The organism is Novosphingobium sp., assembly GCF_031417815.1.
GTDB lineage: Bacteria > Pseudomonadota > Alphaproteobacteria > Sphingomonadales > Sphingomonadaceae > Novosphingobium.
This window is the reverse complement of the sequence record NZ_JANOWI010000054.1, coordinates 1-56,744: the sequence shown is the minus strand read 5'-3', so window position 1 is coordinate 56,744 and position 56,744 is coordinate 1. Positions and strand designations below refer to the sequence as shown.

The window sequence follows — 56,744 nt, the reverse complement described above, 5'->3', positions numbered from 1 at the left end:
CCGATGGCCAAGAGATTAGGTGATCCGCTGCTGGTGTGTTAGGGCTTTCGTTGCAATGGGACCAGACGCTCTGGTATCACATTGCGCCGGGCATGGCTTTCTTACCGCGAGTCTCCGGTCCCCGAAGGCTTCGGCCATGGAAATGCTTACGCCCCTGAAACCTGAACGCGCGAGCAGCCTCGGTCTGGCTCTGGTCGTTTCATCCAGTACCCCGCTCCTCCTGCTCAACGAGCAACTGATCGTCATGGCGGCGAGCGGATCGTTTTGCAGCGCCTTTTCGCTTGATCCCGATACGGTTGTGGGAACAGAATTGTTCGCGCTGGGAGACGGCGAATGGAACATCCCGCAGCTGCGCGTGCTGCTGCGCGCGACCGCCTCGGGCCTCGCGGCGATCGATACTTACGAGATGGACCTTGCGCGCGCCGGTGGATCGCCCCGGCGGCTGGTCCTCAATGCGCATGTGCTCGATCATCCGACAGAAGAAGCGATGCGGCTGGTGCTCTCGGTGATCGATGTCACCAAAGATCGGCAGGATGAGCGTGACAAGGACGACCTTGCCCGCAGCAATACCTTGCTGTTGCAGGAACTTCACCACCGGGTCGCCAACAGTCTGCAGATCATCTCCAGCGTGCTGATGCAGCGGGTGCGCGGCGCGCAATCAGAAGAAACCCGCGGCCATCTGCGCGATGCCCATCACCGGGTGATGTCGATCGCGACCCTGCAACGCCAGCTTGCCGCAACCGCATCGGACGAGGTCAGGCTGGGCCCCTATCTGACCGAGCTGTGTGCCAGTATCGGTGCTTCGATGATCGCCGATCCGGATCTGGTGGCGCTGCGTGTGACTGCCGACGACACTGCTACCGGTGCCGACCAGTCGGTCAGTCTTGGCCTGATCGTCACCGAACTGGTCATCAACGCGCTCAAGCACGCGTTTCCCGCGCTCGATTCGACCGGCGCGATAGCGGTGGAATTTCACACCGTGGCGCACGGCTGGACACTGTCCGTCAGCGACAATGGAATTGGCATGCACGGCAACCACGAAAGCGCCAAGCCAGGTTTGGGAACAGGCATTGTCAAGGCGCTCGCCGGGCAGCTTGAAGCTAATGTCGTCGTCTCGGAGCTGCATCCCGGAACTCTGGTGACCGTGACACACCGCGCAGCGCAATAGCGCCAAGTCTCAATCCATGTGTTTGAGGCCGACCCGCAGGTAATCCCATCCCGTCACCACAGTCAGCGCGGCTGCGGCCCACAGCGTGATCAGGCCCACGGTGTGCGGCACATTGACCGACTGCGCGCCCAGCAGCATCGTCCAGCCGGGCAGCGCCTTGCCCAGGATCAGCGCGCCCAGACAGACCATCTGAAACGTGGTCTTCCATTTGGCCAGCCGGCTGACCGGGACCGAAACCTGCAGCCCGCCAAGGAATTCGCGCAGACCCGAAACCGCAATTTCGCGCGCGAGAATGATCAGCCCCGCAATCACATGCATATCGCCCACGTAAGGCCCGCGCAGCACGCCCTGCGCGGCCAGCACCAGGATCACCGTGGCGATCATGATCTTGTCGGCAATCGGATCGAGGAACTGGCCCAGCCGGCTCACCGCGCCGCTTGAACGGGCAATGTAGCCGTCGAAATAATCGGTGATCCCCATCAGGCAATAGAGCGCAAAGGCCAGCAGATAGCCGAACGCCCAATCGGGCCACCACAGCAGGAACGCCAGCAGCGGCAGGGCAACGATCCGCGACAGGGTGAGGAGGTTGGGAACGGTCATCATTGCCAGCCAGTGCATAGCCGGGTGTGCGGCAATGCAAAAGAGTGCAGTTAAGGCTTGTTCACACGGGGGTTGCCGCTAGGGTCCGGCGCAATACGGGGACACGCAAAGCCAGTTCATGACCACCCAGACTCACCTGATCCACAGTCGGCGCTTTCTGCCAATGTTCGTTACCCAGCTGCTCAACGCTTTCAACGACAACCTGTTCAAGAACGCCATGGTGCTGTTCGTTGTCTATGAGGTCTACAAATCGGAACAGGCCGAAGGCCAGTTCAGCGCAGTTGCATCCGCGGTGTTCATCCTGCCGTTTTTCGTACTGTCAGCGGTGGCCGGGCAATTGGCCGACATGCGCGACAAGGCGCGGATAATCCGGATCGTCAAAGCTGCCGAAATCGGGATCATGACCATTGGTGCGGCGGGCTTGCTGCTGGCCTGGCAAGGCGCCATGGTCGCATCGGTAGCCATCCCGCTTATGCTGCTGGCGCTGCTGGGCATGGGGGTTCACTCCACCTTCTTTGGTCCGATAAAATACGCGATCCTGCCCCAGCACCTCCACCCGGACGAAGTGCTGGCGGGCACCGGCCTGGTCGAAGCCGGCACCTATATCGCGATCCTGGCCGGCACGATCCTGGCCGGCTGGATCCCGGTACAATGGGCTGCGGCGGGCGTGGTGATCACGGCGGTGATCGGCTATTTCACCAGCTGCCAGGTGCCCGATGCGCCGCCGCATCATGAGCCTGAACCGCTTGATTTTCACCTGATCCGCGCTTCGATCGCGCTGGTGCGCAACACCAGCCACGATCGCCGGGTGTTCCTGGCCATCATGGCGATCAGCTTTTTCTGGACCATCGGTACCGTACTGTTCGTGCAGTTTCCGCCGCTTGCCAAAAACGTGCTGACCGCCAGCAAGGAAGTGGCCAGCCTGTTTCTGGTGATTTTCTCGATCGGCGTGGCGCTCGGCTCGATTTCGGTCAATGCGCTGCTCAAGGGCACCGTATCGGCGCGCTATTCACCCGGATCGGTGCTGGCGATGGGGCTCTTCGTGGTCGCCTTCTTCCTGGTCTGCCGGGCCTGGGTGCCGCATCCCGACGGGCTCCACGATGTTTCGCACTTCCTGGCCCAGCCGCTGGCGATCCCGCTGCTGGCGTGCCTGCTGGGGATTGCCGTGGCCGGCGGCATGTTCGTGGTCCCGCTCTATGCGTTCCTCACCACCTTCGTCGACAAGTCGCAGACCTCGCGCACGATCGCGGCGAACAATATCGTCAATTCGTTCGCGATGGTGATCGGGTCGCTGATCGCCACAGGGCTGTCGATTGCCGGGGTGCCGATCGTCCACCAATTGCTGCTGAGCGCGGTGATGTGCCTCTATTCCGCCTATCTCGCCCGCGCGCTGGTCAAGGCCGAACGCTCCGGCGCGCCGAGCACGGTGCTGCTCGATTAAGCGATATAAAGGCTGACTGCGATGAAGCTGGCGCTGTAAACCGCCAGAGCATCGCGCAGATCACGCAGCCAGCCGGGCTTGCTGCGCGCGATCGCCACCGGGGCGTCGCCGTGGCGAACATGCGGGGGAAGGCTGGCCAGGAATGGGTGGCGGGCCGTTTCGTCGGTGAGTACAAGTGACCTTCTCATGCGGCGGGGTTAAGGTTTCGGAAACCATCGCACCAGCCCGAATATCGCGGTTAACGGCCCTGTTCCCGCATTGGTACAGGTTGCAGCGCAGCAATGAATCACCGCTGCGGCGTTGCCCCGCGCGGGCCACGGCGCTAAAGCCCCGCAATGACCGATACTTCGACAGTTAACGGTGGCCGGCTGCTGGTCGATTGCCTGATCGCCCAGGGTGCAGACCGCATTTTCACCGTCCCCGGCGAAAGCTTTTTAGCCGTGCTTGATGCGCTGCATGACAGCCCCGAAGTGCAGACCGTGATCTGCCGTCAGGAAGGCGGCGCCGCGTTTATGGCCTGCGCCGATGGGGCGATGACCGGGCGGCCGGGCGTGTGCTTCGTCACCCGCGGCCCCGGTGCGACCAACGCCAGCATCGGGGTCCACGTGGCGATGCAGGATTCGCAAGCGATGCTGCTGTTCATCGGTGATGTCGATCGCGGCATGAAAGACCGCGAAGGTTTCCAGGAAGTCGATTTCGGGCAGATGTTCGCGCCGCTGGCAAAGCTGGTGCTGCGGATCGACGATCCCAAACGGATCCCCGAATATGTCGCCCGGGCTTGGAACGTGGCGCAGGCCGGCCGCCCCGGCCCGGTGGTGATCGCGCTGCCCGAAGATATGCTGCTGGAGGCGGTCAGCGCGGCCGCTCCGCGTCCGGCGGTGCATCGCCCGGCCCAGCCGGTCTGCCCCGATGCGCTGGGCGTGCTGATGCGGATGATCGCGGATGCCGCCAGCCCGGTGGCGATCGTCGGCGGGGCCGGCTGGCACGCCAAGGCGCGGACCCATTTCACCAGTTTCGCCGAACGGATCGGGCTTCCCGTGGCCGGCGCATTCCGCCGTCAGGACGCAATCTCCAACGCCAGCCCGGTGTGGGCAGGCAACCTTGGCTATGGCCCCGGCCCCAAACTGGTCCAGCGGATCAAAGACGCCGATCTGGTCATCGCGGTCGGCGCACGGCTGGGCGAAGCGACCACCGACGGCTACACCCTGATCACGCCCGAGCATCCGGGCCAGATTCTGGTCCACATTCATCCCGATCCCAACGAGCTTGGCCGGGTCTATCGCCCGGACCTGGCGATCTGCGCCGACATGGCCGAATTTGCCGAGGCGGCCGATTATTGGGACGACGACGTGGTGCCCTTCGACGCCGGTGAAGAGGCGCACAACGAATGGCTCGACTGGACCACCGCCGCCCCCGCCCCCTACGCGCTCGATATGGCCGCCTGCGTCACCGCAATGCGCGAGACCTGGCCCGATGATGCGATCATCTGTAACGGCGCGGGCAATTTCTCGGGCTGGTGGCACCGTTACTGGCGCTACAACGGCTTCCCCACCCAGCTTGCCCCCACCGCCGGGGCGATGGGCTATGGCGTCCCTGCCGCAGTCGCTGCTGCGCTGCGCCATCCCGAACGCCAGGTCGTGGCGCTGGCCGGGGACGGCGATTTCCTGATGAACGGACAGGAACTGGCGACTGCGGTGCAATACGGCTGCGATCTGACCGTGGTGCTGATCGACAACGGCACATACGGCACGATCCGGATGCACCAGGAACGCGAATTTCCCGGCCGGGTTGTCGGCACATCGTTGCACAATCCCGATTTCGCCGCGCTGGCGGTGGCCTATGGCGGCTGGGCCACACGGGTGGAAACCACCGAACAATTCATCGCGGCATTGGCCGAGGCCAAGGACCGCACCGGCCTGCGCCTGATCCACGCACTGATCGATCCGGAGCAGCTAAGCGCAGGCGGCGCGACGATTTCAGGGCTGCGGGCGAAGGCGAAGGGTTAGGCCGTCAGATCCTCCCCATTTTTGGCGAATGCCACAAATGGAGAGGTGGCAGCGGCGTTCAGCCGCTGACGGAGGGGTAATTGCGCGAGGGTCGATACCCCTCCGTCACCGCTTCGCGGCGCCACCTCCCCATTTGGCTTCGCAAAATGGAGAGACCTTATCGTTCAGACAGCTCCACAATATGCGCCCACTCGTCCGGTTTGACCGGCGAGATCGACAGCCGGAACTTGGTCAGCAGGTCCATGTCCGCCAGCGCCGGATCGGCCTTTATCTCCTTCAGGGTTACCGCACGCTTCAGCTTCCTGACCGGCTTGACCTTCACCGAAGTCCAGCGCCCGGTCTCGTCGGTCGGGTCCTGGAAGCACGCCTTGGTGATCTTGATTACGCCGACGATCTCCACCCCGATGTTCGAATGGTAGAAGAACGCTTCGTCGCCCACCTGCATGGCGCGCAAGTGCAGCCGCGCGGTGTAATTGCGGACACCGTCCCAGGTCCCCTCGCCCTCGGTCACCAGATCGTCCCAGCCGTAGACATCGGGTTCGCTCTTGAGCAGCCAGTAGTTGTTGATTTTGGTCATGCCAGCGCCTTTGAAACCGTCTATGCAAGCCCCATAGCAACCCAATCACGGACCCGTCCACAATGGTACTCGATAAACTCCCCGTCCTTTCACTGGCTGACGACAAGGCCCATTTTGCGCAGGAAATCGGCAACAGTTTCAAGATGTTCGGCTTTGCTCTTGTCAAAGACTTTGATATTGACCGCGGGCTGATCGCGCGCGCCTGGAAGCTTTCCGAACAGTTCTTCGCGTTACCCGAGGCGGAAAAGCGTGCGCTTCACAATCCCGCCATCGCCGGGGCGCGCGGCTATACCCCGTTCGGGGTCGAGATCGCCAAGGATGCCAAGGCGCACGATCTGAAGGAATTCTGGCACGTCGGGCGCGATCTGCCCGCAGGCAGCCCCTTGGCCGATGCCTCGATGCCGCCCAACGTCTGGCCAGCCCGGCCGGACGATTTCCGCGAGGTATTCAGCGAGCTCTACCGCCAGTTTGATGCCACCGGCGCAACGATCCTGTCGCGCATCGCGCTCTACCTGGGCCTTGATGAACACTGGTTCGATCCGGCCATCGAGGATGGCAATTCGGTGATGCGGCTGCTGCACTATCCGCCGCTTGAAGGGATCGAGGGCGAGGCAATCCGCGCCGGGGCGCACGGCGATATCAACCTGATCACGCTGCTGCTGGGCGCCGAGGAAGCGGGGCTTGAACTGCTGACCACGCAGGGTACCTGGCTCGATGCCTCGCCGCCCGAAGGCGCGCTGGTGATCAATGTCGGCGATATGCTGGAACGGCTGACCAACCATATGCTGCCCTCCACCATCCACCGGGTGCGCAATCCTGATGCGGCGCGGGCCCGGTTCAGCCGCTATTCGATGCCCTATTTCCTGCACCTGCGCAGCGATTTTCCGATAACCACCCTGCCGCAATGCGTCACACCTGAAAATCCTGATCGCTATCCCGATGCGATCCTGGCGGATCACTTCCTGCAGCAGCGCCTGGTGGACATCGGGCTAAAGAAAAAGGGCGCTTAACCCAATTTTCAGCCCTTCGTGCGATCCCCGTGCTGCAATCGTCAGGGGGCTCGCACGATGCGGGATGGCTGGAATGTTGTTGGCGCTGTGCGCGCACGGCTCGGTAATCCCGGGCGCGATGCTTTGGTGCTGACGATTACCTTCGCCGCCATTGCCCTGTTCGTCCACCTTGCCACCGCGGTTATTCCCACCGCGATCGGCGCGGCAGCCGGATCTGCCCAAGGGCCTGACCTTGCGCTGGCCAATGCCCTGGTACTCAACGTGGCGCTGATCATCTTCGGTTGGCGCCGTTACCGCGACTTGACCGGCGAACTGGCGGCGCGGCGCACGGCCGAAACCGCAGCGCTTGGCCTGGCCGATCGCGACCCGCTGACCCAGTGCCTCAACCGCCGCAGCATCGCGGCGCACTGCGCCAGCCTGGCGGCCACCGCGCGCGAACGGCGCGAGACGCTGGCTTTCGTGATGCTCGATCTCGACCGGTTCAAGCAGGTCAACGATACCAACGGCCATGCCGCTAGCGATGCCTTGCTATGCGCCGCCGCCGCGCGGATTCGCGTGCTGTTGCCCGCCGAGGCTCTGCTTGCGCGGCTCGGCGGTGATGAATTTGCCGTGGTCGTTCCTTGTGCTCCCAACCAGCGCACCGTGATCGAACGGCTGACCGAGAGCATAATCGCTGCCATCGCCGAACCGGTCGCGTTCGAGGATACCGATCTTGAAACCTCGATGTCGGCCGGGATCGTGCTGGCCGAGCCCGATTGCGCGGAAGACCCGCAAGTGCTGCTGCACCGCGCCGACATGGCAATGTACCATGCCAAGCGCACCGGGCGCAACGCGCTGGCCTGGTTCGAACCAAGCATGGAAAGCGATCTCAAGCTGCGCTCTGCAATCGAAACCGGCATCCGCCGCGGCATTCCCGCAGGCGAATTTGTGCCGCATTATGAAAAGCAGATTGATCTCGAAACCGGCGAAATCAAGGGCTTCGAAATGCTCGCGCGGTGGAATTCGCCCACCCTGGGTCGGATCACTCCCGATGTCTTCATCCCGATTGCCGAAGAATTGGGCCAGATCACCGAGCTTTCGGAAAGCCTGATCCGCCAGGCGCTGCGCGATGCACAGAAATGGGATCCGAAGTTGACCTTGTCGGTCAACATCTCGCCGGTCCAATTGCGCGATCCGTGGTTTGCCCAGCGCTTGCTCAAGCTGCTGGTCGAAGCCAATTTCCCGCCCGCGCGGCTGGAAATCGAAGTGACCGAGAGCTGCCTGCACGAAAATGTCGCACTGGTCCGCTCGCTGATCACCAGCCTCAAGAATCAAGGGGTAAAGGTCAGCCTCGACGATTTCGGTACCGGTTACTCGTCGCTCTCGCAGTTGCGCAGCCTGCCGTTCGACCGGATCAAGATCGACCGCAGCTTCGTGATGAACCTGGTGGGCGACAAGGACAACGCCACCATTGTCCGCTCGATCATCGCACTGGGCGAAGGGCTGGGCCTGCCGATCACCGCCGAAGGGATCGAGAGCGAGGCTGTGCTGGCCGAACTGCGCACCTTTGGCAAATTCAGCGGCCAGGGCTATCTCTATGGCTTCCCCGAAAACGCCGAGAAAACCGCGGCCGAACTGGCCCAGCTCAATCTTTTGCTCGAACCTGCACCCGCGCTGGCACCCGCGCAGGCATCAACCCGCCGCCGCGCCTGACACTGGACGCCGCGCGCGCCAGGCAATAGAGCGCATGCGATGCGCTTACCCTTCATCAAGATGCACGGCCTCGGCAACGATTTCATCGTGATCGACGGGCGCGCGGCTGCGGTTCCGGTGATGACCGCGCGGCTGGCTGCGGCGCTGGCCGATCGCCACACCGGGATCGGCTGTGACCAGCTGATCGTGCTTGGCCCTTCGGACCTGGCCGATGTCCAGATGCGCATTTTCAACCACGATGGCGGCGAAGTCGAAGCCTGCGGCAATGCCACCCGCGCGGTTGGACTACTGCTGGGCGTGCCGGCCACGATCGACACGCTGGGCGGACTGCTGTCGGTCGATCCCGGCGCTGATGGCGTGGCGGTTGATATGGGCGAGCCGCGCTTCGAATGGGACCAGATCCCGCTCGCTTACCCGGTCGATACGCACCACATGCCGGTGGCGTTCGAAACGCTGGAAAACCCCACCGCAGTGAATGTCGGCAATCCGCACGTGATCTTCTTCGTGCCCGATTGCGACGCTATCGAACTCGATCGACTTGGGCCTGTGATCGAGCACGACCCGCTGTTCCCCGAACGCGTCAACGTCAATGTCGCCACGATCAAAAGCCGCAGCCGCATCCGCTTGCGCGTGTGGGAACGCGGCGTTGGCGAAACGCTGGCCTGCGGCACCGGGGCCTGCGCAACCGCGGTTGGCGCGATGCGTCGCGGCCTGACCGAGCGCGACGTGACTGTGGCGCTGCCCGGCGGAGAACTGGCGATCGCCTGGACCGCAGCGGGCCGCATCACCATGACCGGACCCGCCAGCGAAAGCTTTCGCGGCAGCTTCGACAGCGCTGCGTTCGGAGCCTGAGCTTGGCGGTCGAAGTCATATCGCTGGGCTGCCGGATGAACCTTTCCGAAAGCGAGCGGCTGCGCGCGCTGCTGGCGGCTGAGCCCGATCTGGTCGTGGTCAACAGCTGCGCCGTGACCGCCGAAGCGGTGCGCCAGACCCGCCAGGCGATCCGCCGCGCGCGCAAAGCCCGGCCCGCTGCGCGCCTGATCGTTACCGGTTGCGCGGCCGAGGTTGAGCGCGATATGCTGGCGGCGATGCCCGAAGTCGATGGGCTGATCGCCAACACCGCAAAGCTCGATCCGCGCGCCTGGAATGTGCCGGCATTGCGGACGCCGGGCACGGCCACCCACACCCGCGCTTTCGTGACCGTGCAGAACGGCTGCGATCATGCCTGCACCTTTTGCGTGATCCCGCAGGGGCGCGGGGCCAGCCGCTCGCTGAGCGTGGCCGAAGTTGTGCGCGAAATCGGTCATCACCTGGCCGCTGGAGCCAAGGAAGTGGTGCTGAGCGGGGTCGATCTGACCAGCTGGGGGACGGACCTGCCTGGCGCACCGCGGCTTGGCCAGCTGGTTGAAGCCGTGCTGGCCGCCTGCCCTTCGCTGCAACGGCTGCGGCTGTCCTCGGTCGACGGGATCGAGATCGATCCGCTGCTGTTCGAACTGATCGCGGGTGAGGCCCGCGTCATGCCGCACTTGCACTTGTCCTTGCAGCACGGCGATGATCTGATCCTCAAGCGGATGAAGCGCCGTCATTTGCGCGGCGATGCGGTGGCGCTGGTCGCAGCGCTCAAGGCGCGGCGCCCGGACATCGCGATCGGCGCCGATCTGATCGCCGGATTTCCGACCGAGGACGATGGCGCCCACGCCGCCAATCTTTCGATCATCGCCGAGCTCGATGTGGTCCACGGCCATGTCTTCCCCTATTCGGCCCGCCCGGGCACGCCGGCCACGCGCATGCCGCAAAACCCACCCGCATTGATCAAGGCCCGCGCGGCTGAGCTGCGCGCCGCCGTTGCGGCCCGTCGCGCGCGCTGGCTGGCCCGGCAGCTTGGCCGCCCGCTCGCGGTGCTTGCAGAGCGCGACGGAACCGGCCATGCGCCAAACTTCGCCCGGGTGGCGCTGCCGCCCGAAACCTGTGCCGGAACGATCGTGAACCACACCCCCACCCATATCGCCGAAGGGCTGCTGGCATGAGCAGCGAGAGCTGGAGCGACCGGCTGCTCGGTGGCTTCAAAAAGACCTCCGAGCGGCTTGGCGAAAACCTGTCGGGGATCGTCGGCAAGACGCGGCTCGATGATGGCCAGCTCGATGCGCTGGAAGATGCGCTGATCCTCTCGGACCTTGGCCCGCGCGCTGCAGCACGGATCCGCGACAAACTCGCCGGGACCAGGTTTGAGCGCGGGGCTGACGAAGCGGCGATCAAGGAAGCCGTGGCGGGCGAGCTCGCCGCAATCCTGCGCCCGGTGGCCAAGCCGATCGATGTGGTGGCCTTCCCGCGTCCGCAGGTGATCCTGGTGATCGGGGTCAACGGATCGGGCAAGACCACCACCATCGCCAAACTGGCGCACTATTTCCAGGAGCTGGACTATTCGGTGATGCTCGCCGCGGGCGATACCTTCCGCGCCGCCGCGATCGAGCAGCTGGCGGTCTGGGCGGACCGGGTCGGGGTAGAACTGGTGCGCGGCCCCGAAGGCGGCGATCCCTCTGCCGTGGTGTTCGATGCGGTCAAGGCGGCCACCGACCAGGGGATCGACGCGCTGATCGTCGATACCGCCGGGCGGCTGCAGAACAAGCGCGAGCTGATGGACGAACTGGCCAAGATCCGCCGCGTGCTCGGCCGCCTCAACCCCGAAGCGCCGCACGATGTCGTGCTGGTGCTCGATGCCACAAATGGACAGAACGCCTTGCAACAGATCGAGATTTTCAAAGAAGTCGCCGGGGTTACCGGCCTGGTCATGACCAAGCTTGATGGCACCGCGCGCGGCGGGGTACTGGTCGCCGCAGCCGAGCAATACGGCCTGCCGATCCACGCGATTGGCGTGGGTGAGAAGCTGGATGACTTGCGCCCATTCGATCCCGATCTGGTCGCCCGCGTGATTGCGGGGGTGGCGTGATGACAACCGCTAAACCCGCAGCAAAACCCAAGGCCGGCTGGCTCAATATCCTGGTCGATTACGGCCCGGTGGTGGTGTTCTTCCTGGTCTATCGCTATTATTCGCCCAGCGACCACAACGACGCGATCGCCGAGATTGCGGCGGTGATCAAAAGCACCGCGGCGTTCATGGTTGCCGCAGTGGCCGCGCTCCTCGTTTCGCGGTTCTGGCTGGGCAAGGTCTCGCCGATGCTGTGGCTGTCGACCGCGTTGATCGTCGGCTTCGGCGGCGTCACGATCCTGCTGCGCGATCCGTTTTACATTCAGCTTAAACCGACCGCGATCTATCTGATGTTCGGTGCGGTCTTGCTGTTCGGCTGGCGGCGCGGGCAAGCCTATCTCAAGATGCTGCTTGAAGCCGCGTTTGAGGGGCTCAGCGATCCCGGTTGGCTCAAGCTATCGCGCAATTGGGGGCTATTTTTCCTGTTCCTGGCGGCGCTGAACGAGGTGCTGCGCCATTTCTACAATACCGAGAACGGCGGTTTTGGAACGTGGATCGCATTGAAACTGTGGGTTTTCATGCCGCTGTCGTTCCTGTTCACTTTCACCCAGTTGCCGATGCTGCTGCGTCACGGGCTGCTGGCCGAGGCTGAAGGCGAAGTCATCGCGGACCCGCCGCACGAATGAAAATCGGGCGTTACGGGCGTGACAAGGGGCCCTTAACGCGCAATAATGCCCGCGAGCGCCGTTTCTTCGGCGTACGGATCCATATTCAGAATTGACAAAATCAGGGGTAAGCAATGGCCAAGTTTTTCGGAAATCTCCATCTGGTGCTGCTCGCCGGCCTCGTGCTGACGCTGGCAGTCGCCTATCACTTCCAGGGTGCCTCTGACGGGGTGATCGCCATTGGCGGGGTCACGGTGCTCAGCTGGCTGCACGTCTTCTTCGGCATCGTCTGGATCGGACTGCTCTATTACCTCAACTTCGTGCAGGTGCCGACCATGCCGAAGATCCCGGCTGAACTGAAAGCCGGCGTAACCGGCTACATCGCCCCCAGGGTGTTATTTTTCTTCCGTTATGGTGCGCTGCTGACCGTGCTGACCGGCCTCGCACTGTCGATCATCAAGGGCTATGGCCACCGCGCGATGACCTTTGCCGGGGCCACCGCTTCTGAAAACCTGATTGGCCTTGGCATGTGGCTGGCGCTGATCATGGCCTTCAACGTGTGGTTCATCATCTGGCCGGCGCAAAAGAAGATCCTCGGGCTGGTCGAAGCCAGTGCAGAAGAAAAGGCAGCTGCCGCGCCGCGCGCGCTTTATGCCAGCCGCACCAACACGTTGCTCTCGATTCCGATGCTTTATTGCATGGTCAACGCCAACCTGGGCTGATAGAACCGCTTCATCACCGAGAGGCGCGGCGCTCCCACAAGGGGCGTCGCGCTTTTTGTTTGCCCATGCTAGGCGCGCCGTCATGACCGCAGCGATTGATCCTTTCAAGGCGATGTTCGTCTCGCAACTGGCCCATAAGATGGAGGCCGAGGGGCGCGACGTGATCCATATGGAATTCGGCCAGCCCAGCACTGGCGCGCCGCCCCGCGCCATCGCCGAAGCGCACCGCGTGCTTGATGCCGATGCCATGGGCTATTGGGAAAGCCAGCCGCTCAAGGCCCGGATCTGTGCGCACTATGCCGAAAAATACGGCACTGCGATCACGCCTGCGCAAATCATCCTGACCTGCGGGGCTTCGCCTGCGCTGGTGCTGGCGCTCAGCAGCGCTTTTGCCCCCGGCGCGCTTGTGGCGATGGCCCGGCCCGGTTATGTCGCTTACCGCAACAACCTCAAGGCGCTCCACATGGTGCCGGTCGAGATCGATTGCGGGGTTGAGCAACGTTACCAGATCAGCGCTGCAGCGATCGCCGCGCTCGATCCTGCGCCCGAAGGCGTGATTATCGCCAGCCCGGCCAACCCCACCGGAACGATCATCCCGCGCACCGAACTGGCGGCGATTGCTGCGGTCTGCCGGGAACGCGGGATCGTGGTGATATCGGACGAAATCTACCACGGCATTTCCTATGGCATGGCCACGCCCTCGGTGCTCGAGGTGATGCCTGAGGCCTGGGTGGTCAATTCGTTTTCCAAGTACTTTTCGATGGCCGGCTGGCGGCTCGGCTGGCTGGTTTCACCGCTGGAGGGTGTGGATGCCGCACGGGCACGGATGAGCAACCTGTTCCTCACGCCCCCAAGCCTGTCGCAGCATGCCGGGCTGGTGGCGATGGATTGCACCGACGCGCTGGAAGGCCATATCGCCACTTATGCGAAGAACCGCGAATTGCTGCTGGCCGCGCTCCCCGATCTGGGCCTGGCGCGCATCGCCCCGCCCGACGGCGCCTTTTACGTCTATGCCGATATTGGCGACTACACCGACGATTCGATGGCGTTCTGCAAGCAATTGCTGATCGATACCGGCGTCGCCACCGCGCCGGGGATCGATTTCGATCCGGAGCGCGGCCACCGCTTCATGCGCTTCAGCTTTGCCGTATCGACGCCGTTGATCGAGGAAGCGATCCGCCGCCTGAAGCCTTGGTTTGCCGAACGCAATCGGGGTCAGCGTAGCGCGTAAGCGGCAAGCCGGGCGGCACGACGCTGCGTACCGCCCGGCCGTTCCTAGGACTTAATGACTGGCCGGAGCGTGACCCTGATGGTCTTCGGCCCCCTTCTTTTCGTCACAGCAGCCCTTTTCGTCTTTCTTTTTCTCGCAGCAGCACTTCTTTTCCATTGCTGCGGCCGGTTCGGCGGCAAAAGCTGCGGACGGCAAAGCGATTGCTGCCAAAGCAGCGATGAGAATGATCTTCATGTCTAGAACTCCAATTTAGCTTTTCAAAATTGATTGATTGATAAACACGCCGTCATCGTGGTGGCGGAGTGGCAACCTCAACAGAAAAACCGCAACCCTCAGTATTAGGCAACTTGAAGTGCACCGCTGGCGGAGCCTCAATCCCAGCATGCGCGGTCATCTCAGGCAGGTCGGCAAGACAGACCGACACGCAGACTGTCGGATTCGCATGCTTTTGCGGCGATGTATCATGGTGCATCCCCGCTCCGTCGCTGCAAGGCGCAGGCGCAGTCTGCTGCTGCGCCAGCGCCGGACAGGCCATGCCGCCAAGCGACAGCGCAAGCACGGCGGCAACAAGCATTCGGAAAGCCCGGTCAAGCATAGCGCACCAGCATAATCCGCTTTAACGCCGCCGCCCAGTCCACTCTTCAGATCTCCACCTGGCTGCCCAGTTCGACCACGCGGTTGGTAGGCAGGCGGAAGAACTCCATCGCGCTGGCGGCATTGCGCAGCATCCACGCGAACAGCTTTTCGCGCCAGATCGCCATGCCCGGCTTGGCCGAAGCGATCAGCGTCTGGCGTGAGAGGAAGAAGCTGGTCTTCATCATCTCGAACGGCCCCCCGCACATGTCGGTGCGTTTGAGCGTGGCGGGAACATCCGTTTCCTCAAGAAAGCCGAAGCGCAGCGTGATGCGGAAAAAGCCCTGACCCAGATCCTTGACCGAGCAGCGCTTTTCCTCGCTGACATAGGGCACGTCCTGGATCGCGACCGTCAGGATCACCACGCGTTCGTGCAGCACCTTGTTGTGCTTGATGTTGTGGAGCAGCGCCGAAGGGACGCCCGATGCGGCGCTGGCCATGAAGATCGCTGTGCCCGGCACGCGGGTGGCGCTGGAGTGCGCGCTTTTGGCGAAGACCTCCATCGGGATCGAACCTTCGGCCATGGTCTGGCGCATCAGCGAACGCCCGCGTGACCAGGTGGTCAACATGGTGAAAATGGCCGCTGCGATCGCCAGCGGCACCCAGCCGCCTTGCGGCACCTTGATCAGGTTGGCACCAAGGTAAGTCAGGTCAACCAGCAGGAACAGCGCGATCATCGGCAACCATTTCCAGATCGGCCATTTCCACAGGCTGATCAGCACCACGGTGAGCAGGATGGTGTCGATCGTCACCGCACCGGTCACCGCGATGCCATAGGCGGCGGCAAGGTTGCTCGATGATTTGAAGAACAGCACCAGCAGGATCACCGCGATCATCAGCGCCCAGTTGACCACCGGGATATAGATCTGCCCGGCCGCGGTCTCGCTGGTGTGCTTGATGCTGACCCGCGGGATGAAGCCCAGCTGCACCGCCATCTGGGTAAGCGAGAACGCGCCCGAAATCACCGCCTGGCTGGCGATGATGGTGGCCAGCACCGAGAGGATCACAACCGGCACGCGGATCATATCGGGGATCATCAGGAAGAATGGATCCTTGATCAGCCACACCGCCTGTTCGGGCGTCACGCTCATCACCATGGCGCCCTGGCCCATGTAGTTGAGCAGCAGGCACGGCAGAACGAACGACAGCCAGCTGATCCCGATCGGTTTGCGCCCGAAATGGCCCATATCGGCATAGAGCGCCTCGGCCCCGGTAACCGCGAGCACGACGCTGCCCATCGCGACAAAGGCGCGGAACCCGTCGGTGAGGAAGAAATTGAACGCGTTGAGCGGGTTGAACATCTCAAGCACCACGCTGGGCATCTTGGCGATATGCATCAGCCCCAGCCCGGCGAGCGTCAGGAAATAGACGATCATGATCGGGCCGAACAGTTTGCCAACCGAGGCTGTCCCGCGCGACTGGATTGCGAACAATCCGATCAGGATCGTCAGCGCTATGGGCAGAATATAAGGTTCGAACGACGGGCTGATATAGCTCAGGCCTTCGGTGGCCGAGAGCACCGACATGGCCGGCGTGATCATCGAATCGCCATAGAACAGCGCCGTGGCGAACACCCCCAGCAACACGAACGGCGCGGTCCAGCTGGCCCCTTCGGTCTTGCGGTTGATCAGCGCCAGCAGCGCCAGGCTGCCGCCTTCGCCCTTGTTATCGGCTTTCATGATGGTGAGAACGTATTTGAACGTCACCACGATCATCATCGACCAGAACACCAGGCTCAGCACGCCGTTGATGTGGACCGGATCGACCTTGATCCCCGGCGCGCCGTGGTGCGAGGCGAAGGTTTCGCGGAATGCATAGAGCGGGCTGGTGCCGATATCGCCGAACACCACGCCCACCGCGCCAATCGCCAGCGCGACCAGACCGCCTTTGGGATGGTGGCCGTGCGATGCCTGCTCTTCGGTTACGGCTTCGTCATCGGCCGTCCCCGCAGCATCGCTCCCGTCCATGTGAACCATTGAGATCAAATCCTTTTGATGGTCACCCGCGGGAGCCAAAACCAGCGCCTAGCACTTGGCGATTGGGCGGTCTAGCGCCGGGGCGGCGGCGTGCCCAGCCCGGCGATGAGCTGGTCCAGCCGCGCCAGACTTTCCGCCAATCCGGCGCGCCACGGTGCAGCCGGCGGCGTGCGTTCGAGCAATGCTGCCCAGGTTGCCCGCGCTTCATCGAGGCGCTCGTTCTGCGCCAGGGCCATGCCCAGAAAATAGGACGCTGCGGGATGCGCCGGATCGGCCGCTATCGCGCGGCGAAACGCCTCTTCCGCGGCCGGGGTCAGCACGCCATTGGCATGGGCCAGCAAATTTGTCCCCAGCGCCAGCCAGGCTTCGGCGCTGCGTGGCTGTTCTTCGGCGGCGCTCAGCGAGAGTGCAGCGGCGTCGCGGAACTGGCCCTTGCGGGTGTAGGCATCGGCCATGATCAGCAGGTTGCTGCCCGCCAGCGGATCGCCTGAAAACAGTTCCCGGCGCGCCTTGACCATGGCTTCGGCGCCCTGGGGCACGGCGGCAGCGGCACGCTTGGGCGCGCCGTTCAGATCGGGCCGCGCCTGCAGGGCAAACCCCGCCAGCCCGAACACCAGCGCCGCGGCCAGCGCCTCCCACGTCCGGCGCGGCGCTTTGAACACCGCGATCAGCGCGCCCAGGGCTGCCGCCGCCAAAGCCAACGCTACGAACCAGCCCATCACCCCTGCCCCTTCGCAAAGCGCCGGCGCAACACAAATCCGGCGAACAGCAGCATTACCAGCGGCGCCGCAAACAGCGGCCAGGTGCGGCTGTTGAGGATCGGCTCGAAGCTGACGTAATCGCCGTAGCGTTCGATCAGCCAGGCGCGGATTGCTTCGGGCTGTTCTCCGGCCTTGATCCGCAGCCGCACCTGATTGCGCAGATCGCCCGCAATCTGCGCATCGGAATCGGCGATCGACTGGCCCTGACATTGCACGCAGCGCAGCGTGTCCATCAGCGCGCGCGCCGCGGCTTCCTGCACCGGCGTTTCCAGCTGGACATAGGCATAGGGGGCCGGCGGCATCTTGTCGTCCGCTGCGGCAGGGGCTGCCAGCACCAGGGCAATGGCCAGGCCAAGGCGCTTCATGCCCCGGCTTCCTTCACGGCAGACAGGATCGCATCGATGTCCGCGCGCGACTGGATCACACCGATGTGCTGATAGCGGATCACGCCCTTGCCATCGATCACGAAGCTTTCGGGAACACCGGAAGAGCCGATTTCGAACTGGACGCGGCTGTCGTTATCCGCGCCGATGCGGCTGAACGGGTTGCCATGACGCCGCAGGAACACGGCAAGATCCTCAGGCCGGTCGCGGATCGCGATGCCGACCACATCGACCCCGGCGGCCTTAAGCGCGGCAAGCTGCGGTGCCTCAACCGCGCAGGGCACGCACCAGCTGGCGAAGAAGTTGACCAGATGGACCTTGCCATCCGCCAGATCGGCGTGCGCCAGCCCGGGCAGGCCCGCCGCGGCCGGAGCCAGGGTAAACTGCGGCATTGGCTTGCCCAACATGGCGCTGCGGATTTCGCGATCAGCCGGGCGCAGCAGCGCAACCATGACCACCCCGACAAACAGCGCGAACAGCCCGAGCGGGGCCCACAGCACCCAGCGGCTCGCAGCCGGTTTGATAGCTGGCGCGTTCATCGGCCCTGCTTCTTGCGGCGGAAGGCGATCTTGTCGATCGCGATGGTGCGCCGCAGATCGCTGGCTACCCGGCCCAGCAGCGCCAGCAATCCGCCCAGCGCGACCATCAGCCCGCCCAGCCAGATCAGGATCACGAACGGCTTCCACCACAGGCGCAGCTGCCAGCGGCCATCCTCGGCCTGCTGCCCCAGCACGACATAAAGCTGGCCGTTCCAGCGCGTTGACAGCGCGCTGTGATTGACCTGCTGCGGCGGGGCCCAGAATGCGCGGTCCTGCGGCGCCAGCTTGATCGGTGTGGCACCATCATAGCTGGCCTCGATCCCGGCCTCGAGCGCGGTCCAGTTGGGCCCGGCAACCGGGGCGATGCGCGCCAGCTTGATCTGCCACGGACCCACCGCCACCGTCTGGCCAACGTTGATTGCGATCAGCTTTTCGCGGGTGAAGGCACTGTCGGATGCCATGCCGATCAGCGCCAATCCAACGCCCAGATGCGCGGTGACCATGCCCCACAGCGGCAGCTTGGCGGTACGCAGATTGCGGCCGACCAGCGGCAGCATACTGGCCGGGATCAGCGCCGCACCCAGCCCCAGCCCCAGCGCGGAGAGCACCGAAACGCCTTGCGTCAGCGCGATCGCCGCCGCGCTGATTGCCGCGGCCAACGGCAGCCACAGTTTCCAGGTCAACCGGCTCAGCCGGTCACGCCGCCAGCCCAGCAATGGGCCGACGCACAGCACCAGCAGCATCGGCACGGCAAAGATTGCACTGGCAGCGTTGAAATAGGGCGGGCCAACAGAAACCCGCGCGCCCATCGCTTCGGCCAGCAGCGGATAGAGCGTCCCGACCAGCACGATACCCAGAATCCCGCTGAGCATCACGTTGTTGAACACCAGCGCGGTTTCGCGGCTGGCCAGGGCGAAGCGTTCGCCTTCGCTGATACTGGCGGCGCGCAAGGCGAACACGGTCAGCGCCGCGCCGATGTTGATCGCCAGCAGCGCCAGGATGAATTGCCCGCGCAGCGGATCGACCGCGAAGGCATGGACGCTGACCAGCACGCCCGATCGCACCAGAAAAGTGCCGACCATCGACATCGAGAAGGCGATCACGCCCAGCATCACCGTCCACGCCCGCAGCGCATTGCGCGCGGCCAGAACCGAGACCGAATGGAGCAGCGCAGTGGCTGCCAGCCACGGCATCAGGCTGGCGTTCTCGACCGGGTCCCAGAACCACCAGCCGCCCCAGCCGAGTGTGTAATAGGCCCAGTACGAACCCGCGACGATGCCCAGCGTCAGAAATATCCAGGCGCCCAGCACCCACGGCCGCATCGCCCGGGCAAAGGCGGGCGACACCTCACGCGTGATCAGCGCGCCAACCGCAAAACTGAACGCGATCGAAAGCCCGACATAGCCGATGTAGAGCGTCGGCGGATGGAACGCGAGACCCGTATCCTGCAGCAGCGGGTTGAGCCCCCGTCCTTCCGCCGGGACCGGATCAAGCCGGGCAAAGGGGTTCGACGCGATCAGCAGGAAGGCATAAAAACCGATGCTGACGAAGGCTTGTGCCGCCAGCGTGGCCAGCATCGCCGGTTCGGACAGGCGCCGTTCGAACAGCGCGACACAGGCCCCGCCCAGCGCCATGATCGACACCCACAGCAGCATCGAACCTTCGTGGTTGCCCCAGGTTGCGGCAAATTTGAACAGCAACGGCTTGAGGCTGTGCGAGTTTTCGGACACCAGCTTTACCGACAGGTCGGTTTCCAGAAAGACCCAGATCAGGCAGGCAAAGGACACGGCAACCAGTCCGCCTTGCACCGCGGCAACGCTGCGCACCACCGCGCCCAGCGGATTGTCCGCCCGCCGCAGCGTCACTATCGCGCCGACCAGTTGCAGCACGGCCAGCGCCGCCGCCAGCCACAGCGCAGCCAGGCCCAGCGTGGCGATCACTGGACGTTCTCGCCGGTCTTATGCGCCTGACTGTCAGTCATGTCCTTCATCTCGCGCGGCACGTACTTCTCGTCGTGCTTGGCCAGCAAGTTACCCGCCACGAAGGTGCCATCGGCGGCGCGCTTGCCCTCGGCGACCACGCCCGATCCTTCCTTGAACAGATCGGGCACGATGCCGCTGAAGCGTACCGGTACGCGGCCCTTGTCGTCGCTGACCATGAAGGTGATTGTCACGCCATCGGGCATGGTTTTGAGCGAGCCTTGTTCGACCATGCCGCCAAGGCGCACCGCGCGATCGGAAGCGGGCGGGCGGGCGGCCATTTCGCTGGGCAGATAGAAATAGCTGGCTTGCGAACGCAGCGCCCAGGCCGCCAGCAAGCCCGCGCCGATCAGCGCCGCCAGCGCGATCAGCACCAGCACCAGCCGCTGGTGTTTGGCCTTGATCCCGCCGCTCATTGTTCGCGGCTCCGGTCGCGGCGAGCTTCGGCGCGGCGCATCGCGGCCAGGCTGTGCCAGACCAGCGCCAGCGTTGCGCCAAGGCCAAGCCCGTAGGCCGCGATGATGAACGGCCAGTGGTTCAGTCCTTCACGCATCGGCCAGCTCGCTCGCCCGGCGGCGCAGCCGCGCCTCGGCTTGCATATCGGCCAGGATCGCCCGCGTCCGGGCCAGCACCACGCCGCCGAAAATCAGCGAGAAGCCAAGCGTCGCCGCCAGCAGCCCCCACAGGAACGCGGGCGCCATCGTGCTTTGCCCCATGCTGATCGAGGGCGGCTGGTGCAGGCTGTTCCACCACAGCACCGAATAGTGGATGATCGGGATGTTGACCGCGCCGACCAGCCCGAAAATCGCCGGCAGCCGCGATCCGCCAGCACCGTCGCGGCCCGCGGCATCGGCCAGCGCCAGATAGGCGCAATAGAGCAAGAACAGCACCAGCATGCTGGTCAGCCGCCCGTCCCACACCCACCAGGCACCCCAGGCGGGCCGGCCCCACAGCGAGCCGGTGAGCAGGCAGATCGCGCTGAACACCGCGCCCGGCAGCGCCACCGCGCGCGCCGCGATCCCGGCCAACGGATGGCGCCAGACCAGTTCGGCCAGACTGGCAATCGCGATCGCGCTCCACCCGCCCATGCCCAGCCATGCGGCCGGCACGTGGATGAACAGGATGCGCACCGAATCGCCCTGTAACTGCTCAGCCGGCGCACCCAGCAGGCCCCAGGCCGATGACGCCAGCGCCAGCACCAGCCCGGCAATCAGCAACGGGCCGGTCAGCAACCGGGCTAGACGCAGAAATCGGGCAGGATTGGCAAAGCCGTGCATGCAACCCACTTGGAGAGGGCGAGAATCGCCGCTCGCTTTGGCAGCCGCCCCCTGTTGCGGCAAGTGGTAAAGAGGGAAATGGGGCGATCGATGGGTTTCGAACCCACGACCTCCGGTACCACAAACCGGCGCTCTAACCAACTGAGCTACGATCGCCACGACAGCGGCAGTTAACCTGCCATACGCTGCGGCGGGCGCATTTGCACATGGCGCAGCGGATGGGAAGCGAAAACTGCGACGGCGGTGCGTGCGGCGTCCTGCCATGCCGCGCAGCATCCCTGCCAAAGCCGCAGAATTTGTTAATCATTTCTGTCTACGAAAACATGGTTTCTTTGCGTAGAAGGGGTTCGCATCGATGAGTGCCAAGCGCAAACCGGCGCGGCTTGAAGCCGAACAGGCCAGGCCCAACACGCGGCGCGCTTCGCGCCGGATCAGCGAAGCGGTGGCCACCGTACGCAGCACCCACGGCCATCGTAGCCGGGCGCGTTTGCGCGACATTTCGGTGTTCGGCTGCAGCCTTGCCTGCGATGCCGATTGGCTTCGCACCGGCATGTTCATTTCGGTCGAAGTGACCAGCGACTGGACGATCCAGGCGGTGGTGCGGTGGGCCCGCGACGGGATCTGCGGGGTCGAATTCCTGCGCCCGATCAGTGATGCCGACGCGCGCGCGCTCGGCGCCGAATAGAACCACCTGAAAGCGGGTGACACACCAAAAAGGGCAGCCTGTCAGGGCCGCCCTTTTTGCTTGGCATCGCCGGACGCTTAGCCCTTCTTGAGCGAAAGCCCGCCGAAACGCTTGTTGAACTGGGCAACGCGGCCGCCCTGATCGAGCTGGCGGGTGCCGCCGGTCCAGGCCGGGTGCGAGGTGGGATCGATTTCCAGCACCAGCGTGTCGCCTTCCTTGCCCCAGGTCGAGCGGGTTTCGAACATGGTGCCATCGGTCATCTGCACCTTGATCGTGTGATAGTCGGGATGTCCTTCGGCCTTCATCGGATCAGTCTTTCGCTATGGCCGGTTCCGACCGGCCTGAATTAGAAGCGGCGCGCATAGCGGTGCCGGAACGGTTTTGCAAGTCACTTGGCCACCCCCAGCCCCTCCCGCATGCGGGAGGAGAGCGAGACTTGCCGAACCGAAGGTGAGGCTAGTCTCAGCGGGGTGGGTCTTTAACTCGGCGCATCCGCAATCATCGCCGTGAACTGCACTTCGCAGGTCACCTTTCCTTCAATCTCGGCGCGGCCCCAGAATTTGCACACGCGTGAGCGCTTCTGGATGAACCCGGCCCGAAGATCGAGCAGCACGCCAGGTTCCACCGGTGCGCGGAACTTGGCTTCCTCGATCGCCATGAAATAGACCAGCTTGCCGGTGCCGGCGAGCTGCAGCGTTTCGATTGCCAGAATTCCGGCCGCCTGCGCCAGCGCCTCGATCTGGAGGACGCCGGGCATGATCGGACGGCCAGGGAAATGGCCCTGGAAGAAGCTCTCGTTGAAGCTGACCGCCTTGATCGCGTGAATCTCGCCATCGGGGACCAGCTCCACCACCCTGTCGACCAGCAGCATCGGATAGCGATGCGGCAGTGCCGCCAGAATCTGCGGAATGTCGTACGTCAGGCTTTGCGCCGCCTTGGCTTCCTCGCTCACGTCTGCCCCCAGCCGCCTTAGCGGCCTTCGGGCTGCGGACCGGCCGGACGCGGCGCAGGCGCCGGCTGGCCAGCGGCGGGCGCCGCCTGCGGTGCGCGCTGCTGCTGCTGGGCCTGTTGTTCACGCACTTCGCGCGGCACCCAGCCCTGCGGCGGCTTCACCTGGACGCCTGGCACCAGGATGTTGAGTTCCTGGACGATCGCGGCCGACACATCATAAGCGGGATTGGCGAAATAGACCGAGCCCGGCGTCAGCAGCAGCGAGATGCCGCGCTTGTTCAGTACGTTCTGCACCGCTTGCGGCAGCTTGTCGGTGATCTGTTCGATGATGTAAGCTTCCGAAAGATCGACCGGCGCCATCATGCGTTTGATTTCTTCCTCGCCCAGCGCGCGAACCTTCTGGATCTGGTTCACTTCGGCCTGCAGCGTGGCTTCGGGCTTCTTGGCCGTTCGATCGGCGTTGAACTGGGTGATCAGGCGGGTCAGTTCGGCATCGATCTGCCGGGCGCGGGCCTGGGCCGCATCGATCACCTGCTTGTACTGCACGGCACGGTTCTGCATCGCGTCGCGATAGGCGTTCGAACCGAACACCACCGCCTGCAGATCGGCAACACCGACCCCGGGAACGATCGCGGCGCGCGGCGCAGCGGGCGCGGCAGCCGGGGCGGCGGCAGGACGTGTCTGCGCAATCAGCGGCTGCGACAAAAGCGACAGGGCCAGCGCGATGCCGCCGGCAAGCTTGAGGGACTTGGTCATCAGAATTGGGTTCCTACGTTGAACGTGAAGGCCTTGGTGTCATCACCTTCGACCTTGGTAATCGTCTGGGCAAAATCGATCCTGAACGGACCGAACGGCGAATTCCAGTTGACCCCGATGCCCACCGAAATGCGCGGCTTGGGCGAATTGCCGACAAAGATTTCCTGGAACGGCGCAACGCTCGATCCGATCGGGCTATTGTTGGCACTGGTCAGGCAGGCCGGCGGCGCGGTGTTGACCGCGTTGGTCGAAACCGACGTGGCGGTCGGCGTGCAGATCGTGCCGACCAGCGTGGCCGCATCGATCTGGGTGTAGATCGGTGCCCCGCTGGGATCGCGGCTCTGGATGAAGGTACCGCCCGGGAACGGGCTGTTCTGCAGCTGCGGACTGCGCACGCCCCATACCGCGCCCACATCCATGAAGATCGACGGACGCAGGCCCAGCTCGCGCGCGCCCGAACCCAGCGGGATTTCAAGCTCGGCGTGGCCAAGGTAGTAGAAGCGGCCGCCCAGCGCGTCATCGACCACCTGATCGCGGTCGGTAACAATGCGCGGGCCGCCATTGCCATCATCAACGATGAACTGGCGGATCACGCGCGGGCCAACGCCGCGGATGTCAAACCCGCGGATCTGCGGTTCGCCGAGCTGGAAACGGTCGGTCAGGCGCACGTCATCGATGCCGAGCAGCGGATCGCCGAGGTGGTTAAGCGGCACGATAGCGCCGCCTTCGGCGCGCAGCGAGAAGATGAAGCCGCCGCCAACCGGGAAATACTGGCCCACGTTGCCGCGGAAACGCACGTATTTCACCGAGCCGCCCAGCCCGGCAAATTCGGTCGAGACCGAGGCCATCCGGCCGCGGGTCGGCCGCACGCGGTTATCGAGCGCATCGTAGACGAAAGTCAGCCCGAGGATCGAGCTGGTGCGCTTGCCGATCGCATCGCACAAGTAGCGCCCGGCCAGCAGCGGATCGCACTGCAGCGTGCCGTTCTGGCGGGTCGAATAATACTGGCTCTTGTCAACCGACACGTCATCATAGTTGAGCGTGTAGCTGGCAATCGCCGAGACATATTCGGTCACCGGCACGCCCGCACGCACTTGCAGCCCGGTGGTGGCCTGGCGGAAGATCGTGTTGCGGTTGTTGTTGTAGTAGTTGAAGCTGTTGAGATCGCGGCGATAGATGTTCACCCCCAGCGACACGTTGCGATCGAACACATAGGGTTCGGTGAAGCTGATGTTGGCCTGCTTCGAATACTGTGAATAGCCCAGATCGAGCCCGATCGTCTGGCCGCGGCCGCGGAAGTTGCGCTGTTCGATCGAGCCCTGGAAAATCAGCCCTTCAAGGCTGGAATAGCCGGCCGAAAGCTGCAGCTGCCCGGTCGGCTTTTCTTCGACATTGGCTTCCAGCACGATCCGATCGGGGGCTGAACCGGGCTTCTGGTCAACCTCGAACCGCTCCTGGAAATAGCCCAGCGAATTGATCCGCGCGGTCGAGCGCTTGACCTGCAGCGAGTTGAAGGCGTCGCCTTCGGCCAAGCGAAACTCGCGGCGGATCACCTTGTCCTGGGTCAGCGTGTTGCCGTTGACGTCGATCCGTTCGACGTAAACGCGCGGCGCTTCGGCAATCTGGAAGGTCAGCGACATCGTCAGATTGTCTTTGCTGCGGACATATTCGGGCCGCACATCGGCAAAGGCATAGCCGAACGCACCCAGCGTATCGTTGAGCTTGTCGATCGTGTCTTCGACCAGCTTGGCGTTGTACCAATCGCCCTTCTTCATCGGCAGCTGGGTGGCCAGCCGGTCGCCATCGAAATCGCGCAGCTGGCTTTCCACCTTCACATCGCCAAAGCGGTAACGCGGGCCTTCTTCGACCACATAGGTGAGGATGAAATCCTTCTTGTCGGGCGTCAGTTCGGCCACGGCAGAGACGACGCGAAAATCGGCATAGCCCTGAGTCAGATAGAACTGACGCAGCTTCTGCTGATCGAACGCCATCCGGTCAGGATCGTAAGTCGTCCCCGACGAGAAAAAGCGCGAGAAGCTGGCCTGCTTGGTGTACATTTCACCGCGCAGCGCGTTGTCCGAAAAGGCATCGTTGCCGATGATGTTGATCTGGCGGACCTTGGACTTGGGCCCTTCGTTGATCTCGAACACGATGTCGACGCGGTTCTGGTCGAGCATCACCATCTTGGGTTCGACGCTGGCCGCAAACCGCCCCTGGCGCTTGTACAGTTCGATGATCCGCGAAACGTCGGCGCGGACCTTGGACCGGGTAAAGATCTGGCGCGGCGCCAGCTTGATTTCGGGGACGATCTTCTCGTCCTTGATGCGCTTGTTGCCTTCAAGGATGATGCGGTTGATGACCGGGTTTTCCTTCACCTCGATCGTCACCACGCCGTTCGCGTTGGTGATTGCGACATTGGCGAACAGTTCGGTCGCGAACAGGTCCTTCACCGCCTGATCGGCGGCGGCCTGGCTATAGGGCTGGCCGACGCGCAGCTTGACGTAAGAGCGGATCGTATCGGGCTCAAGCCGCTGCGAACCAGTCACGTTAACGGCCGTGATCGTCTCGCCCGCCGCGGGCGCGGCCACAGGTGCCGACGCGGGGGCCGCAGGCGCGGACTGCGCCTCGACCTGCCCGGACAGACCGGCCAGCACCGTGCTGGCCATCAAGGCCACGACCATCCGGCCATGCCGGCGTGCGATAGGGGAAGTCTGGTCGGGGCGATCAGTTTTAGGCACGGTTGTTCCCGTCAAGATGTGCTGGTGCTGGCAGCCTGCGGAATCGGACCGCGGGCCAGGCAAAGGCGTAGCGTCGCCCTCTGCCCCATGCGCTCCGTCCGATCAAGCAAAGTTGCTGCCACCTTCCGCAGTTTTGGTCACTCCGGACCCGGTGATGCGCTCAAAGGAACATCTGGGTCAGGTCATTCAAGGTAACGAACACCGCCAGCGCCAGCACGAACCCCATGCCGATGCGGAATGCCCATTCCTGACTGCGGATATCCAGCGGTTTGCGGCGGACTGCTTCCGCGGCATAGATCGCCAGGTGCCCACCGTCTAAAGTCGGGATTGGCAGCAGATTGATGAATGCCAAATTAATTGAGACGAAGGCAATGAACTGAATGAATGCGAACCACCCCAGGGCCATCATTTCGCCCGAAACCTTGGCCGTGCGCGGCAGCCCGGAAAGGTCGGTGACCGAGCGTTCGCCGACCACCATCTGTTTCAGCGCGATGGCCGTGGTGCGGATCTGCTTCCACGTTTCCTCAACCCCGAAACCCACCGCAGCCAGCGGGTTCAGCTGACGCACTTCGGGATCGGTCCCGCCGATCCCCATCAGCCCGCGCTGATAGCTGTTGCCGAACCGGTCCTGCTCGGTGACCAGCTTGATCGTCACCGGGAGCTCAAAATTGCGGCCGGCGCGCTCGATCTGCACGTTCAGAGTCTGCCCGGGATAAAGCGCCACACGCGGCGCAATATCGGCAAAATCGCTCACTTTGGCCCCGTCAATCGCGATGATCCGGTCACCCAGCTGGACCCCGGCGGCCTGGGCAGCCGAATTATCGGCAAAGCGGCCAACCACGGGCGGGGCATAAAGCGTGCCATAAACGGCGGCGAAACCGGCGAAAATCACCACCGCGGTAACCAGATTGGCCAGCGGCCCGGCGAACGAGATGAACATCTTGTGTGAAAGCTTCGCGCCCGGCAGCGTCCCCTTCAACGCGTCCGGCGAAGCGCCTTCCAATGCGGGATCGGGGCGGCTCGAGGCGTCGGCATCACCCGCGAACTGGACATAGCCGCCCAACGGGAACGCGGCGATCCGCCAGCGGGTGCCGCGCTTGTCGATCCGGTGCCACAGCTCCTTGCCGAACCCGACAGAGAAGGTCAGCGCGCGTACCCCGCACAGCCGCCCGGCCCAGTAATGGCCAAGTTCGTGGATCACGATCAGTGGGCCGATCATCAGCAGAAATGCAAACAGCGTCAGCAACAGGGAGGGTGATTCAAGCAAGTCAGGCAAGCTCCAACAGGGCGCGGGCATGAACCCGCGCTTCGGCATCTAGCGCAATAACGGCCTCAAGCGAAGTAGGCGCGGCAGGTGCAAAACGGGACAGCGCTTCTTCAACCATTATCGCGATTCTGGTGAACGCGATCTGACCGGCCAAAAATGCGGCGACCGCCACCTCGTTCGCAGCATTGAGCACCAGCGGCATGGCCCCGCCCGCCTCGGCCGCTTCGCGCGCCAGCCGGGTGGCGGGAAAGCGGGTTTCGTCGGGCGCGCGGAAAGTCAGCTGACCCAGCATGGCCAGATCGAGCGGCGCACAGGGCGTGTCCATCCGTGCCGGCCAGGCCAGGCACGAAGCAATCGGCACACGCATGTCCGAAGGGCCAAGCTGTGCCAGCGTCGATCCATCGCGATATTCGACCATCGAATGGATTACCGACTGCGGGTGGATCACGATTTTCAGCTTGTCCAGCCCGACTGGAAACAGGTGATGCGCCTCGATCAGTTCGAGGCCTTTGTTGAACATCGTCGCGCTGTCGACGCTGATCTTGGCGCCCATATCCCAGTTGGGATGCTTGACCGCCTGCGCCGGGGTCGCGGCGGCAAGCTGTGCCGCGTTCCAATCGCGGAACGGCCCACCGCTGGCCGTCAGCGTGATCGAGCGGACGTGGTCATAGCTGTTACCGGCCAGGCACTGTAAGATCGCATTGTGCTCGCTGTCCATCGGCAGCAGCGTCGTGCCATGCCTGGCCACTGCTGCAGTCAGCACATCGCCTGCCGAAACTAGCGCTTCCTTGTTGGCCAGGGCAACGCTGCGGCCCTGCTCGATCGCCGCCATGGTGGGTGCCAGCCCCGCACAGCCGACGATTGCTGCAACGGTGATATCTGCCGGGCGCGTTGCGGCTTCGACCAGTGCCGCCGTGCCGCCCGCTGCGGCAATCCCACTCCCCGCCAACGCATCGCGCAATTCTGCCAGGCAGCTTTCATCGGCAACCACGGCAACTTCCGCCGAGAATTCGCGCGCCAGCCGGGCCAGATCAGCCGCCTGGCAATTGGCGGTCAGCGCCACCACGCGCCAGTTGCCCGGCTCGCGCCGGATCAGGTCCAGCGTCGATGCGCCGATCGAGCCGGTGGCACCTAGGATCGAGATGGAACGCGGGGTCATCGCAAGCCTTGCAGGAAATATGCGGGCACCGTGAGAAGGAGATAGACAACCACTGGAAGCATGGCGAAAACCATCAGGTGACCATCAAGCCGATCGAACAAACCCCCATGACCGGGGATGAGATTACCGGAATCCTTCACTCCGGCGCGGCGCTTCATCCAGCTTTCTAGGAAATCGCCGGCCTGGGCGATGGCTGCGATCACAAGGCCAAGGCCAAGTGCAAGACCTATCTCTGTTGGCCCAAATTGTGCTCCCGCTGGCCCACACCCTCCGATGCCGCAAGAGACTCCATTCGCAATATACTCAATTACGCCGATTGCGATTGCGCAGAATGCTGCTCCACCGGCGAGACCCGACCAGGTCTTTGAAGGACTGATCGAAGGCGCGATCTTGGGTCCGCCAAACGTGCGTCCGGCAAAATAGGCCCCCACATCAACCGCCACCACCATCACCGCAGTGACCACAAACAGGAACGCAGCAAAGGAATTGGGATGCGGCGAAACCCACAGCCAGTGCACCACCTTCAGCGCCCAGCCGATGTAAACGATCCCCACCAACATCGCGCCGATCAGGCCCAGTCTCGTCTTGGCGATCTTAGAGACCAGTCCCCACCATTCCCAGATCAGCCCGCCCGCCAAGGCCAGCAGAAACAGCGTGAAGACCAGTCCCCCAGCCCAAATCGCTCCGCCCGCCACCGCTATCATAACGATGGCCGAGAGCATCCGCACGCCGAGGTCGGACTTTTTGGATGGGGTGGCGGTCACGCATTCCTCCCCGGTACGGGGAGGGGGACCAGCGAAGCTGGTGGAGGGGCACAGGTGAGTTTGCCTGACGGTGCGGACCGGCGCGGTTGGGAAAACCCGCATGTGCCCTTCCACCACCCTGCAGGTGGTCCCCCTCCCCGTGCCGCGGAGGAATTACCGTCCGCCATAGCGCCGCTCCCTTTGCGCAAATTCCGCCAGTGCCTCGGCCAGATTGTCCGGGCCGAAATCGGGCCACAGCACATCGGTGAAAATCATTTCGGCATAGGCCGCCTGCCACAGCAGGAAATTGGATAGCCGCACTTCGCCGGAGGTGCGGATCAGCAAATCAAGCGGCGGCAGGCCCGCAGTATCGAGTTCGGCCTCGATGGTCTGGACCGAAACTTCGCCCTTGGCTGCAGCTTTGGCGGCAGCGCGGGCGATTTCATCCTGCGAGCCATAGTTGAGCGCGACCGCCAGAGTGCAGCCGGTGTTGGCCGCGGTCCGCTCCAGCGCATTGTCGATCAGCGCCACCAGATCGGGTGCCAGCGCGCGCCACTCGCCGATCATTTTCAGTCGCACATTATCGCGCACGAATTCTTCAAGGTCGCTCTGGATGAAGTGCTTGAGCAGCCCCATCAGCGCCGAAACCTCATCCTCCGGACGGCTCCAGTTCTCGGTGCTGAAGGCGTAAAGCGTCAGCGCGTCGAGCCCCATCGTGCGCGCCGCGCGGGCCACGCTGCGCACCGCCTCGACCCCGCGTTGATGGCCGATCGCGCGCGGCAGGCGGCGCTTCTTGGCCCAGCGCCCGTTGCCATCCATGATGATGGCGACATGGCGCGCGCCGTGCTTGGCGCGCTCCCCCGTCACCGCCCCAGGATTTCCTGTTCCTTCTGCGCGGCAACTTCGTCAGCCGCCTTGATCTGTTCGTCGGTCAGCTTCTGCACATCGGTTTCGCAGCGCTTGCGGTCGTCTTCGGAAATTTCCTTCTTGGCCTCGTCGGCCTTGAGGTTGTCCATCCCGTCGCGGCGCACATTGCGGATCGCGATGCGGGCCTTTTCGGCATAGGTGTGCGCCAGCTTGGCCAGTTCCTTGCGGCGTTCCTCGGTGAGATCGGGGATCGGCAGGCGGATGGTGTTGCCATCATTGATCGGGTTGAGCCCGAGCCCGGCCGAACGGATTGCCTTTTCGACCGGCGTGACGTTCGATTTGTCCCAGACCTGCACCGTCAACATCCGCGGTTCGGGCGCGGAGACGGTTGCCACCTGGTTGAGCGGCATTTGGCTGCCATAGACTTCAACCGTGATCGGATCGAGCAGACCGGTGTTGGCGCGCCCGGTGCGCAGGCCGTTCAGATCGCTGCGCAGCGATTCCACCGCGCCTTTCATCCGGCGCTCAAGATCGGGCTTATCGTATTTGGCCATGGTTCAGCCCTTCCTTACAAGTGTCTGCGTCCCCTCGCCGCGCAGCACCTTGGCCAGGTTGCCCTGTTCGCGGATCGAGAAGACAATGATCGGAATGTTGTTATCGCGGCACAGCGCCACCGCACTGGCATCCATCACCTTGAGGTTTTGCGCCAGTACCGTGTCGTAATCGACTGTATCATAACGCTTTGCCGCCGGGTTTGTCTTGGGATCACTGTCATAGATCCCGTCAACCGATGTGCCTTTGAGCAGCGCATCGCACTGCATCTCGGCCGCCCGCAACGCCGCCCCGCTATCGGTGGTGAAGTACGGCGCGCCAACGCCAGCGGCGAAGATCACCACGCGGCCTTTTTCAAGGTGGCGTTCGGCGCGGCGGCGGATCACCGGTTCGCAGACCTGGTCCATCTGCAGCGCCGACTGCACGCGGGTGTGGACGCCGACTTGTTCGAGCGCGTTCTGCATCGCCAGCGCATTCATCACGGTCGCCAGCATGCCCATGTAATCGGCCTGGGCGCGGTCCATGCCTTTTGCGGCCCCGGCCATCCCGCGAAAGATGTTGCCGCCGCCGATCACCAGACAAATCTCCAGCCCGGTTTCCTGCGCCGCCTTCACTTCCTTGGCCAGCTCGGCGACGAATTCGGGATCAATCCCGAACTGCTGCTGGCCCATCAGCACTTCGCCGGAAAGCTTGAGCAAGATGCGTTTGTAGGCGGGCTTGGACATGGGGCTTGGCATCGCTCTTTCAGGGTTCGAGCGGCCTTATACCGATGGTGCGGTTATGTGAAGGGCTGCACGGCATAAACAAAAACCTCCCCGTTACGGGGAGGTGGGCATTGAGAGGCAAGTGACTCGAAATGGCCCGCAAGGGACTGACGGAGGGGTGCTGCGTTATAGCGAGACCCCTCCACCACCGCTGCGCGGCGGTCCACCTCCCCGTACCGGGGAGGTTCTGTTTCAGCCCAAACCGGCAGCCGCAGCCACTTCGGCGGCGAAGTCGGTGACTTGCTTTTCGATGCCTTCGCCCAGCTGGAAGCGGACATAGTCCTTGAGCACGATCTTGTTGCCCGCAGCCTTGCCGGCCGCTTCGACGACCTGCGCAACCGGGGTCTTGTTGTCCATCACGAACAGCTGGCTGAGCAGCGCGTTGTCCTTGGCGAACTTGGCCACTGCGCCATCGACCATCTTGGCCTGGACTTCGGCGGGCTTGCCCGATTCGGCCGCCTTTTCAGCCGCGACTTTGCGTTCGCGCGCGATCATTTCGGCATCGAGGTCATCGGCAGAGAGCGCCAGTGGGAAGGCCGCGGCAATGTGCATCGCGATCTGCTTGCCCAGCGGCTCGAGCACGTCGGCACCGGCTTCCGATTCCAATGCGACCAGCACGCCGATCTTGCCGAGCAGCGGCGCGGCGGCGTTGTGCACATAAGCCACGACCACGCCGCTGCCGACCGCAACGGTCTTCATCCGGCGGACCTGCTGATTTTCGCCGATCGTGGCGACATTTGCCGTCAACTGATCGGACACGGTGCCGCCGCCCGGATAAGCCGCAGCTTTCAGCGCTTCGACATCATCCGAAGCCGCGCTCAGCGCCACTGCGGTGGTCTTGCGCACGAAGTCCTGGAACTGTTCGTTCTTGGCGACGAAATCGGTTTCCGAATTGACTTCGACGGCCACGCCCTTGTTGCCCGAAACGGCCACGCCAACCAGTCCTTCGGCGGCAGTGCGGCTGCTCTTCTTGGCAACCGCAGCCAGACCCTTGGCGCGCAGTGCATCGACCGCGGCTTCGAAATCGCCGCTGGTTTCTTCGAGCGCCTTCTTGCAATCCATCATGCCGGCGCCGGTGCGCTCGCGCAGGTTTTTCACGTCAGTGGCAGTATACGCCATCGGACTTGTCCTTCATGAAATAGTGCGGCGACCGGGACCACTGGCCCCGGTCTGCCCAACTCTTGTGACCGCGCCTCAGGCTTCGGTCGCGGTTTCTTCGGTAGCCGCTTCATCGCTGGCCGGGCCTTCGACCACGTCAGCGGCAGGCTGTTCAGCGGCAGGCGCTTCATCAGCCACCGGCGCTTCGACCACGGCGTGTTCGACCGCGGCTTCTAAAACTACCGGCGCTTCAACTACGGCTTCTTCAACCACGGCGTCTTCAACCGGCGCAACGTCCAGCGCGCCGATATCAACGCCCGAATCGACCACGCCTTCCTGGCGGCCCTTGGTCGCGGCAGCAGCAACGGCTTCGCAATAGAGGCGCACAGCGCGGCTGGCGTCATCGTTGGCCGGAACCGGGAAAGCAATGCCATCGGGCGAAACGTTCGAATCGAGGATCGCAACGACCGGGATACCCAGCACGTTGGCTTCCTTGATCGCCAGTTCTTCCTTGTTGGCATCGATCACGAACATCACGTCGGGAATGCCGCCCATGTCGCGGATCCCGCCCAGCGAAAGCTCCAGCTTGTCGCGTTCGCGGGTCAGCTGCAGGACTTCCTTCTTGGTCAGTCCGGCGGTGTCGCCCGAAAGCTGTTCTTCCAGCGTCTTGAGCCGCTTGATCGAACCCGAAATGGTCTTCCAGTTGGTCAGCATGCCGCCCAGCCAACGGTGGTTGACGAAGTGCTGGCCGCAGGACCGCGCGGCCTGGGCGATCGGTTCCTGCGCCTGGCGCTTGGTGCCGACGAACAGCACCTTGCCGCCCGCACGCACGGTGGCGTCGATGAATTCAAGCGCGCGCGCGAACAGCGGCACGGTCTGCGACAGATCAAGAATGTGAACCCCGTTGCGGGCGCCGAAGATGTACGGCTTCATCCGCGGGTTCCAGCGGTGGGACTGGTGGCCGAAGTGTGCGCCGGCCTCGATCAATTGCTGCATGGTGACGACGGGAGCCGCCATAAGATAATTCCTTCCGGTTTCGCCTCTGGGATGCTGGAACCGTGCGGTAATCGCCCGCTGCGGCACCGGTATGCGTAATGCATCCCATGTGGATTTGCCCCGGTGCCGACGCCATGCCGACCCTGCGGGACGCGCGCCCTTAACGCCGTAGGACCGGCAATTCCAGCAAAAAATGGCTGAATGAGCACCGCAGCGATTTTCTGCTTGACCAATTAGAACATATAGAGAACATACGTCGATGCGGAACGGACCGGGAACTAATTGACCGATTCCAACGTTATCCACAAGCCCATCCACAGGGCCCAAGGCAAAGGACGCGAAACGATGATTGCGGAACTCACACTGCTTCTGGCCATTGCCGCCCTGATCGCGGCGGCCCCTGTGGTCGGCCAGTTACGCGCACTGGCCCCGCAAATCGTCAAGCTGCAGGCCGATCTGGCCGCCGCGCCGCAGGTGCGCGAACTTCGCTATACGATCCGCGAAGTGATCGTGGCCCGTGATACCGCCGCCGTGGTGGCATTCCCGCAGCGCCTTGCACCGCCTTCCGGCAGCCCCGTTCACTGGCGCAAGGCGGCGTAATCCGTCTGCGCTGCGATCAGGCCGACGGTGCGGCCATGCCGTCCTGCTGCCGCAACCGCCGCTTGACCCGGGCATAGGCGATCATCCCCACCGGCAGCGACACGAGATAAGCCACGCTGATCCCGATCAAGGTCCACCATGGTTCGGCAATCAGCCCGGCGGCAACCAGTCCGAACAGCAGGATTACTTCCAGCCGGAAGCTCTTGCGGGGGCGCAGTTTGCTCCAGCTGAGGGTCGCGACGCCCGAAATCATCAGGAACGCCATGGCCACCATCCACACGCCAACGATCCGGGGATCGCGGAACAGTTCGAGCGCCGGATAGTCTTTGGCGCAGAGCCACAGGTACAGCGGCAGGAACACCAGCCCCGCCCCGGCCGGGGCCGGCACGCCGGTGAAAAAGCCCGCCACCTTGCGCGGTTCGTCGGCCAGATCGATCCGGGCATTGAACCGGGCCAGGCGCAGCGCGCAGGCCACCGCATAGGCCAGTGCCGCAAACCAGCCGACCCGCGGCAGCTGTTCGAGCGACCACAGAAACAGGATCAGCGCCGGGGCCACCCCGAACGAAACATTGTCTGCCAGGCTATCGAGCTCCGCGCCGAAGCGCGACTGGGCCTTGAGCAGACGGGCGATCCGGCCGTCGATCCCGTCAAGCATCCCTGCCAGCACCACCGCCAGCACCGCCCGTTCGTATTCGCCGGTGATGCCATAGCGGATCCCGGTCAGCCCCGCACACAGCGCCGCCGCCGTCACCACATTGGGGACCATTCCCCGCAAGGTCAGGCCGCCGATTTGCGGGGCCTCATCTGCGCTCATTGCCGCACGCCCTCGATCAGCGGCGCGCTGCCAAGTTCAGCCAGCACGGTTTCGCCGGCAATAGTTTTCTGCCCGATCAGCACCTTGGGTTCGGTCCCGGCGGGCAGGTAGACATCGACCCGGCTGCCAAAGCGGATCAGGCCGACGCGCTGCCCGGCGGCGATCATGTCACCGGGTTTGACAAACGGCACGATCCGCCGCGCGATCAGCCCGGCGATCTGGGTAAACGCGATCTGGCGGCCATCGGCGCGCTCGATCAGGATGTGCTGGCGCTCGTTCTCTTCGCTCGCCTTGTCGAGATCGGCATTGAGGAACCGGCCGGGCAGATAGACCACGCGCCGCACCGACCCGGCAATCGGCGCGCGGTTGATGTGAACGTCGAACACGCTCATGAAAATCGAAATCCGCGTCATCGGACCAGCCGGCAGGCCGGGCGTGCCGCTGCCATCGTCCTGCAGCAGCTCGCGCGGCGGATCGACCTGGCGGATCAGGGTGACCAGCCCATCGGCCGGGGCCACCACCAGATTATCGCCCTGCGGCGTGACCCGGCGCGGATCGCGGAAAAACGCACCGATGCACAGCACCAGTACGCCCAGCGGCCAGGCCAGCGTTTCCCACGCCATCCAGGCGCAGGCGAGCGAGAGCGCGCCGGCCACCAGCATGAACTTGCGGCCTTCGGGGTGGACCGCAGGCCAGCCCCAAGCGGCTTCGCCGCGCCCGCGGTTATCGAAAATATCGCCGGCCATGCCTATGCCACCTTGCGTACAAAAACGGTGCCAGCGGAATAGCCCGCACCAAAGGAACAGATCACGCCGACATCGCCGGCGACAAGGTCTTCGCTGTAACGGTCAAACGCGATGATCGATCCCGCGCTTGAGGTATTGCCATAGGTATCGAGCACGGTCGGGCTTTCATCTTCGCTCGCCTCATGCCCCAGCACCCGCTGCGAAATCAGCCGGTTCATCCCCTGGTTGGCCTGATGCAGCCACAGGCGGCGCAGCCCCGCAGGATCGAGCCCCAGCGCTGCGGCATGGTCGGCGATCATCGCGGACACCATCGGCACCACTTCCTTGAACACCTTGCGGCCTTCCTGGACGAACAGCTTGTCCGGCGCACCAATGGTTTCGGGCGTGGCGCAGTTGAGGAAGCCGAAGTTGTTGCGGATGTTGTTTGAATAGACCGTTTTCAACCGGGTGCCGACGATTTCCCAATGCGGACGGGGCGCCATGTCCACCGCTTCGACCAGCACCGCGGTGGCGACATCGCCAAAGATGAAGTGGCTATCGCGGTTGCGCATGTTGTTGTGGCCGGTGCAGATTTCCGGGCTGACCACCAGCACTGAACGGGCATTGCCAGAGCGGATGAAATCGGCCGCCGTCTGGATCCCGAAGGTCGCCGATGAACAGGCAACATTCATGTCAAAGGCGAAGCCTTCGATCCCCAGCGCAGACTGGATTTCGATCGCCATGGCGGGATAGGGCCGCTGCATGTTCGAGGCCGCGCACAGCACCGCATCGACATCGGCAGCACTGCGCCCGGCCTTGGCCAGCGCGTCCTGCGCCGCTTTAAACCCCATTTCGGCCATCACCGAAATGTCCTCGTTCGCCCGTTCGGGCCAGCGCGGGGTCATGATCTCGGGATCGAGCAGCGCCGCCTTGCTCATCACATGGCGCGCCTTGACCCCGCTGGCCTTCTCGATGAATTCGACCGAGCTGAACGTCAGTTCGGCCAGATCGCCCACTGCGATCGCAGCGGCATGGTCGGCGTTATAGCGTTCCGCATAGGCGTTATAGCTGGCGACCAGCTCTTCATTGCTGATCGAATCGGGCGGCGTGAACAGTCCGGTCGCGGAAATCACGGGAGTAATGGCATCCATGGCGCCGTGCTCTACCGCTGGGCTAACCGCCCCGCAAGCCATTCGCCCGCCATGGCCCTGCCATTTGCCGCCCAATCGCCCATTGACACCGCGCGCGCGCTTCGGCATTGGCGCGCTTCCTCGGCCGGACGACCCCTTTTCTGGGGTTACATATTCGGGCTGAAACCCGGCACCGGCTGATCTGGTGTGGACAGGTGGCCGAGTGGTTAATGGCAGCAGACTGTAAATCTGCCCGCGAGAGCGTACGGTGGTTCGAATCCACCCCTGTCCACCACCAGCTTTCAACCCATTGCTTGCATGGCCCTGCGCTGGCAGGGAAGCGCCATGCATAAGGATAACTGCCCATGACCCGCCGCCCTGAAGACAAACCATCGCGTGCGCTGCGCGGCCGTGCGGGCCGGATGAAGGGCGGACGCGGATCGGGCCGGGCCAGCACCGGCGCGGTGCGGCTGTGGGGCCGCCACGCGGTCGAAGCCGCGCTGCTCAACCCCGAGCGCAATCACCGCAAACTGTGGGCAACGCAGGAAGGCGTCGCCAGTCTTGATGGCGATCTGCCTGCCAACTTCCCGGTCGAATACGCCTCTGCTGCCGATCTGGGCCGGCTGGTGGCGCGCGATGCGCCGCACCAGGGCCTGGTGCTCGATTGCGATGCGCTTGAGGATGTGTCGCTGGAAGAGGTGATGGACGCCGATCCCGCGCGCCCCATCGTTGTCCTCGATTCTGTAACCGATCCGCACAATGTCGGCGCGATTATGCGCTCGGCCGCGGCCTTCGGGGCTGCTGCCGTGGTCACGCAGGATCGTCATGCCCCGCCCGAATCGGGTACGCTGGCGAAAAGCGCCTCGGGCGCGCTGGAAAGCGTGCCGTGGGTCCGCGTCGTCAACCTTGCCCGCGCGCTCGAAGAATTGGCCGAAGCCGGATACTGGCGCATTGGCCTTGCCGGCCACGCAAAGTCCACGCTGGCCGAAGCGCTGCCGACCGGCCCGGTCGTGCTGGTGCTGGGCGCTGAAGGCGAAGGGATGCGCCACAATATCACCCAACACTGCGATGCCGTGGCTAGGCTCCCGATCAGCAGCGCGATAGAAAGCCTCAACGTTTCCAACGCGGCGGCGATTGCGCTCTACGCGATCGCCACGCGCAACTAGGGGGTAAAGCGATGGGGGTCTGGAACGTGAAGCGACTGGCTGCGGCCGGGATGGCAACCGTATTGGCGGTGGCATTGGCGGCCTGCTTCGTGCTCCCCGGCAAGTTCGCCGAAACGCTCGACATCCGCAAGGACGGGCGTTTTACCTATACCTACACGGGCGAAATCATGGTGCTGGGGCTGACCAAGCTGGCGACCATGGCCGATGCCACCAAGGGAACCTTTGTCCCCGGCCCGTGCTTCGCCGACGATGTAAGCGGCGAGACCCGCGAATGCTCCAAGGACGAACTGGCGCAGCAAAAGGCGGACTGGGAAGCGGACCGCAAAGCCGGTGAGGCCAGCCGCAAGGAACGCGACACAGGGATGATGGCGCTGCTCGGCGGGATTGACCCCAGCGATCCGCGTGCCGGCGACGAACTGGCCGAACGCTTGCGCAAACAGGCTGGCTGGCGCAGCGTGATCTACAAGGGCGATGGTCTTTACGCGGTCGACTTCGCGATGGCGGCGCGGCTCGATCACGATTTCGCGTTTCCGACGATGGAACGCATGGCGATGCTGATCCCGTTCCTGACGATCAACCGCCGCGCTGATGGCTCTGTGCGGATTTCATCGCCGATCATGGATAATCAGGGCAGCGGCGCTCAGGGTGCGGGCATGGGCGGTCTCGCCGCAGTTATGGCGAGCGACCTCGGCGCCAGCGATGCGAAAGACCCCGGCCTGACCAGTTTCCCCAAGCTCGACGGCACCTTCACCCTCACCACCGATGCCGAAGTGCTCGCCAACAACACCGAAGACGGCCCCAAGGCCGATCCGGCGGGCAAGCGCCTCGTCTGGAAAATGAACATCCAGAACCCCGCCGCACCGATGGCCTTGCTGCAGCTGGTTCAGTGATCAGGGCTGTTTGCGCGGCTTCGTTTGCACCGGCGGCTTGGGCGGCGGAGCGGCGACCGGCGGGGGCGTATCGGGATCCTCGACAACGAGGCTAGCCGACATCGTCACCCGCCGACGCACCGGATTACCCGCCGGGTCACGGTATGGCTGCGACCTCGCGTTTTTGGCGCACAGCCCACCGCTGCCACCCATATCGGCATATCTGCCGGTGCCGATACAACTGCTGGTGGACCCATCTGTCTCAACGATGAAACTTATCGAATCCAAAAATGGCGCGGGAATCGGCGGTAGATCATCATCTTGCAGCACCCACCTGAACCGGCTCGCCCACGTTCCGGTAATTGGCTTGCCCTTCTTGTCGAGTGCGGGGGAAAACCGTGCCCGCTGCGTCATCACCCGGCACGTCGTCTCGTCCAGCGATGCAAAACCGCTTGACGAAGTTATCTCGCAGCCCACGATGTTCCCGCTCGGATCAATGGTCAGGCGAAAACCGGTAGTGCCCTGCTGCTTGTTTTTGACCGCTTCGGCGGGATAGTCATCATTGGTTACCCAACGGCCTGGATCGCCGGCTGGCCGCGCCGGACGTTGCTTGCCCGGTGGCGGCGGCGGTGCCGGGGAGTACGTCGGTGGCGAATAATACACCGGCGGCGGCGCAGGCGATGGGCTGGCCTGCGGCTGCCAGCTGCCCTGCGCCGTTGCGGCCTGCGCCATACCCGCCAACCCGGTTACGAAAATACCAGCCATTACCAGACGCATGCAAACCCTCCTGCCTGTGCCCCTTGGTCTAGCAGGTGATCAGTTGCCCGCAAGCACTTGCCCCGCCCCGCCCACAAACCTAAGGCTTCGCGCCATGTCCGAAGCCACATCCCCGCTCGCCCAGCCGTTTCCCGCGATGCCGCCGATTGCCGGGGTGACGCTGCGCGTGGCGCGTGCCGGGTACAAGGATTGGGCCAAAGGACACGAACGCTGTGACCTGACTTATGCCGATCTGGCCGAGGGCACCGCGGTGGCGGGCGTATTCACCCGCAACGTCTGCTGCTCAAGCGAAGTCGAGCTGGGCCGTGCCAATCTGGCGCAGGGCCGGGCGCGGGCGCTGGTGGTCAACGCCGGCAATTCCAACGCCTTCACCGGCTATCGCGGGCGCGAGGCGGTGGAGGCGATCATGGCGCAAGTGGCCGGGCGTCTGGGCTGCGCGCAGGAACAGGTGTTCGTCTGCTCCACCGGGGTTATCGGCGTACCGCTGCCCAGGGACAAGGCGCAGGCCGGGATCGAAGCGGCCCTGCTGGCGCAGCCTTGCGGCTGGGAAGATGCCGCCAACACCATCGGCACCACCGACACTTTCGCCAAAGGCGCCACCGCCACCGCGATCGTCGGTGGCAAGCGCGTGACGCTCTGCGCGATCATCAAGGGCAGCGGGATGATCGCGCCCGATATGGCGACTATGCTGGGCTACATTTTCACCGATTGCGCGGTTGCTCCTGCATTCCTGCAAGAGCTGCTCAGCGCTGCGAACAGCAGCACCTTCAGCTGCATTACGGTCGATAGCGATACCTCGACCAGCGATACCGTGCTGGCCTTTGCCACCGGTGCGGCGGGCAATGCGGCACTGCAAAGCTTTGACAACCCCGGCGCCGATGCCTTTGCCGCCGCGCTCCACGATGTCTGCCGCCAGCTTGCCCATCTGGTTGTGCGCGACGGCGAAGGCGCGCAGAAATTCATCGGCATCACTGTGACCGGTGCGGTCAGCGATGACAGCGCCCGCAAGATCGGGCTGGCCGTGGCCAACTCGCCGCTGGTCAAGACCGCGATCGCCGGCGCGGATGCCAACTGGGGGCGCGTGGTGATGGCGGTGGGCAAGGCCGGGCAGCCGGCCGACCGCGACCAACTCTCAATAGGGTTCGGCGGCACCTGGTGTGCACGCGAAGGCCAGCCGCTGGAAAGCTATGACGAAGCCCCGGTCGCCGCGCACCTTCAGGGCTGCGAGATCTCCATCGAGATCGATCTGGGGCTGGGCGAAGGCCGCGCCACGGTGTGGACCTGCGATCTCACGCACGGCTACATCGCGATCAACGCGGATTACCGGAGTTGAGCTTTCGGCCAAGCGTCTCCCTTCCCCCCTCCCGCTTGCGGGAGAGGTCGGGGGTGGGCCAGTGCAACAATCACACACTTTCGGTTGATCAGACTCACCCACCCCTAACCCCTCCCGCAAGCGGGAGGGGGACTTGACCCAAACGTTGACCGGGCGTGTCGCCGCGATCATGCGCGATGCCGCTAACCGCGCCATAATGCCGCGCTATCAGTCGCTAACTGCTGACCAGATCGATGCCAAGGCGGTAGATGATGTGGTGACGATTGCCGACAAGGAAGCCGAGCTGATCCTGGCCGAAGGGCTCGCCCGATTGCTGCCCGAAGCGGCGATCGTGGGCGAAGAGGCTGCGCATGCAGACCCGGCGTTGCTTGACCGGCTGGGCGATGCGCTGTGCTGGATCATCGATCCGATCGATGGCACCAACAACTACGCTGCGGGCAAGCCGCCGTTCGGGGTGATGGTCGCGTTGTCGCAGGCCGGAGAGACCGTCGCGGGCTGGATTTACGATCCGCTTTCGGGCCGCCTGGCCCACGCGCACCGCGGCGCAGGCGCGTTCATCGGCGAGGAGCGGATCACCGCGCAGACCACCGGGCAACAGCCGCCAGTTGCCGCAATCAGCCTAGTGTTCATGGACCCGGCCAAGCGTCAGGCGATGAAAGACCGTATCGCCCCGCACTACACTCTGGTCGATATTCCGCGCTGCGCCGCCGAACAGTATCCGCGGCTGGTGCTGGGGGTGAACGATTGTTCGATCTTCGAGCGCACGCTGGCGTGGGATCATGCCGCCGGGGTGCTGTTTGTGAATGAGGCCGGCGGCAAGGCCGCGCGGCCTGATGGGCGGGCCTACCGGGTTGACGAGGCGCACCTGCCGGGCCTGATCGGCGCGGCGAGTGAACGGTTGTGGGATGATCTGGCGGGGCGGTTGGCCGAGGTCTAAGCCCCTCCCCTTCAGGGGAGGGGAGGGGTTGGGGTGGGGGCTGTCAACCACTCACAACAATGCGCTCGAACGGCAACGCCCACCCCTCGATCCCCTTCCCTGATGGGGAGGGGAGGATTTTACAGCACGCTTTCCAGCCAGCCCTTGAGCTGGCTTTTCGGCGCAGCCCCCAGCTTTTGCGCGACCGGTTCGCCGTTCTTGAACAGCACCATCAGCGGGATCGATTGCACGCCGTACTTGGCCGGGGTGTCGGTGCTTTCCATGATGTCCATTTTGACGATCTGCACCTGATCGGCCAGTTCCTCACCGATTTCCTCCAGCGCGGGGGCGATCATCTTGCACGGACCGCACCAGTCGGCCCAGAAATCGACCAGAACGGGCTTGTCAGACTGCAGCACATCGGCGGCGAAAGTGGCGTCGGTTACGGCTTTGGTGCCCATGGGGATTCTCCTGAAACTATGTTGATCCCAATCTAGGCGCGATACCGGCGAAGGCAACGCCTGACGGTGAAAAGCTTTACTGCGTAAGGTTCAATGCCTGCTTGTGCGTTTCCAGCAAGACCGCGGGTATTTCCAGCAGCATCGGCACCTCGGTGTAGAGCAGCGCGGCTTCCACCCGGCGCCCCGGATAGGTCGCCTGCAGCGCCGCAGCATAAGCGGCCATCTGGCGCAAAATCGCCACCGGCACTTCATCCAGGCTTTGGGGCGGCCGCCGCGAGGTCTTGAAGTCAACCAGCCGGATCAGCTCCGCGCCAATCATCAGCCGATCGATCGTGCCGGCAATAACCTGCCCGCCGACCGTCGCCGCGATCGGCACTTCGGCCAGCGCCCCCGGCGCGAACAGATCGCCCCAGCCCTTGTGATCGAGCACCTTGACCGCGGCATCAACCAGTTCGGCCCGCGCCGGAGCGGCCAGATCGGCCGCAGCACGCGCCAGCCAGGCCTGCGCCGCAGCTTTGCGCGCGCCGGGCTCGACATCGGGCAACCGCTCAAGCAGCCGGTGCAACAGCACCCCGCGCCGTGCCGCTGCGCCGCCTGTGCCCGGCGGATAGGGCGGATCGGCGGCGCTGTCGTCAGCCAGAGCGCTCGGCGCAAGCGGCCGCGATGGCCGCGGTTCGGCGGCAAGCGAGCGTTCGATCCACGGCGGCAGCAATGCCAATTGCGACGTCTCGCCCGGTGCCGGTGGCACCGGCAGCGGCGGCCCTTCGCCATGCTCCAGCCGCTTGCCCCAGATCAGATCGCCCGCAATCCATTCCTCATCGAGGAACAGCCCTTGCAGCCGCGCGTACCAGCTGTCGTCAGCCGGTGCCTGCTCCTTCGGGCCAAGCGACCCAGTGACGAAAAGCGCTTCCTCGGCGCGGGTCATCGCCACGTAAAGCAGCCGCCAGTGCTCCTGCCGCTCTTCGATCTTCACCCGGTCGCGCGCTGCGGCGATCGGGCCTATTTGTTCTTCCTTGCGCAGCGCCGGAACCGGGATCGTGCGTGCGGTATCGGCCGGGTCCGCCAGTTCGTACCCGCTGGGACGCGCCTTGTCGGGATTGTCCGCCGCATCGGCCAGGATCACGATCGGTGCCTGCAGGCCTTTGGCGCCGTGCACCGTCATGACCTGCACCTGGCCCCCGGCCTTGCCCGCTTCGCGCTTCAGTTCACCCTCGCCGGCATCGAACCAGCGGATGAAAGTGTGGAGGCTCGCCACCTCGCTTGCGGCAAACTGGCTGGCGGCGTTGAGCAGTTCGTCGATCGGGTCGTTCGCCTCGCTCCCCAACCGCGAAACGATGCGCTGACGACCTTGCCACGGCCCGGTCAGCAGCCAGTGCAGCAAAGCTTGCGGCACTTCGAAATCAGCCAGGCGCAGCAAGCCCAGCAATTGCGCCATGGCCGCATCCACTGCCCCGCCGCGCTGGCCCCGCAAATGCTCCCATAACCGCACCTTGTCCGGGCGATAACCGAACGCCAGCAGCTGCTCCTGGCTCCACCCGATCAAGGGCGAGGTGAGCAAGCAGGCGAGGTTCAAATCATCGAGCGGCTGCGCCGCAAAGCGCAGCGCCGCCATCAGATCGCGCACCGCCAAGGGTGCAGCCAGCCGCAACCGGTCGACCCCGGCCACCGCCACCCCGGCAGCATGGAGCCGCGCGACGATCAGCCCGGCCAGTTCCTTGCGCTTGCGCACCAGCACCATCACGTCGCCAGGCCCGGCGCGGCGGGCCTCGCCTTGCTTTTCGCCCTTCACCAGCGGGAAGCCATTATCCTTCCACGCCTTGATTTGCCGGGCAATGCGATCGGCCAGCTGGCGGTCAGCCCGGTCAAGCCATGTTTCTCCGCCTTCGTCGTCATCCTCACCGCCCTCGCCGGCGGTTTCCGGTTCGGTCCTGACGACATCCCACAGCACCACCTGACCGGGGCGCGCTTCGCCTTCATGGGCCGTGGGCGGTTCGGCCAGTCCGAAGCTTTCATAGCCGATCGCGCTGATCGCCTTGTCGACAAATTCCATCACCGGCCAGGCGGTGCGAAAGCTGGTGCCAAGCCCCAGTTCCTGCAAGCTGCGATCCGGCAGGTTGGCGCGCAGTTCGCGGACATTGGCCGAATAGCGGTCCAGCTCGCCTTTCACCCGCTGGCGCGCAGCCTCGAAATTTTCCGGGCTGGTGCCCTGAAAGCCGAAGATTGCCTGCTTGTAATCGCCAACCACGAACAGCGTGCGCAGCTTTTCACCATGCGCGCCAAGCCCGGTGAAGAAATCGCCGGTCAATGCCTCGATAATCTGCCACTGCGAAGCGTTGGTATCCTGCGCTTCATCGACCAGCACGTGATCGAAGCGCCGGTCCAGCTTGTAGCGGATCCATTCGGACAGATCCTTGCGATTAAGCAGCGCGGCCGCCTCGCGGATCTGGTCGTCGAAGTCGATCAGCCCGGCGCGGGCCTTGGCCTCGTCCCACAGCGCCGAGAATTTGCGCCCTACCTCAAGCGCGGGGGTGAGCCAGCCCGCGAGGTCAAGCAGCGTGCGGCGTTCGCGCACGGCCAACAGCGATTGGCGCACCCCTTCACCCGCCATGACGAAATGCTCTTCGAAGCTTAGCAGGTTCTTGTTCGCGCGATTGCGCAACTCGTCTTTCTGCGTGAACAGCGCATCCCATAGTGCGTCGACGCCCTCGGCACGGGTTCGCGGTCCCGCAGCGATCCACGTGGCGATCACATCGCGCGGAACCTCGGCGCTGGCGGCATTCCACCGGCGATAGGCGGACAGCAGACATTGCAGCCCATCGACATCGAACACCTCGTCAGCGCACAACGCCGCCAGATCGCCCTCGTCCGCAGCGCTTGGCAGGCCCAGCAATTGCAGCACGCGCGGATACATCGGCACTTGCCACCCGCCCGGCCCTTCCCACGCCGCGCGCGCCTTGGCGCAGCGCAGCAGCCAGCCTTCGACCGCATCGGGGCCAAGTCGGATCGACAGCATTTCGAGCGCGCCCAGGGTCGCCGCGTCGTTGCTCGCTTCGGCCTCGACCAGCATGTTTGCCAGCACTTCGCGCAGCAGCAGATCGCGCTCGCGGTCCTCCATCGCCTTGGCACCGGGGATCAGCCCGGCCTCGTGCGGGAAGGCCGCCAGCAGCCACTGCGCGAAGGCGTGGATGGTATCGATCCGGAGGCCCCCGCCGGGGCAATCGAGCACTTCGGCAAACAGCGTGCGCGCACGCGCACGCTGATCGGGGCCGTTCTTTGCGCCGATGTATTCCAGTTCGGTGCCCAACTGCGTTTCATCAAGCCGCACCCAGCGCGCCAGCACAGTATTGATCCGGCTGGCCATTTCGGTCGCCCCGGCCTTGGTGAAGGTCAGGCACAGGATCTGCCCCGGACTGACCTCGGGCTGCAGCAGCAAGCGCAGCACGCGGGCCGAAAGCACCTGCGTCTTGCCCGTCCCGGCCGAAGCGGAGAGCCACACCACTTCGGCGGGATCAACCGCCGGGCGCTGCTCATCGGTGAGCGGGAACAGTCTGGTCCCGCCGCTCATGCTTCTGTCTCCGTGCGGGCTTGCCATTCGTCCAGCCGCATCAGCTGATCATAATCGTTGTAGCCGCCCAGATCGGGATTGAGCCGCGCGGTGAATGGTTTGTCGCCTAGGATATAGCCGGTGATGGCCTCGCGCAGATAGTCCTCGGTCACGACCAGAAAGTCCTCGCGCGGGATACCGTCCTTGCGGCTGTCCTTCACCGGCTCGGCGACGAACCCGAACTGGTCCTTGCCCTTCTTCGATTTGGCCAGCGACCAGTATTCAAAATGCGTCGGCTCGCCCGCAATGCCATCGAACCCGCCATCCGCCGCAATCAGACCGATGGTGCCCAACTGCAAGGCGAATCCCTTCTCCACCATCGCCCCCGATGGCGGCGATCCCGTCTTGTAGTCGACGATCCCCAGCGTCCCATCGGCCAGCCGGTCGATCCGGTCGGCCCGACCGTGAACCTTGACGCCCAGGTACGCCATCGCGCCCTTGGCTTCGCTGGCCAGCACCGTGCGGCCATCGGCGTGCTGGGTGACGATTTCGGCGTCGATCCATTCCAGCGCCTTGGCCAGGCGCGGCCACCACAGGCTGCGGACCAGCGGGTGCGCGCGCATCTCGGCCAGTTCCTCAGCCGCAATGGCCAGCAGCTCACCCGCGCCATTGCCGGCCTTGTGCCAGCGTTCGAGCACCCGGTGAACCACTTCGCCCTTCCACGCCGCCGTGGGATCGGCATCGAGCGGATCAAGTCTGCGCAGCTGCAAAATCGCCTGGGCGTAGAATTGATAGGGATCGCCGCGCAGCCGGTCGAGCGCAGTGACCGAAACCGGCACGTTGCGCTGGGCCTTGCTGGGCATGGGCTTGGGCTGGCGACAGGGCAGCGCCTTGATCCCGCGGTCAATTTCGCGCGCCAGCAGCACCGCGCCGTGTTCACGGTGCGCCTCGACCAGTTCGCCCAGCATCGCCTCGACCCGCAGCACAAAGCGGCTGGGGATCACCGGCCCGGCCTCGTCGCGCTGGGCCCAGCTCAGCACCACTTCGGGCGCGCCAAGGGCTCCGGCCAGATCGTGCGCGGCCAGGCCAATGCGGAATTCGCCGCCGGGCACCCCCAGCGCGCGCAGCACCGCAGGCGGCAGCAGCGGTTCGGGCGATGGCGCCGCGGGCCACGAGCCCTCGGTCAGGCCAGCGCAGATCACCAGATCGGCGCGGCTCATCCGCGCTTCGAGCAGGCCATAGATCGCCACGCGCGGATGCCCGCCCCACGGCGGGCGCACCGCCACCTGATCCATCGCATCGCGCAAGACTTGCGGCAAGTCAGGCGGGGCGAGCGCGGTGCCGACCGGGCCCGATGCAGCGCGCAGGTCCTCAATCAGCGCCGCCAGTGCGCGGCCATCGGGGCGGCCCCACAGTTCCGGCCCGCACAGCGCCTCGGCCGCAGCCACCAGATCGCCGAGCGCGCGCGCAAGCGGCATTGGTTCGGGCCAATCGAGCAAGGGGACAAGCACCGCCTCGATCCCCGTCCACCAATCGGCAATGGCAGCATTGTGCCTGGCAACGCGCGCCACCGCTGCGCCCAGCGGCGCCAGTCCCGGTGCCCGGCGCGGGCCGCGCAGCGCAAGATCGAGCAGGCGCGCGTGATCAAGCCATTGCGGACGCCCATCGCCAGCCCCGGCCAGCGGATGCACCAGCAGCGCCAGCAGCGGCACCGGCGAGGCCGCGGTTGCCACCACGTCTGCCAGCAACAGCAGCAATCGCCCGGCCGGGGTCTGCGCCAGTGGCTGTCCGGCGGAATCGTCAGCCTCGATCCCCCAGCGGCGCAGATGCGCCACCACCCGGCCCGCCAGACCGCGATCCGGCGTGATCAGCGCCACCCGGCGTTCGGGCACTTCCAGCGCGGCGCGGATCAGGATTGCGGCGGCTTGCGCTTCCTCGCCCGGATGCGCGCTTTCCATCAGCCGCACGCCCGCCAGGCGGCGCTGCGCGGCAGGCAGGCTGACCCAGCCCGCACTGGCCTGGGGCGGCAGGAACAGGTTGGAAATCGCACGGCTGCGTTCCGGCGGCGCGGCGGCGAGGCCCGCGCGATGCCATGGATCGACTTCATCGCGCGCCACGCCCATCCGGTTAAGCAGCAGCTTCAGATGATACTGCGGATGGGTCACCGCGTCGCGCACGGCAAATGGGGCGTCGTCATCGTCCGCAGGCTTTCCGGCCCGGCCCAGCGCATCCCAGATGTCGTCCGCCAGCGCAAGATCCAGATCGGGCAGGATCACTGCGCAATCGGGCAAATCGGCCACGGCGCGCAGCAATCTGGCGAGGGCGGGCGAAGCGCTGGTGATCCCGGCCGCGACAATCGGATGCGGCGGCGGCGCGGCGCGCCAAGCCTTGGCGGCGTGTTCGAACAGCTGGTTGCGGCGCACCGGCGCATCAACCTCGCCGCGCTCCGCCAGCTCCATTTGCCAGCGCACCTGAACCCGCGCGAACAGCCGCGCGGCCTGCTGCCAGTGCCCGGCCAGATCACCGACGATCCCGGCGACCCGCGCATCGAGCAGATCGCCAAGTTCAATCCCTTCGACCGCGAGCCGGTCCATCGTCTGCGCCATTTCGCGCGCGAGGCGCAGCAGCCCCGGGGTTTTGGGCGCATCCGTGCCCATTTCGGCTTCGAGCAATTGCGCAAGCCGCAACCACCGCCGGGTCGAATCGGCGGCGGGCGGCACATCCGCGCCCGCACCCAATGGATCGAGCAGTGGCCCCAGCGTCTCGTCCAGATCAAGATCGCCGACCATCGCCATGCGCGGCAGCAGCATCCCCCCGCCCGATAGCCTTACGAACGCCTCGGTCACGATCCGCTGCGCGCGCGATGAAGGGAGCAGCAAGGTCAGCCGCGCCAGCCCCAGCTGCGGATCGGAATAGCGCGGGATCAGCCCCGCCACCAACGCATCGGCAAAGCCGCGGTGCGCGGCGATCGAATAGACGTGCGGCGCCCGGCGCTCAGCCACCTGAAATCCGCGCTTCGGTCATCGCAATCGCCTCGGGATAGCCGACATCGAACCAATCGCCATCGTGGACCACGCCGTAGCAGCGCCCTTGCGCGATCGCCCGGTCCCAGAACACATTGGTGGAGAACACATCTGCCGGCGGATCGGCAACCACCTGCCGGGCCAGCATCTGGATCCCGGTCCAGACATAAGGCCGGGTCCGCTTTGGCCCCTCGCGCGACAGGCGGTTTTCGGCATCAAGATCGAAATCGCCGGTTCCTTGCGTGTTGCCGGCCCGCACCAACGGCACCACCAGCATCAGCACGTCCATCCGCGCCGGATCCCACGTCGCCGCCAACCGGTGCAGCGCGTGTTCTTCGGTATCGGCGAACCAGTTATCGGCATTGATACAAAAGAACGGATCGTCCGGGATCAGCGGCAAGGCCTTGATCAGCCCGCCGCCGGTATCGCGCAGCAGGTCGCGCTCGTCCGAGATCGCCACGTCGAAATCATCCGCGTGGGCGGCCAGATGGGCCTCGATCTGTTCGGGGAAATAGTGAACGTTGACTACGATCCGCCCCACCCCGGCATCGCGCAGCAGATCAAGCACGTGATCGAGCAGCGTGGTCCCGGCCACTTCGACCAGGGGTTTGGGCTTGCTGGCGGTCAGCGGCATCATCCGCGTGCCCTTGCCTGCGGCCATGATCATCGCCGTACCGGGAACCAGCGGGCCTTGGGTCATGTCTGCCACGCGCCCCCGTCCGCCTCGCGCAGCGCGGCCGGGATATTGGCATCAAACCATGCGGCCACCGGGGCCAGCGCCGGATGGGTCAGATCGCGTTCCAGCAAGGCCCAGACACGCGGGATATAATCGAGGTATCTGGCCTTGCCATCGCGCTTCCACAGGCGCACGAAAATGCCGACGATCTTGGCGTTGCGCTGCGCGCCAAGCCGCGCATAGTCAGCGAGGAAATCAGCCCCGGCGCCAGCCCGGTCGACATAATAATCGAACATCGCGGTTTCGAGTTCGGGCGAAACATCGCGCCGGGCATCCTGCAGCAACGAGACCAGATCGTAAGCCGGGTGACCGTTCAGCGCGTCCTGGAAATCGAGCAGGCCCTGTTTTTCCAGGCTGCCGAGCAGCATGATGTTTTCGGCATGGTAATCGCGCAGCACGCACACACCGGGGCGCTGGCGCGGCAGCATCTGGGCCAGCACATTTTCCCAGGCCTTGGTATAACCCTGGTGATCCACGCTGAGCTCTTGCGCCGGGCAATACCACTCGGTCAGCAGCCGCGCTTCGCGCAGGTATTCGGACATCGAATAATCAAGGAACGGGCCCGGCGGCAGGCGGTGCAGTTGGGTCAGGGCATCGATCGCGGTGCGATAGATCAGATCTTCGTCGGCCGGCCAGGCATCGACATATTCGCGCATCCGGACATCGCCGAAATCTTCGAGCAGGACCCAGCCCCGCGCCTTGTCCTCGGCCAGGATCCGCGGCGCGCGCAGGCCGTTTTCATCGAGCCATTTGCCGACCCGGAGGAACGGCGTGGGATCCTCGTGCGGCGGTGGGGCGTGCATCAGCATCGCCGCCTGTTCGCCGCGGCGGATGCGGAAATAGCGGCGGAACGAAGCGTCGCCGGGAAGCGGCTCAACCGCCGCGTCCGGCCAGCTGGCACTTTCCAGAAACGCTTCAAGCCCAGCGGGCAGATTATTGCTCATCGCCACCGCTCTAGCCAATCGGCCCCCGGTTCGACAATGGCAATCCGCCCCATTTCCGCAGCTTCGAGGCGGATCGCCAGACAACCCGGCTCATGCGCGAAACCACCGGCCTGTTCAGGCCATTCGGCGATCAGCACAGCGCCTTGGCGGTAATCGTCCAGCCCGATCTCCGCAGCCTCTGCGGGCCGCTTGAGTCTGTAAAAATCGGCGTGGACCAGCGGCAATCGTACCGCGGGCGGATCATAGGTTTCGATGATCGCGAAACTGGGCGATGGTACCTCGCCCAGATGCCCCAGTGCCGCGATGATCGCGCGCGTCAGGGTGGTCTTGCCCGCGCCCAGTCCGCCTGACAGCGCGACGACATCTCCGGGCCGCAGCAAAGGCGCGATCCGCGCGCCAAATGCCCCCATCGCGGGCAGATCGGGCAAGTCGATTATCACGGCAGCTCGACGATCGCCGCTGTCCCCTGCCCCGGCTCGCTCAGCAGTTCAAGCTTACCGCCATGGGCCTCGATCAGTTGGCGGGCGAGCGGCAGGCCCAGCCCCTGACGACGTTCCACGCCCTTGCCATCGGCGCTGACCTTGATCCCTTCAAGCGCGCGGGCCAGCGTGGCCGGGTCCATCCCCGCGCCGTTGTCGGAAATCACCACGCGCGCCTTGCCCTTGTGCCCACCGGCTTCAACCAGCACGCGCCCCCCCGGTGCCGTTGCGGCGATCGCGTTGTCGATCAGGTGGCCCAGCGCGCGGCCCAGTCGGCGCCGGTCACCGGTAATCCGGCCCGCGCCTTTATCGCCGCGCAAATCGAGCGTGAGGCCAGCTTCGGCGAGGCGCGCGCCGCGATCATCGACCAGCGCTGTGACCAGCGGCAGCAGTTCAAACTCTTCGCGCGCCAGCGGCAGCATCCCGGCTTCGCTTTGCGAAAGGTCGAGAACAGATTCAATCTGTTCGCCAAGCCGTTCAACCGATTGCAGAATTGCCGAGACGTATTCGGTGCCGGAAGCGGATAAATCACCACCCAGGCCGGCCTGCAGCAATTCGGCAAACCCGCCGATCGAGGTCAACGGTGTGCGGAATTCATAGCTCATATTGGCGAGGAACCGGGTCTTCATCGCATCGGCTTCTTCCAGCGCGGCAGCCCGCTGCTTGAGCGCCTCGGCGGCCTTTTCCGAATCCGAGATGTCGAGCACGGTGAGCAGCCCATTGCCATCGGGCAGCGGCACCCCGGCAAATTCCAGCGTGCGGCCATCGACCAGCACCGCGCGTCCGCCGGTCTGGCGCCGTTCCAGCGTGGCACCGCGCACCGCATCACCCACCGCCTTGATCCGAAGCGGCTTCACCAACCGCTTGGCGATCTGTTCGAGCAGCGATTCGATCCGCGGATGCTGATCGAGGAATGCATCTTCCAGCCCCCAATCGGCCGCGAACCGCCGGTTCCACAATTGCAGGCGGCCATCGGGGGCGAACACCGCGACCGATTCGAACAGGCTGTCGAGCGTGGCGGTGCGGGTGCGCAACAAGGTATCGCGCGCGGCGGAAAGCTGGAGCTGCTCGGTGCGGTCCTCGGCAATCAACGTCAGCCCGCCATCGGGCAACGGCTGCGCCACGATGCGCAGGTGCGTGCCATCACCCAGCATCCAGGCCTCTTCCTGCGCCTCGGCAGCGCTGAACCATTCGGCCCGTTCGCGCCGCCAGGCGGGAAAATCGCGCGCCTCGGGCACCCGTCCCTGATCGCGCGCATGATCGAGCAGGCGCTCAAACGGCGGCAGATCGAGCATCTGTCTTGGCCCCAGCGCAAAGATGCGCTGGAACGGCGCATTGGCGAAGACCAGCTGGCGCCCCGCATCGAACTGCGCCACCCCGGCCGACAATTGCCCCAGCGTCGCGCGCTGGGCATCGCCGAAGGCCTTGAGGCTGCGGGCCAGCTCTTCCATCTCCTCGACATCGACGGCGTAACCGGCGATCCCTTCGTGCCCCAGCGGCAGATCGGACACCCGCAAGGTGCGGCGCGCGCCGTCAATCGTGGCCGAAACCATCCGTTCGATCGGGATCTGCTTGCCCGCAGCCTGCAGCGCGACCTGCGCGGCGGTCAGGCCATCGACGCTTTCGACCAGTTCGGTTCCATCGGCCACGACCTGACGCGCGTCTTCACCGCCGACGGCAGCAACATAGGCCTGATTGACCAGCTGCAGCGCGCCATCGGGGCCGCGAAACCACATCGGCATCGGTGCCGCCTCGATTATCCCCACCAGCGCCGCAAAATCGCCGCGCGCGCGCGCCGCTTCGTCGCGCAGCTGGACCAGCTCGCTTTCGCTGTCGGAAAAATCGAACACCCAGACCAGCGCCGCGCCGCCCGGCGAAACCTGCGGATCGGCGAGATGGCCGCGCAGCGCCAGGCTGCGGGTGGAGCCGCGCGGGGTTACGACCATCCGGAACGGAGCAGCCGTGCGCTGGCAGCGGCGCACTTCGTCGGCCAATTGCGCGACCTGGTCGGTGGTCAATCCCGCCCCGCCGCCATCGATCCGTCCGCCATCCAGCTCGGTCAGGAATTGCGGGACCGTTTCCAGCCCCAGCCAGCCCGCCAATCGCTGCGGCGCCTCGATCCGCCCGTCGACCCTGACCAGCAGCGGCAGCGCCGGGCTTTCATCGACCATCCGCGCCAGCCGCCGGGCCTGACGCTGCCCGGCTTCGGCCTTGCGCTCGCGCTGCCGCGCGGTGCCCACGGCCCAGATTGCGGCCAGCGTCCAGGCAGCCAGCAGCAGGCCGATCAGGGCCATGGCAAGCGGGGTCAAAGTCATGCCCGACGCCTATGCGCGGGGGGGGCTTATGGCAAGTGATTGGGCGCCGCGATCAACCGCGCGTGCACCCGGCGCGTGCGTCAGGCCACTTTTGTACGCGGCTTGGCAGATTCGGTCTGACCGAACCTGGGCAGGCTGAGCGCCATGCCGGGCTGCTGAAGCAACTGCATCGGGTATTGCCCCGGCGGCAAGGCGCCAAGCGGCATTCCGGCCTGCGCCAGGACATAGGGCGAGACGCGGTTGCGGGTGCACAGGCCGCCCGCGCCATCATCGACCAGCTGCTGCTCGAATTCGAGCCCTTGCGTGTTCCCGGCACTGCGCCGGACCACGGCCACGGCCAGCTGGCCTTCGCCGAAATCGACCACGAACGGTGTGCCGGCCGGCACATCGAGCAGGCCTTCGACCATGCAGCCCGACCGCGACAGGTTGCGCATCGTGACTTCGTAGCGGTGATCCTCGTGGATCAACCCGACCTTGCGCAGCACCGTGCGGCGTTCCTGGCGGTACTTGCTGGGGCCATCGGGCTCGATCACCCATTCCCCGCTGGCCAGTGCCTCGCAGACATCGTCGAATGGCACCGCAGAGGCATAGATATAGCCCTGGATCTGGCCGACGCCGAGCTTTTGCATCGCTTCCAGCTCGTCGTGGGCCTCGATCCCCTCGGCGGTCGTATCCATCTTCAGCGCTTTGGCGAGGCTGACGATCGAAGCGATGATCGCGCCGTTGCGATTGCCCGGCTCCGTCACCCCGCGAATGAAGCTCTGATCGATCTTGATCTTGTCGAACGGCGCGTGCTGCAAATAGGCCAGCGAGGAATAGCCGGTCCCGAAATCGTCAAGCGCCAGGCGCACGCCCAGCATCTTGAGCGCGTTGAACATTTCTTCGGTCGCCTGCCGGTCGCCCAGGAAGATCGACTCGGTCAGTTCAAGTTCCAGCCGTTCGGGCGGCAATTCGGATTGGGCCAGCGCCTGTGCGACCAGCGATGCGAAACCGGGATTGGCAAATTGTGCCGCCGAGACATTGACCGCAACCTTGACGCTGCCGGGCAGTTGCGCCGCTTCCATGCAGGCGCGGCGCAGGCACCAGTCGCCAAGCGCACCGATCAGGTTCGCTTCTTCGGCAATCGGGATGAACACCCCCGGCGAGATCGGTCCAAGATCGGGGTGATCCCAGCGCGCCAGCGTTTCGAGCGTGACCACCTTGTTGGTCTTGGTATCGACAATCGGCTGATAGGCCAGCCGCATCTGATCCTTGTCGAGCGCGTCGCGCAGGTCTTCTTCGATCTGGCGGCGGCGTTCGGCCTCGGAATGGAGGTCGCTTGAATAGAACCGGAACTGGCCGCGCCCGCCGCCTTTCGAGGCATAGAGGGCAAGGTCCGCCGAACGCACCAGCTCTTCGGAATTGATCCCGTCGTAAGGCGCAATCGCGATCCCGACCGAGGCGCCGATCACACAGCGGCTGCCTTCGATCTGGTATGGCTGGCTGACCATCGTGATGATCGTCTTGGCAATTTCACCCAGCCGTCCGCGATCGTCGATATCGGGGATCATGATCTGGAATTCATCGCCGCCCAGCCGGCCGATTTCGCAGCCCTTTTCGTTGATCACGCGCCCCAGGCGATTGGCCACCTGCTTGAGCAGTTCATCACCGGCGGGATGGCCCAGTGTGTCATTGACCTGTTTGAACCGGTCAAGATCGATCATCATGATCGCGCAACTGCGCTTGGCGGCCTGGTAGGCGGTCAGCGTGGCATCAAGCCGCTTGCCCATGCGGTGGCGGTTGGCCAGCCCGGTCAGCGAATCGTACTGCGCCAGCCGCGAGGCGTCCTTCTGGCTACGGCGCTGCACGGTGACATCGTTGCCATTGCCGCGATAGCCTTCAAAGCTGCCGTTCTTGTCAAATTGCGGGCGGCCCGAAATCGACCACCACACTTCATCGCTTTCCAGCGCAGCGCGAACATTGAGATCGGCGAATGTTTTCCGCGCGGAAAGGATCAGCGGAAGGGTGCGTTCGTGGACATCGTCAGCGTCGCGTTCAAGGATGAACAGCGATTGCACCGGCTGTCCGATCAGCTCTGTACGTGGCCGGCCCAGAACATCTGCAACGCAATCGGAAATATAGGAAATCTGCCCCCGGGTATTGCTGGCCCAGAACCAGCCCAAGCCCGAGCTTTCGTAGTCACGCAGCAGCAGTACGGCCTGCTTGAGTTCGTCCCCGGTGGGCAGTGGCCCGCCACCCGCACCGCCCTTGCCGCCGCCAAGCAGGCCGCGAAAGCGCGCAAATGAGGATGAAGTGCTGTCAGTCATGGCTACCTTTGAACCGGTATATATAACCAGTCGTGGTTACGATTTGGCTAATTTTGCCGAATTTCACGAACGGGGCTGGCTCATGGCGCACCGGCCTGGGCGCGTTGCAGCGCCGGGCGTTGCGGGGTCGGCGGGACCAGGATGGAGATCCGCCCGGAATCGTCCAGCGCCAGCTGACTGGCGAATTCCACCCCCATGCGGTCTTCCTGACACCAGCGTGCGGTGGCGGTGACGATCTGCCCTTCGGACAGCATGATGCGGAATATCGTGCCCGGCGGCACATTCCACAGCCCTTCAACCATCGCCCCGGTGGCAGAGATGTTGCGGATCGTCCCTTGATAGTGCTGCCCGCCGTGATCGAGCACAATTTTGCGCAGCATGGTGTGGCGGTTGGCGCGGGCCGCGCGTGGGCCCATCGCAATCGCGGTCAGTCCGGTCTGCAAC

54 protein-coding genes and 2 tRNA genes are annotated in these 56,744 nt (G+C 64.6%); 18 read left to right on the top strand and 38 right to left on the bottom strand.

Annotated elements, in window-relative coordinates:
* Window positions 1–136 precede the first annotated feature (136 nt).
* Window positions 137–1,168, top strand: coding sequence for a histidine kinase dimerization/phosphoacceptor domain -containing protein (locus RMN99_RS13725; protein ID WP_309623887.1), 1,032 nt, complete (start codon window positions 137–139; stop codon window positions 1,166–1,168).
* Window positions 1,169–1,177: 9 nt separating this feature from the next.
* Here the strand turns inward: RMN99_RS13725 and pgsA are convergent, their stop codons facing one another.
* Complete coding sequence (gene pgsA / locus RMN99_RS13720; protein ID WP_309623886.1) at window positions 1,178–1,771, bottom strand: CDP-diacylglycerol--glycerol-3-phosphate 3-phosphatidyltransferase; 594 nt, start codon at window positions 1,769–1,771, stop codon at window positions 1,178–1,180.
* A 115-nt stretch (window positions 1,772–1,886) separates the two neighbouring features.
* On the opposite strand from pgsA, the gene RMN99_RS13715 reads away from it, so the two are divergent.
* A complete protein-coding gene (locus tag RMN99_RS13715; RefSeq protein WP_309623885.1) occupies window positions 1,887–3,209 on the top strand; it encodes an MFS transporter in 1,323 nt (440 codons plus the stop codon).
* On the opposite strand, the gene RMN99_RS13710 is transcribed toward RMN99_RS13715, so the two are convergent.
* Window positions 3,206–3,397, bottom strand: coding sequence for a hypothetical protein (locus tag RMN99_RS13710; protein WP_309623884.1), 192 nt, complete (start codon window positions 3,395–3,397; stop codon window positions 3,206–3,208). The two genes, RMN99_RS13715 and RMN99_RS13710, sit on opposite strands and share 4 nt — an antisense overlap.
* 147 nt (window positions 3,398–3,544) lie before the next feature.
* Between RMN99_RS13710 and RMN99_RS13705 the strand changes: the two genes are divergently transcribed.
* Window positions 3,545–5,215, top strand: a complete 1,671-nt coding sequence (locus RMN99_RS13705) for a thiamine pyrophosphate-binding protein (protein WP_309623883.1) — start codon at window positions 3,545–3,547, stop codon at window positions 5,213–5,215.
* A 157-nt stretch (window positions 5,216–5,372) separates the two neighbouring features.
* Here RMN99_RS13705 and RMN99_RS13700 read toward each other — a convergent pair whose 3' ends face one another.
* The gene (locus RMN99_RS13700; protein WP_309623882.1) at window positions 5,373–5,792 is read right to left on the bottom strand and encodes an EVE domain-containing protein; all 420 of its coding nucleotides are present in this window, start codon (window positions 5,790–5,792) and stop codon (window positions 5,373–5,375) included.
* A gap of 62 nt (window positions 5,793–5,854) precedes the next feature.
* Between RMN99_RS13700 and RMN99_RS13695 the strand changes: the two genes are divergently transcribed.
* The 8 genes from RMN99_RS13695 (at window position 5,855) to RMN99_RS13660 (ending at window position 14,038) form a co-directional block, all read left to right on the top strand.
* A complete protein-coding gene (locus RMN99_RS13695) occupies window positions 5,855–6,802 on the top strand; it encodes a 2-oxoglutarate and iron-dependent oxygenase domain-containing protein (protein ID WP_309623881.1) in 948 nt (315 codons plus the stop codon).
* Between the two features lie 87 nt (window positions 6,803–6,889).
* Window positions 6,890–8,494 (top strand): EAL domain-containing protein, encoded by a 1,605-nt coding sequence (locus tag RMN99_RS13690; protein ID WP_309623880.1) that lies wholly within the window; start codon window positions 6,890–6,892, stop codon window positions 8,492–8,494.
* Window positions 8,495–8,533: 39 nt separating this feature from the next.
* Complete coding sequence (gene dapF, locus RMN99_RS13685) at window positions 8,534–9,346, top strand: diaminopimelate epimerase (protein ID WP_309623879.1); 813 nt, start codon at window positions 8,534–8,536, stop codon at window positions 9,344–9,346.
* 2 nt (window positions 9,347–9,348) lie between these two features.
* Window positions 9,349–10,521: a MiaB/RimO family radical SAM methylthiotransferase gene (locus RMN99_RS13680; RefSeq protein WP_309623878.1), complete on the top strand. Its 1,173-nt coding sequence runs from the start codon at window positions 9,349–9,351 to the stop codon at window positions 10,519–10,521.
* Window positions 10,518–11,441: a signal recognition particle-docking protein FtsY gene (gene ftsY, locus RMN99_RS13675; RefSeq protein ID WP_309623877.1), complete on the top strand. Its 924-nt coding sequence runs from the start codon at window positions 10,518–10,520 to the stop codon at window positions 11,439–11,441. The genes RMN99_RS13680 and ftsY overlap by 4 nt, the downstream gene beginning before the upstream one ends.
* Window positions 11,441–12,106, top strand: coding sequence for an inner membrane-spanning protein YciB (locus tag RMN99_RS13670; RefSeq protein WP_309623876.1), 666 nt, complete (start codon window positions 11,441–11,443; stop codon window positions 12,104–12,106). The genes ftsY and RMN99_RS13670 overlap by 1 nt, the downstream gene beginning before the upstream one ends.
* A gap of 113 nt (window positions 12,107–12,219) precedes the next feature.
* Window positions 12,220–12,807: a urate hydroxylase PuuD gene (locus RMN99_RS13665; RefSeq protein ID WP_309623875.1), complete on the top strand. Its 588-nt coding sequence runs from the start codon at window positions 12,220–12,222 to the stop codon at window positions 12,805–12,807.
* 82 nt (window positions 12,808–12,889) lie between these two features.
* Window positions 12,890–14,038 carry an aminotransferase class I/II-fold pyridoxal phosphate-dependent enzyme gene (locus tag RMN99_RS13660; RefSeq protein ID WP_309623874.1) on the top strand — a complete coding sequence of 383 codons (1,149 nt, stop codon included), beginning with the start codon at window positions 12,890–12,892 and terminating at the stop codon, window positions 14,036–14,038.
* Between the two features lie 51 nt (window positions 14,039–14,089).
* On the opposite strand, the gene RMN99_RS13655 is transcribed toward RMN99_RS13660, so the two are convergent.
* The 10 genes from RMN99_RS13655 to RMN99_RS13610 form a co-directional block, all read right to left on the bottom strand.
* A complete protein-coding gene (locus RMN99_RS13655) occupies window positions 14,090–14,272 on the bottom strand; it encodes a hypothetical protein (RefSeq protein WP_309623873.1) in 183 nt (60 codons plus the stop codon).
* Between the two features lie 407 nt (window positions 14,273–14,679).
* Window positions 14,680–16,638, bottom strand: a complete 1,959-nt coding sequence (locus tag RMN99_RS13650) for a potassium transporter Kup (protein WP_409035256.1) — start codon at window positions 16,636–16,638, stop codon at window positions 14,680–14,682.
* An 80-nt stretch (window positions 16,639–16,718) separates the two neighbouring features.
* Window positions 16,719–17,366 (bottom strand): tetratricopeptide repeat protein, encoded by a 648-nt coding sequence (locus RMN99_RS13645; RefSeq protein WP_309623871.1) that lies wholly within the window; start codon window positions 17,364–17,366, stop codon window positions 16,719–16,721.
* Complete coding sequence (locus RMN99_RS13640) at window positions 17,366–17,773, bottom strand: cytochrome c-type biogenesis protein (protein ID WP_309623870.1); 408 nt, start codon at window positions 17,771–17,773, stop codon at window positions 17,366–17,368. The genes RMN99_RS13645 and RMN99_RS13640 overlap by 1 nt, the downstream gene beginning before the upstream one ends.
* Window positions 17,770–18,330, bottom strand: coding sequence for a redoxin family protein (locus RMN99_RS13635; protein ID WP_309623869.1), 561 nt, complete (start codon window positions 18,328–18,330; stop codon window positions 17,770–17,772). Before RMN99_RS13635 ends, RMN99_RS13640 begins: the two co-directional genes overlap by 4 nt.
* Window positions 18,327–20,270, bottom strand: a complete 1,944-nt coding sequence (locus tag RMN99_RS13630) for a heme lyase CcmF/NrfE family subunit (RefSeq protein WP_309623868.1) — start codon at window positions 20,268–20,270, stop codon at window positions 18,327–18,329. The genes RMN99_RS13635 and RMN99_RS13630 overlap by 4 nt, the downstream gene beginning before the upstream one ends.
* Window positions 20,267–20,725, bottom strand: a complete 459-nt coding sequence (gene ccmE, locus RMN99_RS13625; protein ID WP_309623867.1) for a cytochrome c maturation protein CcmE — start codon at window positions 20,723–20,725, stop codon at window positions 20,267–20,269. The genes RMN99_RS13630 and ccmE overlap by 4 nt, the downstream gene beginning before the upstream one ends.
* Complete coding sequence (ccmD, locus tag RMN99_RS13620) at window positions 20,722–20,862, bottom strand: heme exporter protein CcmD (protein WP_309623866.1); 141 nt, start codon at window positions 20,860–20,862, stop codon at window positions 20,722–20,724. The genes ccmE and ccmD overlap by 4 nt, the downstream gene beginning before the upstream one ends.
* Window positions 20,855–21,541 (bottom strand): heme ABC transporter permease CcmC, encoded by a 687-nt coding sequence (gene ccmC / locus RMN99_RS13615; RefSeq protein ID WP_309623865.1) that lies wholly within the window; start codon window positions 21,539–21,541, stop codon window positions 20,855–20,857. Before ccmC ends, ccmD begins: the two co-directional genes overlap by 8 nt.
* Window positions 21,542–21,665: 124 nt before the next feature.
* A tRNA-His gene (locus tag RMN99_RS13610) sits at window positions 21,666–21,742 on the bottom strand.
* Between the two features lie 199 nt (window positions 21,743–21,941).
* On the opposite strand from RMN99_RS13610, the gene RMN99_RS13605 reads away from it, so the two are divergent.
* On the top strand, window positions 21,942–22,271 hold the full coding sequence (locus RMN99_RS13605; RefSeq protein WP_309623864.1) for a PilZ domain-containing protein: 330 nt from the start codon (window positions 21,942–21,944) through the stop codon (window positions 22,269–22,271).
* 77 nt (window positions 22,272–22,348) lie between these two features.
* On the opposite strand, the gene rpmE is transcribed toward RMN99_RS13605, so the two are convergent.
* The 12 genes from rpmE to rpsB all read right to left on the bottom strand — a co-directional run bounded on the left by rpmE (window position 22,349) and on the right by rpsB (window position 34,183).
* Window positions 22,349–22,576: a 50S ribosomal protein L31 gene (rpmE, locus tag RMN99_RS13600; RefSeq protein WP_309623863.1), complete on the bottom strand. Its 228-nt coding sequence runs from the start codon at window positions 22,574–22,576 to the stop codon at window positions 22,349–22,351.
* 173 nt (window positions 22,577–22,749) lie between these two features.
* A complete protein-coding gene (fabZ, locus tag RMN99_RS13595; protein WP_309623862.1) occupies window positions 22,750–23,223 on the bottom strand; it encodes a 3-hydroxyacyl-ACP dehydratase FabZ in 474 nt (157 codons plus the stop codon).
* A gap of 17 nt (window positions 23,224–23,240) precedes the next feature.
* Window positions 23,241–23,978: an OmpH family outer membrane protein gene (locus tag RMN99_RS13590; RefSeq protein ID WP_309623861.1), complete on the bottom strand. Its 738-nt coding sequence runs from the start codon at window positions 23,976–23,978 to the stop codon at window positions 23,241–23,243.
* Window positions 23,978–26,659: an outer membrane protein assembly factor BamA gene (bamA, locus tag RMN99_RS13585; RefSeq protein ID WP_405029558.1), complete on the bottom strand. Its 2,682-nt coding sequence runs from the start codon at window positions 26,657–26,659 to the stop codon at window positions 23,978–23,980. Before bamA ends, RMN99_RS13590 begins: the two co-directional genes overlap by 1 nt.
* Before the next feature lie 217 nt (window positions 26,660–26,876).
* Window positions 26,877–27,962: an RIP metalloprotease RseP gene (gene rseP / locus RMN99_RS13580; protein ID WP_309623860.1), complete on the bottom strand. Its 1,086-nt coding sequence runs from the start codon at window positions 27,960–27,962 to the stop codon at window positions 26,877–26,879.
* Window positions 27,963–27,984: 22 nt separating this feature from the next.
* Window positions 27,985–29,142, bottom strand: coding sequence for a 1-deoxy-D-xylulose-5-phosphate reductoisomerase (locus RMN99_RS13575; protein WP_309623859.1), 1,158 nt, complete (start codon window positions 29,140–29,142; stop codon window positions 27,985–27,987).
* Complete coding sequence (locus tag RMN99_RS13570) at window positions 29,139–29,906, bottom strand: phosphatidate cytidylyltransferase (protein WP_309623858.1); 768 nt, start codon at window positions 29,904–29,906, stop codon at window positions 29,139–29,141. The genes RMN99_RS13575 and RMN99_RS13570 overlap by 4 nt, the downstream gene beginning before the upstream one ends.
* A 153-nt stretch (window positions 29,907–30,059) precedes the next feature.
* The gene (gene uppS / locus RMN99_RS13565) at window positions 30,060–30,752 is read right to left on the bottom strand and encodes a polyprenyl diphosphate synthase (protein WP_309623857.1); all 693 of its coding nucleotides are present in this window, start codon (window positions 30,750–30,752) and stop codon (window positions 30,060–30,062) included.
* On the bottom strand, window positions 30,749–31,306 hold the full coding sequence (gene frr / locus RMN99_RS13560) for a ribosome recycling factor (RefSeq protein WP_309623856.1): 558 nt from the start codon (window positions 31,304–31,306) through the stop codon (window positions 30,749–30,751). The genes uppS and frr overlap by 4 nt, the downstream gene beginning before the upstream one ends.
* 3 nt (window positions 31,307–31,309) lie before the next feature.
* The gene (gene pyrH / locus RMN99_RS13555) at window positions 31,310–32,029 is read right to left on the bottom strand and encodes a UMP kinase (protein ID WP_309623855.1); all 720 of its coding nucleotides are present in this window, start codon (window positions 32,027–32,029) and stop codon (window positions 31,310–31,312) included.
* Window positions 32,030–32,260: 231 nt separating this feature from the next.
* On the bottom strand, window positions 32,261–33,187 hold the full coding sequence (gene tsf, locus RMN99_RS13550) for a translation elongation factor Ts (RefSeq protein WP_309623854.1): 927 nt from the start codon (window positions 33,185–33,187) through the stop codon (window positions 32,261–32,263).
* A gap of 75 nt (window positions 33,188–33,262) precedes the next feature.
* Window positions 33,263–34,183, bottom strand: coding sequence for a 30S ribosomal protein S2 (gene rpsB, locus RMN99_RS13545; protein WP_309623853.1), 921 nt, complete (start codon window positions 34,181–34,183; stop codon window positions 33,263–33,265).
* Window positions 34,184–34,507: 324 nt separating this feature from the next.
* On the opposite strand from rpsB, the gene RMN99_RS13540 reads away from it, so the two are divergent.
* Window positions 34,508–34,762 carry a hypothetical protein gene (locus RMN99_RS13540; RefSeq protein WP_309623852.1) on the top strand — a complete coding sequence of 85 codons (255 nt, stop codon included), beginning with the start codon at window positions 34,508–34,510 and terminating at the stop codon, window positions 34,760–34,762.
* 16 nt (window positions 34,763–34,778) lie between these two features.
* On the opposite strand, the gene RMN99_RS13535 is transcribed toward RMN99_RS13540, so the two are convergent.
* From RMN99_RS13535 to RMN99_RS13525, 3 genes are read right to left on the bottom strand one after another with little or no spacing between them, the layout of a single operon-like run.
* Window positions 34,779–35,576: a phosphatidylcholine/phosphatidylserine synthase gene (locus tag RMN99_RS13535; protein WP_309623851.1), complete on the bottom strand. Its 798-nt coding sequence runs from the start codon at window positions 35,574–35,576 to the stop codon at window positions 34,779–34,781.
* Window positions 35,573–36,322 (bottom strand): phosphatidylserine decarboxylase, encoded by a 750-nt coding sequence (locus RMN99_RS13530; RefSeq protein WP_309623850.1) that lies wholly within the window; start codon window positions 36,320–36,322, stop codon window positions 35,573–35,575. The genes RMN99_RS13535 and RMN99_RS13530 overlap by 4 nt, the downstream gene beginning before the upstream one ends.
* A gap of 2 nt (window positions 36,323–36,324) precedes the next feature.
* Window positions 36,325–37,452 carry a beta-ketoacyl-ACP synthase III gene (locus tag RMN99_RS13525; protein WP_309623849.1) on the bottom strand — a complete coding sequence of 376 codons (1,128 nt, stop codon included), beginning with the start codon at window positions 37,450–37,452 and terminating at the stop codon, window positions 36,325–36,327.
* A gap of 188 nt (window positions 37,453–37,640) precedes the next feature.
* Here RMN99_RS13525 and RMN99_RS13520 point away from each other — a divergent pair.
* The 3 genes from RMN99_RS13520 (at window position 37,641) to RMN99_RS13510 (ending at window position 39,487) form a co-directional block, all read left to right on the top strand.
* Window positions 37,641–37,726: transfer RNA gene (locus tag RMN99_RS13520), tRNA-Tyr, on the top strand.
* Between the two features lie 70 nt (window positions 37,727–37,796).
* Window positions 37,797–38,597, top strand: coding sequence for a 23S rRNA (guanosine(2251)-2'-O)-methyltransferase RlmB (gene rlmB, locus RMN99_RS13515; RefSeq protein ID WP_309623848.1), 801 nt, complete (start codon window positions 37,797–37,799; stop codon window positions 38,595–38,597).
* Window positions 38,598–38,608: 11 nt separating this feature from the next.
* A complete protein-coding gene (locus RMN99_RS13510; protein WP_309623847.1) occupies window positions 38,609–39,487 on the top strand; it encodes a hypothetical protein in 879 nt (292 codons plus the stop codon).
* Here the strand turns inward: RMN99_RS13510 and RMN99_RS13505 are convergent, their stop codons facing one another.
* Window positions 39,488–40,198, bottom strand: a complete 711-nt coding sequence (locus RMN99_RS13505) for an energy transducer TonB (RefSeq protein ID WP_309623846.1) — start codon at window positions 40,196–40,198, stop codon at window positions 39,488–39,490.
* Window positions 40,199–40,337: 139 nt separating this feature from the next.
* Here RMN99_RS13505 and argJ point away from each other — a divergent pair, with 139 nt between their 5' ends.
* Together argJ and RMN99_RS13495 are read left to right on the top strand one after the other, a co-directional pair.
* On the top strand, window positions 40,338–41,576 hold the full coding sequence (argJ, locus tag RMN99_RS13500) for a bifunctional glutamate N-acetyltransferase/amino-acid acetyltransferase ArgJ (RefSeq protein WP_309623845.1): 1,239 nt from the start codon (window positions 40,338–40,340) through the stop codon (window positions 41,574–41,576).
* A gap of 169 nt (window positions 41,577–41,745) precedes the next feature.
* Window positions 41,746–42,513, top strand: coding sequence for an inositol monophosphatase family protein (locus RMN99_RS13495; protein WP_309623844.1), 768 nt, complete (start codon window positions 41,746–41,748; stop codon window positions 42,511–42,513).
* A gap of 119 nt (window positions 42,514–42,632) precedes the next feature.
* Here RMN99_RS13495 and trxA read toward each other — a convergent pair whose 3' ends face one another.
* From trxA to RMN99_RS13450, 9 genes are all read right to left on the bottom strand, one after another.
* Window positions 42,633–42,953 (bottom strand): thioredoxin, encoded by a 321-nt coding sequence (gene trxA, locus RMN99_RS13490; RefSeq protein WP_309623843.1) that lies wholly within the window; start codon window positions 42,951–42,953, stop codon window positions 42,633–42,635.
* A gap of 76 nt (window positions 42,954–43,029) precedes the next feature.
* A complete protein-coding gene (gene addA / locus RMN99_RS13485) occupies window positions 43,030–46,518 on the bottom strand; it encodes a double-strand break repair helicase AddA (protein WP_309623842.1) in 3,489 nt (1,162 codons plus the stop codon).
* Entirely contained in the window at window positions 46,515–49,499 is a 2,985-nt protein-coding gene (addB, locus tag RMN99_RS13480) for a double-strand break repair protein AddB (RefSeq protein ID WP_309623841.1), read from the bottom strand. The genes addA and addB overlap by 4 nt, the downstream gene beginning before the upstream one ends.
* A complete protein-coding gene (locus RMN99_RS13475; RefSeq protein ID WP_309623897.1) occupies window positions 49,492–50,220 on the bottom strand; it encodes a nucleotidyltransferase family protein in 729 nt (242 codons plus the stop codon). The genes addB and RMN99_RS13475 overlap by 8 nt, the downstream gene beginning before the upstream one ends.
* A complete protein-coding gene (locus tag RMN99_RS13470) occupies window positions 50,217–51,200 on the bottom strand; it encodes a phosphotransferase (protein ID WP_309623840.1) in 984 nt (327 codons plus the stop codon). The genes RMN99_RS13475 and RMN99_RS13470 overlap by 4 nt, the downstream gene beginning before the upstream one ends.
* On the bottom strand, window positions 51,197–51,640 hold the full coding sequence (tsaE, locus tag RMN99_RS13465) for a tRNA (adenosine(37)-N6)-threonylcarbamoyltransferase complex ATPase subunit type 1 TsaE (protein WP_309623839.1): 444 nt from the start codon (window positions 51,638–51,640) through the stop codon (window positions 51,197–51,199). The genes RMN99_RS13470 and tsaE overlap by 4 nt, the downstream gene beginning before the upstream one ends.
* A complete protein-coding gene (locus RMN99_RS13460) occupies window positions 51,637–53,994 on the bottom strand; it encodes a PAS-domain containing protein (RefSeq protein ID WP_309623838.1) in 2,358 nt (785 codons plus the stop codon). The genes tsaE and RMN99_RS13460 overlap by 4 nt, the downstream gene beginning before the upstream one ends.
* Before the next feature lie 80 nt (window positions 53,995–54,074).
* Window positions 54,075–56,300 carry an EAL domain-containing protein gene (locus RMN99_RS13455; RefSeq protein ID WP_309623837.1) on the bottom strand — a complete coding sequence of 742 codons (2,226 nt, stop codon included), beginning with the start codon at window positions 56,298–56,300 and terminating at the stop codon, window positions 54,075–54,077.
* 80 nt (window positions 56,301–56,380) lie between these two features.
* Window positions 56,381–56,744 (bottom strand): PilZ domain-containing protein (locus tag RMN99_RS13450; protein WP_309623836.1); only part of this gene is annotated, 364 nt, incomplete at its 5' end.

Coding starts and splice junctions, on each gene's coding strand:
- RMN99_RS13725 (WP_309623887.1), top strand. CDS start 137: ATGGAAATGCTTACGCCCCTGAAACCTGAACGCGCGAGCAGCCTCGGT.
- pgsA (WP_309623886.1), bottom strand. CDS start 1,771: ATGATGACCGTTCCCAACCTCCTCACCCTGTCGCGGATCGTTGCCCTG.
- RMN99_RS13715 (WP_309623885.1), top strand. CDS start 1,887: ATGACCACCCAGACTCACCTGATCCACAGTCGGCGCTTTCTGCCAATG.
- RMN99_RS13710 (WP_309623884.1), bottom strand. CDS start 3,397: ATGAGAAGGTCACTTGTACTCACCGACGAAACGGCCCGCCACCCATTC.
- RMN99_RS13705 (WP_309623883.1), top strand. CDS start 3,545: ATGACCGATACTTCGACAGTTAACGGTGGCCGGCTGCTGGTCGATTGC.
- RMN99_RS13700 (WP_309623882.1), bottom strand. CDS start 5,792: ATGACCAAAATCAACAACTACTGGCTGCTCAAGAGCGAACCCGATGTC.
- RMN99_RS13695 (WP_309623881.1), top strand. CDS start 5,855: ATGGTACTCGATAAACTCCCCGTCCTTTCACTGGCTGACGACAAGGCC.
- dapF (WP_309623879.1), top strand. CDS start 8,534: ATGCGCTTACCCTTCATCAAGATGCACGGCCTCGGCAACGATTTCATC.
- ftsY (WP_309623877.1), top strand. CDS start 10,518: ATGAGCAGCGAGAGCTGGAGCGACCGGCTGCTCGGTGGCTTCAAAAAG.
- RMN99_RS13670 (WP_309623876.1), top strand. CDS start 11,441: ATGACAACCGCTAAACCCGCAGCAAAACCCAAGGCCGGCTGGCTCAAT.
- RMN99_RS13665 (WP_309623875.1), top strand. CDS start 12,220: ATGGCCAAGTTTTTCGGAAATCTCCATCTGGTGCTGCTCGCCGGCCTC.
- RMN99_RS13660 (WP_309623874.1), top strand. CDS start 12,890: ATGACCGCAGCGATTGATCCTTTCAAGGCGATGTTCGTCTCGCAACTG.
- RMN99_RS13655 (WP_309623873.1), bottom strand. CDS start 14,272: ATGAAGATCATTCTCATCGCTGCTTTGGCAGCAATCGCTTTGCCGTCC.
- RMN99_RS13650 (WP_409035256.1), bottom strand. CDS start 16,638: ATGGACGGGAGCGATGCTGCGGGGACGGCCGATGACGAAGCCGTAACC.
- RMN99_RS13645 (WP_309623871.1), bottom strand. CDS start 17,366: ATGGGCTGGTTCGTAGCGTTGGCTTTGGCGGCGGCAGCCCTGGGCGCG.
- RMN99_RS13640 (WP_309623870.1), bottom strand. CDS start 17,773: ATGAAGCGCCTTGGCCTGGCCATTGCCCTGGTGCTGGCAGCCCCTGCC.
- RMN99_RS13635 (WP_309623869.1), bottom strand. CDS start 18,330: ATGAACGCGCCAGCTATCAAACCGGCTGCGAGCCGCTGGGTGCTGTGG.
- ccmE (WP_309623867.1), bottom strand. CDS start 20,725: ATGAGCGGCGGGATCAAGGCCAAACACCAGCGGCTGGTGCTGGTGCTG.
- ccmD (WP_309623866.1), bottom strand. CDS start 20,862: ATGCGTGAAGGACTGAACCACTGGCCGTTCATCATCGCGGCCTACGGG.
- RMN99_RS13605 (WP_309623864.1), top strand. CDS start 21,942: ATGAGTGCCAAGCGCAAACCGGCGCGGCTTGAAGCCGAACAGGCCAGG.
- rpmE (WP_309623863.1), bottom strand. CDS start 22,576: ATGAAGGCCGAAGGACATCCCGACTATCACACGATCAAGGTGCAGATG.
- RMN99_RS13590 (WP_309623861.1), bottom strand. CDS start 23,978: ATGACCAAGTCCCTCAAGCTTGCCGGCGGCATCGCGCTGGCCCTGTCG.
- bamA (WP_405029558.1), bottom strand. CDS start 26,659: ATGGTCGTGGCCTTGATGGCCAGCACGGTGCTGGCCGGTCTGTCCGGG.
- RMN99_RS13575 (WP_309623859.1), bottom strand. CDS start 29,142: ATGACCCCGCGTTCCATCTCGATCCTAGGTGCCACCGGCTCGATCGGC.
- frr (WP_309623856.1), bottom strand. CDS start 31,306: ATGGCCAAATACGATAAGCCCGATCTTGAGCGCCGGATGAAAGGCGCG.
- pyrH (WP_309623855.1), bottom strand. CDS start 32,029: ATGTCCAAGCCCGCCTACAAACGCATCTTGCTCAAGCTTTCCGGCGAA.
- tsf (WP_309623854.1), bottom strand. CDS start 33,187: ATGGCGTATACTGCCACTGACGTGAAAAACCTGCGCGAGCGCACCGGC.
- rpsB (WP_309623853.1), bottom strand. CDS start 34,183: ATGGCGGCTCCCGTCGTCACCATGCAGCAATTGATCGAGGCCGGCGCA.
- RMN99_RS13540 (WP_309623852.1), top strand. CDS start 34,508: ATGATTGCGGAACTCACACTGCTTCTGGCCATTGCCGCCCTGATCGCG.
- RMN99_RS13535 (WP_309623851.1), bottom strand. CDS start 35,576: ATGAGCGCAGATGAGGCCCCGCAAATCGGCGGCCTGACCTTGCGGGGA.
- RMN99_RS13530 (WP_309623850.1), bottom strand. CDS start 36,322: ATGGCCGGCGATATTTTCGATAACCGCGGGCGCGGCGAAGCCGCTTGG.
- RMN99_RS13525 (WP_309623849.1), bottom strand. CDS start 37,452: ATGGATGCCATTACTCCCGTGATTTCCGCGACCGGACTGTTCACGCCG.
- rlmB (WP_309623848.1), top strand. CDS start 37,797: ATGACCCGCCGCCCTGAAGACAAACCATCGCGTGCGCTGCGCGGCCGT.
- RMN99_RS13510 (WP_309623847.1), top strand. CDS start 38,609: ATGGGGGTCTGGAACGTGAAGCGACTGGCTGCGGCCGGGATGGCAACC.
- RMN99_RS13505 (WP_309623846.1), bottom strand. CDS start 40,198: ATGGCGCAGGCCGCAACGGCGCAGGGCAGCTGGCAGCCGCAGGCCAGC.
- argJ (WP_309623845.1), top strand. CDS start 40,338: ATGTCCGAAGCCACATCCCCGCTCGCCCAGCCGTTTCCCGCGATGCCG.
- RMN99_RS13495 (WP_309623844.1), top strand. CDS start 41,746: ATGCGCGATGCCGCTAACCGCGCCATAATGCCGCGCTATCAGTCGCTA.
- trxA (WP_309623843.1), bottom strand. CDS start 42,953: ATGGGCACCAAAGCCGTAACCGACGCCACTTTCGCCGCCGATGTGCTG.
- addA (WP_309623842.1), bottom strand. CDS start 46,518: ATGAGCGGCGGGACCAGACTGTTCCCGCTCACCGATGAGCAGCGCCCG.
- RMN99_RS13475 (WP_309623897.1), bottom strand. CDS start 50,220: ATGACCCAAGGCCCGCTGGTTCCCGGTACGGCGATGATCATGGCCGCA.
- RMN99_RS13470 (WP_309623840.1), bottom strand. CDS start 51,200: ATGAGCAATAATCTGCCCGCTGGGCTTGAAGCGTTTCTGGAAAGTGCC.
- RMN99_RS13460 (WP_309623838.1), bottom strand. CDS start 53,994: ATGACTTTGACCCCGCTTGCCATGGCCCTGATCGGCCTGCTGCTGGCT.
- RMN99_RS13455 (WP_309623837.1), bottom strand. CDS start 56,300: ATGACTGACAGCACTTCATCCTCATTTGCGCGCTTTCGCGGCCTGCTT.